At 59.9% G+C, this 56,445-nt stretch carries 48 protein-coding genes; 17 read left to right on the top strand and 31 right to left on the bottom strand.

Annotated elements, in window-relative coordinates; translation table 11 throughout:
• Positions 1-275: 275 nt before the first annotated feature.
• Together lpxH and V6F91_RS26825 are read right to left on the bottom strand one after the other, a co-directional pair.
• Positions 276-1,022, bottom strand: coding sequence for a UDP-2,3-diacylglucosamine diphosphatase (gene lpxH, locus V6F91_RS26830; RefSeq protein WP_332769818.1), 747 nt, complete (start codon positions 1,020-1,022; stop codon positions 276-278).
• Complete coding sequence (locus tag V6F91_RS26825) at positions 1,019-1,525, bottom strand: peptidylprolyl isomerase (RefSeq protein ID WP_076567676.1); 507 nt, start codon at positions 1,523-1,525, stop codon at positions 1,019-1,021. The genes lpxH and V6F91_RS26825 overlap by 4 nt, the downstream gene beginning before the upstream one ends.
• 249 nt (positions 1,526-1,774) lie before the next feature.
• Between V6F91_RS26825 and V6F91_RS26820 the strand changes: the two genes are divergently transcribed.
• Together V6F91_RS26820 and cysS are read left to right on the top strand one after the other, a co-directional pair.
• Positions 1,775-3,472 carry a glutamine--tRNA ligase/YqeY domain fusion protein gene (locus tag V6F91_RS26820; protein WP_332769813.1) on the top strand — a complete coding sequence of 566 codons (1,698 nt, stop codon included), beginning with the start codon at positions 1,775-1,777 and terminating at the stop codon, positions 3,470-3,472.
• Positions 3,473-3,493: 21 nt separating this feature from the next.
• Entirely contained in the window at positions 3,494-4,876 is a 1,383-nt protein-coding gene (gene cysS / locus V6F91_RS26815) for a cysteine--tRNA ligase (protein ID WP_208940612.1), read from the top strand.
• 227 nt (positions 4,877-5,103) lie between these two features.
• Here the strand turns inward: cysS and V6F91_RS26810 are convergent, their stop codons facing one another.
• Positions 5,104-6,942, bottom strand: coding sequence for a sigma-54-dependent Fis family transcriptional regulator (locus tag V6F91_RS26810; RefSeq protein WP_332769810.1), 1,839 nt, complete (start codon positions 6,940-6,942; stop codon positions 5,104-5,106).
• Positions 6,943-7,327: 385 nt separating this feature from the next.
• On the opposite strand from V6F91_RS26810, the gene V6F91_RS26805 reads away from it, so the two are divergent.
• The 6 genes from V6F91_RS26805 to V6F91_RS26780 are packed head-to-tail and all read left to right on the top strand — an operon-like array spanning position 7,328 to position 13,280.
• The gene (locus tag V6F91_RS26805; protein ID WP_332769808.1) at positions 7,328-8,422 is read left to right on the top strand and encodes an ABC transporter ATP-binding protein; all 1,095 of its coding nucleotides are present in this window, start codon (positions 7,328-7,330) and stop codon (positions 8,420-8,422) included.
• A complete protein-coding gene (locus V6F91_RS26800; protein ID WP_332769806.1) occupies positions 8,422-9,534 on the top strand; it encodes an ABC transporter ATP-binding protein in 1,113 nt (370 codons plus the stop codon). Before V6F91_RS26805 ends, V6F91_RS26800 begins: the two co-directional genes overlap by 1 nt.
• The gene (locus V6F91_RS26795) at positions 9,531-10,397 is read left to right on the top strand and encodes a carbohydrate ABC transporter permease (RefSeq protein WP_007912484.1); all 867 of its coding nucleotides are present in this window, start codon (positions 9,531-9,533) and stop codon (positions 10,395-10,397) included. Before V6F91_RS26800 ends, V6F91_RS26795 begins: the two co-directional genes overlap by 4 nt.
• A gap of 9 nt (positions 10,398-10,406) precedes the next feature.
• Positions 10,407-11,207, top strand: a complete 801-nt coding sequence (locus V6F91_RS26790) for a carbohydrate ABC transporter permease (protein WP_090284391.1) — start codon at positions 10,407-10,409, stop codon at positions 11,205-11,207.
• A gap of 10 nt (positions 11,208-11,217) precedes the next feature.
• The gene (locus V6F91_RS26785; protein ID WP_038861868.1) at positions 11,218-11,490 is read left to right on the top strand and encodes a DUF2160 domain-containing protein; all 273 of its coding nucleotides are present in this window, start codon (positions 11,218-11,220) and stop codon (positions 11,488-11,490) included.
• A 47-nt stretch (positions 11,491-11,537) separates the two neighbouring features.
• Complete coding sequence (locus V6F91_RS26780; protein ID WP_332769796.1) at positions 11,538-13,280, top strand: ABC transporter substrate-binding protein; 1,743 nt, start codon at positions 11,538-11,540, stop codon at positions 13,278-13,280.
• Between the two features lie 113 nt (positions 13,281-13,393).
• On the opposite strand, the gene V6F91_RS26775 is transcribed toward V6F91_RS26780, so the two are convergent.
• The 24 genes from V6F91_RS26775 to V6F91_RS26655 form a co-directional block, all read right to left on the bottom strand.
• Positions 13,394-13,708: a helix-turn-helix domain-containing protein gene (locus tag V6F91_RS26775; RefSeq protein ID WP_126364511.1), complete on the bottom strand. Its 315-nt coding sequence runs from the start codon at positions 13,706-13,708 to the stop codon at positions 13,394-13,396.
• On the bottom strand, positions 13,698-14,048 hold the full coding sequence (locus V6F91_RS26770; RefSeq protein ID WP_332769793.1) for a toxin: 351 nt from the start codon (positions 14,046-14,048) through the stop codon (positions 13,698-13,700). The genes V6F91_RS26775 and V6F91_RS26770 overlap by 11 nt, the downstream gene beginning before the upstream one ends.
• Before the next feature lie 314 nt (positions 14,049-14,362).
• Positions 14,363-15,826, bottom strand: coding sequence for an NADH-quinone oxidoreductase subunit NuoN (gene nuoN, locus V6F91_RS26765; RefSeq protein WP_332769791.1), 1,464 nt, complete (start codon positions 15,824-15,826; stop codon positions 14,363-14,365).
• A gap of 7 nt (positions 15,827-15,833) precedes the next feature.
• Entirely contained in the window at positions 15,834-17,366 is a 1,533-nt protein-coding gene (gene nuoM, locus V6F91_RS26760) for an NADH-quinone oxidoreductase subunit M (protein WP_332769789.1), read from the bottom strand.
• Between the two features lie 39 nt (positions 17,367-17,405).
• The gene (gene nuoL, locus V6F91_RS26755; RefSeq protein WP_332769787.1) at positions 17,406-19,259 is read right to left on the bottom strand and encodes an NADH-quinone oxidoreductase subunit L; all 1,854 of its coding nucleotides are present in this window, start codon (positions 19,257-19,259) and stop codon (positions 17,406-17,408) included.
• Positions 19,256-19,564 carry an NADH-quinone oxidoreductase subunit NuoK gene (gene nuoK / locus V6F91_RS26750; RefSeq protein ID WP_003180046.1) on the bottom strand — a complete coding sequence of 103 codons (309 nt, stop codon included), beginning with the start codon at positions 19,562-19,564 and terminating at the stop codon, positions 19,256-19,258. Before nuoK ends, nuoL begins: the two co-directional genes overlap by 4 nt.
• Positions 19,565-19,567: 3 nt before the next feature.
• Positions 19,568-20,068 carry an NADH-quinone oxidoreductase subunit J gene (nuoJ, locus tag V6F91_RS26745; RefSeq protein ID WP_090284375.1) on the bottom strand — a complete coding sequence of 167 codons (501 nt, stop codon included), beginning with the start codon at positions 20,066-20,068 and terminating at the stop codon, positions 19,568-19,570.
• Positions 20,069-20,077: 9 nt separating this feature from the next.
• Positions 20,078-20,626: an NADH-quinone oxidoreductase subunit NuoI gene (gene nuoI / locus V6F91_RS26740; RefSeq protein WP_016775283.1), complete on the bottom strand. Its 549-nt coding sequence runs from the start codon at positions 20,624-20,626 to the stop codon at positions 20,078-20,080.
• A gap of 11 nt (positions 20,627-20,637) precedes the next feature.
• Complete coding sequence (gene nuoH, locus V6F91_RS26735) at positions 20,638-21,645, bottom strand: NADH-quinone oxidoreductase subunit NuoH (protein WP_039763316.1); 1,008 nt, start codon at positions 21,643-21,645, stop codon at positions 20,638-20,640.
• On the bottom strand, positions 21,642-24,356 hold the full coding sequence (gene nuoG / locus V6F91_RS26730; RefSeq protein ID WP_332769781.1) for an NADH-quinone oxidoreductase subunit NuoG: 2,715 nt from the start codon (positions 24,354-24,356) through the stop codon (positions 21,642-21,644). Before nuoG ends, nuoH begins: the two co-directional genes overlap by 4 nt.
• Positions 24,357-24,492: 136 nt before the next feature.
• Positions 24,493-25,848, bottom strand: coding sequence for an NADH-quinone oxidoreductase subunit NuoF (gene nuoF / locus V6F91_RS26725; RefSeq protein ID WP_064363636.1), 1,356 nt, complete (start codon positions 25,846-25,848; stop codon positions 24,493-24,495).
• On the bottom strand, positions 25,845-26,342 hold the full coding sequence (gene nuoE, locus V6F91_RS26720) for an NADH-quinone oxidoreductase subunit NuoE (protein WP_003223804.1): 498 nt from the start codon (positions 26,340-26,342) through the stop codon (positions 25,845-25,847). Before nuoE ends, nuoF begins: the two co-directional genes overlap by 4 nt.
• 2 nt (positions 26,343-26,344) lie before the next feature.
• Positions 26,345-28,129 carry an NADH-quinone oxidoreductase subunit C/D gene (nuoC, locus tag V6F91_RS26715; protein WP_332769776.1) on the bottom strand — a complete coding sequence of 595 codons (1,785 nt, stop codon included), beginning with the start codon at positions 28,127-28,129 and terminating at the stop codon, positions 26,345-26,347.
• A 69-nt stretch (positions 28,130-28,198) separates the two neighbouring features.
• Positions 28,199-28,873: a NuoB/complex I 20 kDa subunit family protein gene (locus V6F91_RS26710; RefSeq protein ID WP_016775278.1), complete on the bottom strand. Its 675-nt coding sequence runs from the start codon at positions 28,871-28,873 to the stop codon at positions 28,199-28,201.
• A 10-nt stretch (positions 28,874-28,883) separates the two neighbouring features.
• Complete coding sequence (locus tag V6F91_RS26705; RefSeq protein WP_003223812.1) at positions 28,884-29,297, bottom strand: NADH-quinone oxidoreductase subunit A; 414 nt, start codon at positions 29,295-29,297, stop codon at positions 28,884-28,886.
• 648 nt (positions 29,298-29,945) lie between these two features.
• Positions 29,946-31,271 carry an isocitrate lyase gene (gene aceA, locus V6F91_RS26695; protein ID WP_016775277.1) on the bottom strand — a complete coding sequence of 442 codons (1,326 nt, stop codon included), beginning with the start codon at positions 31,269-31,271 and terminating at the stop codon, positions 29,946-29,948.
• Positions 31,272-31,745: 474 nt separating this feature from the next.
• Complete coding sequence (locus tag V6F91_RS26690; protein WP_332769772.1) at positions 31,746-32,507, bottom strand: secretin N-terminal domain-containing protein; 762 nt, start codon at positions 32,505-32,507, stop codon at positions 31,746-31,748.
• A gap of 243 nt (positions 32,508-32,750) precedes the next feature.
• On the bottom strand, positions 32,751-33,176 hold the full coding sequence (locus V6F91_RS26685; protein ID WP_332769770.1) for a GNAT family N-acetyltransferase: 426 nt from the start codon (positions 33,174-33,176) through the stop codon (positions 32,751-32,753).
• Entirely contained in the window at positions 33,169-34,338 is a 1,170-nt protein-coding gene (locus tag V6F91_RS26680) for a cupin domain-containing protein (RefSeq protein ID WP_332769768.1), read from the bottom strand. Before V6F91_RS26680 ends, V6F91_RS26685 begins: the two co-directional genes overlap by 8 nt.
• Positions 34,339-34,424: 86 nt before the next feature.
• The gene (gene purB, locus V6F91_RS26675; protein WP_003223822.1) at positions 34,425-35,795 is read right to left on the bottom strand and encodes an adenylosuccinate lyase; all 1,371 of its coding nucleotides are present in this window, start codon (positions 35,793-35,795) and stop codon (positions 34,425-34,427) included.
• A gap of 126 nt (positions 35,796-35,921) precedes the next feature.
• Positions 35,922-36,545: a high frequency lysogenization protein HflD gene (gene hflD, locus V6F91_RS26670; RefSeq protein ID WP_090284360.1), complete on the bottom strand. Its 624-nt coding sequence runs from the start codon at positions 36,543-36,545 to the stop codon at positions 35,922-35,924.
• Positions 36,542-37,666, bottom strand: coding sequence for a tRNA 2-thiouridine(34) synthase MnmA (mnmA, locus tag V6F91_RS26665; RefSeq protein ID WP_332769765.1), 1,125 nt, complete (start codon positions 37,664-37,666; stop codon positions 36,542-36,544). Before mnmA ends, hflD begins: the two co-directional genes overlap by 4 nt.
• Positions 37,667-37,725: 59 nt before the next feature.
• Positions 37,726-38,172: an NUDIX hydrolase gene (locus V6F91_RS26660; RefSeq protein ID WP_332769763.1), complete on the bottom strand. Its 447-nt coding sequence runs from the start codon at positions 38,170-38,172 to the stop codon at positions 37,726-37,728.
• Positions 38,173-38,370: 198 nt separating this feature from the next.
• Positions 38,371-40,596 (bottom strand): NADP-dependent isocitrate dehydrogenase, encoded by a 2,226-nt coding sequence (locus V6F91_RS26655; RefSeq protein ID WP_332769761.1) that lies wholly within the window; start codon positions 40,594-40,596, stop codon positions 38,371-38,373.
• A 481-nt stretch (positions 40,597-41,077) separates the two neighbouring features.
• On the opposite strand from V6F91_RS26655, the gene icd reads away from it, so the two are divergent.
• The gene (gene icd / locus V6F91_RS26650; RefSeq protein ID WP_090284351.1) at positions 41,078-42,334 is read left to right on the top strand and encodes an NADP-dependent isocitrate dehydrogenase; all 1,257 of its coding nucleotides are present in this window, start codon (positions 41,078-41,080) and stop codon (positions 42,332-42,334) included.
• A gap of 79 nt (positions 42,335-42,413) precedes the next feature.
• On the opposite strand, the gene V6F91_RS26645 is transcribed toward icd, so the two are convergent.
• Positions 42,414-42,770 (bottom strand): cold shock domain-containing protein, encoded by a 357-nt coding sequence (locus tag V6F91_RS26645; protein WP_332769758.1) that lies wholly within the window; start codon positions 42,768-42,770, stop codon positions 42,414-42,416.
• A gap of 224 nt (positions 42,771-42,994) precedes the next feature.
• On the opposite strand from V6F91_RS26645, the gene clpS reads away from it, so the two are divergent.
• Complete coding sequence (gene clpS, locus V6F91_RS26640) at positions 42,995-43,378, top strand: ATP-dependent Clp protease adapter ClpS (RefSeq protein WP_011334948.1); 384 nt, start codon at positions 42,995-42,997, stop codon at positions 43,376-43,378.
• 30 nt (positions 43,379-43,408) lie between these two features.
• Positions 43,409-45,679: an ATP-dependent Clp protease ATP-binding subunit ClpA gene (gene clpA, locus V6F91_RS26635; protein WP_007964841.1), complete on the top strand. Its 2,271-nt coding sequence runs from the start codon at positions 43,409-43,411 to the stop codon at positions 45,677-45,679.
• Between the two features lie 703 nt (positions 45,680-46,382).
• Here the strand turns inward: clpA and infA are convergent.
• The 3 genes from infA to aat form a co-directional block, all read right to left on the bottom strand.
• A complete protein-coding gene (gene infA / locus V6F91_RS26630) occupies positions 46,383-46,601 on the bottom strand; it encodes a translation initiation factor IF-1 (protein WP_002553999.1) in 219 nt (72 codons plus the stop codon).
• A gap of 112 nt (positions 46,602-46,713) precedes the next feature.
• Complete coding sequence (locus V6F91_RS26625; RefSeq protein ID WP_332769754.1) at positions 46,714-47,421, bottom strand: arginyltransferase; 708 nt, start codon at positions 47,419-47,421, stop codon at positions 46,714-46,716.
• Positions 47,422-47,479: 58 nt separating this feature from the next.
• Complete coding sequence (gene aat, locus V6F91_RS26620) at positions 47,480-48,160, bottom strand: leucyl/phenylalanyl-tRNA--protein transferase (protein ID WP_332769752.1); 681 nt, start codon at positions 48,158-48,160, stop codon at positions 47,480-47,482.
• Between the two features lie 489 nt (positions 48,161-48,649).
• Between aat and V6F91_RS26615 the strand changes: the two genes are divergently transcribed.
• The 6 genes from V6F91_RS26615 (at position 48,650) to cysG (ending at position 56,300) form a co-directional block, all read left to right on the top strand.
• Positions 48,650-51,079: a DNA translocase FtsK gene (locus V6F91_RS26615; RefSeq protein ID WP_167359897.1), complete on the top strand. Its 2,430-nt coding sequence runs from the start codon at positions 48,650-48,652 to the stop codon at positions 51,077-51,079.
• Positions 51,080-51,155: 76 nt separating this feature from the next.
• The gene (lolA, locus tag V6F91_RS26610) at positions 51,156-51,776 is read left to right on the top strand and encodes an outer membrane lipoprotein chaperone LolA (protein WP_332769750.1); all 621 of its coding nucleotides are present in this window, start codon (positions 51,156-51,158) and stop codon (positions 51,774-51,776) included.
• Positions 51,777-51,912: 136 nt separating this feature from the next.
• The gene (locus V6F91_RS26605; RefSeq protein ID WP_332769748.1) at positions 51,913-53,235 is read left to right on the top strand and encodes a replication-associated recombination protein A; all 1,323 of its coding nucleotides are present in this window, start codon (positions 51,913-51,915) and stop codon (positions 53,233-53,235) included.
• A complete protein-coding gene (gene crcB / locus V6F91_RS26600) occupies positions 53,235-53,609 on the top strand; it encodes a fluoride efflux transporter CrcB (RefSeq protein ID WP_332769746.1) in 375 nt (124 codons plus the stop codon). The genes V6F91_RS26605 and crcB overlap by 1 nt, the downstream gene beginning before the upstream one ends.
• A gap of 15 nt (positions 53,610-53,624) precedes the next feature.
• Positions 53,625-54,905 (top strand): serine--tRNA ligase, encoded by a 1,281-nt coding sequence (serS, locus tag V6F91_RS26595; RefSeq protein WP_125927824.1) that lies wholly within the window; start codon positions 53,625-53,627, stop codon positions 54,903-54,905.
• Entirely contained in the window at positions 54,906-56,300 is a 1,395-nt protein-coding gene (gene cysG / locus V6F91_RS26590) for a siroheme synthase CysG (protein WP_332769742.1), read from the top strand.
• Positions 56,301-56,445 lie beyond the last annotated feature (145 nt).

Genomic DNA, 56,445 nt, shown 5'->3' with positions numbered 1-56,445 from the left:
TGGAGTAGACATCGTGTCGCTCGAATCGACTTGAACTTGCAGATCGTGACGGCAGGTAAGAAGATCTAAAACCGTCCACCATGTCTCCGAACATGTGTCCACCATGTCTCCGGTACATACACTCCCGTAGGGAGAGGGGACTGACCGCGGTGGATGTTCGGTAGACATCGACCTGCCAGACTTCAGTCGAACTCAGGTTTGGATAGCATGAAGATCGGCTCCCTTTCCCCCTCGCCCCCACTGGGGGAGAGGGCTGGGGTGAGGGGTAGCGATCTTCAGCCGTGCGGCAATGCCAGCGGCGGGGCGAAGTCGAACGGGGCCAGCGCATACCCGCTCTCATCCACCTGCAACGCCCAACCTTGGCGATCCCAATCCCCCAGCACAATGCGCTTGGCCGCTTGCTCACCGAGTTGCAACTTGTGAATCGCCGGGCGGTGGGTGTGGCCGTGGATCAGGGTTTTCACGCCGAACTCTTGCATGATCCGCGGAATCTCCTCGGGCGTGACATCAACGATGTCATTGGCCTTCATCCGCGTCTGCGCACGGCTTTCACTGCGCAGCTTGCGCGCCAGTTTGTGGCGCGTGCGCAGCGGCAGGTGACGCAGGATGAACAAGGTGATCGGGTTGCGCAGGTAGCGCCGCAGCTTCATGTAGCCGACGTCGCGGGTACACAGGCTGTCGCCGTGCATCAGCAGCACCGGCTCGCCGTAGAACTGCACGACACTCGGGTCCTTCAATAGCGTGCAGCCGGCCTGTTTGCAAAAGGCCTTGCCGAGCATGAAGTCGCGATTGCCGTGCATGAGGAAAATGGCTGTGCCGCTGTCGCTCAAATCGCGCAGGGCCTGGCAGATGGAACGCTGGAAGGGCGTCATGGCGTCGTCGCCGATCCACGCCTCGAAAAAGTCGCCGAGGATGTACAAGGCACTCGCCGAGCGGGCGCGTCCGGCGAGCAAATCCAGAAACGCCCGGGTAATGTCCGGGCGTTCCTCTTCCAGATGCAAGTCTGAAATCAGCAATATCACGCGGCGATGATCTCGGCTTTCTCGATGATCACGTCGTCTGCTGGCACGTCCTGGTGGCCGGCCTTGGAAGTGGTCGACACGCCTTTGATCTTGTCGACAACGTCGGTGCCGGCGGTGACTTTACCGAATACCGCGTAGCCCCAGCCCTGCACGTTCTTGCCGCTGTGGTTGAGGAAGGTGTTGTCGGCAACGTTGATGAAGAACTGCGCCGAAGCCGAATGCGGCTCCATGGTGCGGGCCATGGCGACGGTGTACTTGTCGTTGGAGAGACCGTTGTCGGCTTCGTTCTGGATGCTTGGACGCTTGTCTTTCTTCTCTTTCATGCCTGGCTCGAAACCGCCGCCCTGGATCATGAAGTTACCGATGACGCGGTGGAACACGGTGTTGGTGTAGTGACCGGCGTTAACGTATTCGATGAAGTTGGCAACGGTGATCGGCGCCTTTTCAGCGTTCAGTTCGATGACGATGTCGCCATGGTTGGTGGTCAGTTTGACTTGAGTCATGATCGCTACTCTTCTGAGGAATTCGTGGTTTTGGGACCTTCAGCCCCGCAACCGGTTCAGCCTGCTTCGGCCAAGGTGCGCAGTTTAGCGTGACAGGCGCGAATTTCGAGGCGGTTTTTCATTTCAACGCGATTAAATGCGCCGCTTTATGGAGCCTGCTCTGTCAGCCCCTTGACAGCATCGGCTATGATAGCGGCTTTGTTTTGTCTGGCCCGTTCTGCGGCCGCGCACATGTAAGTCAAGGATCCTATGAGCAAGCCCACTGTCGACCCTACCTCGAATGCCAAGTCCGGCCCTGCCGTGCCGGTCAATTTCCTGCGGCCGATCATCCAGGCAGACCTGGACTCGGGCAAGCACACCCAGATCGTCACGCGTTTTCCGCCTGAGCCCAACGGCTACCTGCACATCGGCCATGCCAAATCGATCTGCGTGAACTTCGGCCTGGCCCAGGAGTTCGGCGGCGTCACGCACCTGCGTTTCGACGACACCAACCCGGCCAAGGAAGACCAGGAATACATCGACGCGATCGAATCCGACGTCAAATGGCTGGGCTTCGAGTGGTCCGGCGAAGTGCGCTACGCCTCGCAGTATTTCGACCAGTTGCACGACTGGGCGGTCGAGCTGATCAAGGCTGGCAAGGCCTACGTCGACGACCTGACCCCGGAGCAGGCCAAGGAGTACCGTGGCAGCCTGACCGAGCCGGGCAAGAACAGCCCGTTCCGTGACCGCTCGGTAGAAGAAAACCTCGACCTGTTCGCGCGCATGAAGGCCGGTGAATTCCCCGACGGCGCTCGCGTGCTGCGGGCGAAGATCGACATGGCCTCGCCGAACATGAACCTGCGCGACCCGATCATGTACCGCATTCGTCACGCCCATCACCACCAGACCGGCGACAAGTGGTGCATCTACCCGAACTACGACTTCACCCACGGTCAGTCGGACGCCATCGAAGGCATCACCCATTCGATCTGCACGCTGGAGTTCGAAAGCCACCGTCCGCTGTACGAGTGGTTCCTCGAGCATTTGCCGGTGCCGGCGCAGCCGCGTCAGTACGAGTTCAGCCGCCTGAATCTCAACTACACCATCACCAGCAAGCGCAAGCTCAAGCAACTGGTCGATGAAAAGCACGTCAACGGCTGGGACGATCCGCGCATGTCCACGCTGTCGGGCTTCCGCCGCCGTGGCTACACGCCGAAATCGATCCGCAACTTCTGCGAAATGATCGGCACCAACCGCTCCGACGGCGTGGTCGACTTCGGCATGCTCGAATTCAGTATCCGCGACGACCTCGACCAGAGCGCACCGCGCGCCATGTGCGTGCTGCGTCCGCTGAAAGTGGTCATCACCAACTACCCGGAAGGCCAGGTCGAAAACCTCGAACTGCCACGCCACCCGAAAGAAGACATGGGCGTGCGCGCCTTGCCGTTCGCCCGGGAAATCTACATCGACCGTGACGACTTCATGGAAGAGCCGCCAAAAGGCTACAAGCGCCTGGAGCCGGCCGGTGAAGTGCGTCTGCGCGGCAGCTATGTGATCCGTGCCGACGAAGCGATCAAGGACGCCGATGGCAACATCGTCGAACTGCGTTGCTCGTACGACCCGCAAACGCTGGGCAAGAACCCGGAAGGGCGCAAGGTCAAAGGCGTGATCCACTGGGTGCCGGCCGCCGCCAGCGTCGAGTGCGAAGTGCGTCTGTACGATCGCCTGTTCCGTTCGGCGAACCCGGAGAAGGCCGAAGACAGCGCGAGTTTCCTCGACAACATCAACCCTGACTCACTGCAAGTGCTGACCGGTTGTCGCGCCGAGCCATCGCTCGGCAATGCACAGCCCGAAGACCGTTTCCAGTTCGAACGCGAAGGCTACTTCGTCGCGGATCTGAAGGACTCGAAACCCGGTCAGCCGGTTTTCAACCGTACCGTGACCCTGCGTGATTCGTGGGGCCAGTGAGACAGCGTCAAGGAAATTAACGTGCTGACGATCTACAACACGCTCACCAAGAGCAAAGAAGTCTTCAAGCCGCTGGATGGCAACAAGGTGCGCATGTACGTCTGCGGGATGACCGTGTACGACTACTGCCACCTCGGCCACGGCCGCAGCATGGTCGCGTTCGACCTGGTGACGCGCTGGCTGCGCTTTAGCGGCTACGACCTGACCTACGTGCGCAACATCACCGACATCGACGACAAGATCATCAACCGCGCCAACGAGAACGGTGAATCGTTCGAAGCGTTGACCGAACGCATGATTGCCGCGATGCACGAAGACGAAGCGCGCCTGAATATCAAAAAGCCGGACATGGAACCGCGCGCCACCGATCACATCGCTGGCATGCACGCGATGATCCAGGCGCTGATCGACAAGGGTTATGCCTACGCCCCGGGCAATGGCGACGTGTACTACCGCGTCGCCAAATTCATGGGCTACGGCAAGCTGTCGCGCAAGAAAATCGAAGACCTGCGCATCGGCGCACGCATCGAAGTCGACGAGTCGAAACAGGACCCGCTCGACTTCGTCCTGTGGAAAGCCGCCAAGCCAGGCGAGCCGAGCTGGGAATCGCCGTGGGGCGCCGGGCGTCCGGGCTGGCACATCGAGTGCTCGGTGATGTCGACCTGCTGCCTCGGCGAGACTTTCGACATTCATGGCGGCGGCAGCGATCTGGAATTCCCGCACCATGAAAACGAAATCGCCCAGAGCGAAGCGGCCACCGGCAAGACCTACGCCAACGCGTGGATGCATTGCGGGATGATCCGCATCAATGGCGAGAAGATGTCCAAGTCGTTGAACAACTTCTTCACCATCCGCGACGTGCTGGAAAAGTACCACCCGGAAGTCGTGCGCTACCTGCTGGTGTCTAGCCACTACCGCAGCGCGATCAACTACTCGGAAGACAACCTCAAGGACGCCAAGGGCGCATTGGAGCGTTTCTACCACGCGTTGAAAGGCCTGCCGAACGTGGCGCCGGCTGGCGGCGAAGCGTTCGTCGAGCGTTTCACTGCGGTGATGAACGACGACTTCGGCACCCCTGAAGCGTGCGCCGTGCTGTTCGAAATGGTGCGCGAGATCAACCGCCTGCGTGAAAGCGATCTTGATGCAGCAGCGGGTCTGGCGGCGCGTCTGAAAGAGCTGGCGAGTGTGCTGGGTGTGTTGCAGCTCGAAGCGGATGACTTCCTCCAGGCCGGCGCCGAAGGGCGTGTCGATGCGGCTGAAGTCGATGCGCTGATTGCCGCGCGTCTGGCGGCTCGGGCCGCAAAGGACTGGGCCGAGTCGGACCGGATTCGTGATCAGCTCACGGCGATGGGCGTGGTGCTGGAAGATGGCAAGGGTGGTACGACCTGGCGGTTGGCTGACTGATCTAAAAAAGCCAAAAGTCAAAAGCCCCTCATCGGAACGCCGCCCGCCTAACCCTCTCCCGGAGGGAGAGGGGACTGATCGTGGGGGGCTGGAGATCTACGCCGACCTGAACGACCGAGTCGATTATGGATTCGGTGAAGCAAGTTCAGGTCGGCGTATCTCTCGAATATCCTGCGGTCGGCCCCCTCTCCTGTGGGAGAGGGCTGGGGTGAGGGCAAGGGTTGTACTCAGTCGCCAATCTGCCGCAACCGCTTATAAAGCGTATTCCGACTCACCCCCAACCGCCGCGCCAGATGCGAGATATTCCCCCCGGAAGCCTTCAACTCCCGGTTCAACGCCTCGACATCGTTCAGATCAATCCCTAGCGGGGCGCAGGTCTCCACTGGCTCCATCTCCAGATCGACAAAAAAATCATCCGGCAAATGCTCCGGCCGCACCGGTTGCTCCTCGGCCATGGCCAGCGCCACCTGCATCACGCTGCTGACCTGACGCAAATTCCCCGGCCATGGATGCCGTTCGAATAATTCCAGCACCTCCGAGCTCAAACCCGCCCACTGCGTCGGCTCACGATGCTGTTCCCATAACCGCTTGAACAACGCCTGTTTATCACTGCGCTCACGCAGCGGCGGCAATTCCAGGGTCAGCCCGCCAATGCGGTAATACAGATCCTCACGAAACCGGCCCAACTGCACCTGTTCACGCAGCGAACGGTTGGTCGCCGAGATGATCCGCAGATCCACCGGGAACAACTCGCTACTGCCCACCGGTTGCACGCAACGCTCCTGTAATACCCGCAACAGGCGCGCCTGCGTCGGCAACGGCATATCGCCAATTTCATCAAGGAACAGCGTGCCTTTGTCCGCCTTGCGAATCAGGCCGATGCTGCCTTTCTGATTCGCCCCGGTGAACGCACCTTTCTCATAACCAAACAGCTCGGACTCGACCAGTTCGGCGGGGATCGCCGCGCAGTTCACTGCGATGAATGCCTGTTTTTGTCGAGAGCTGGCTTGGTGCAACGCTTTGACGAAGACTTCCTTGCCGACCCCGGTCTCACCGTGAATCAGTAATGGAATGTCTTTCTCCAGCAAGCGCTCGGCCTGGCGCACGGCTTTTTCCACGCGACTGTCGCCGAAATGCAGGGTATTGAGGCTTATCGCACTCGCTGGCGCAGGCTTGTCCTCGGCGACAAACACCCGCGCTTGCACCGGTGCCTGTTTCGGCCGTTTCAGCAAGCACTGGAAACGGTTGCGTCCGGAGGTCTGCAAGGCAAACGGCAGACCCTCGGGCTGATTGATCAACTCCAGCAGCGACACCTTGAACAGGCTTTCAACGCTGACGCGGGACAAACGCACACCGAGCAGATTGTCGGCGCGGCGATTGGCCGACAGCACCTGTCCGCTCTCATCGAAAATCAACAACCCGGCCCACTGGCTGTCGAGGTTGTTCAACCCGGTGTTGAAGGTCAGTTGAAAATGCTGGCCATGGAACAGGTTGAGGATCAGCCGGTTCTCCACGGTCTGGCTCATCATCTTGACCATGCCCAGGGTGTGCGAGGGCGGCAGGTAGCTGTCGCTGGAGACATCGAGCACGGCGATGACCTTGCGCTCGGCGTCGAAAATCGGCGCGGCGGAGCCGGTCATGAAGCGGTTGGCTTTGAGAAAGTGTTCGTCGTGTTCGATGTGCACCGCCTGCTCACAGGCCAGTGCGGTGCCGATCGCATTGGTGCCGCTGCTGCGCTCCATCCAGCTCGCCCCGGCCTGAAAGCCCCGGGCCAGATTCGGTTCGATAAAGCGCTGTGTGCCCCACGAGGTCAGCACCTGGCCCTGATTGTCGGCGAGCATGATCAGGCAGTTGGAATTGCTGAGGATGTTTTCGTAGTAGGGCAGGACTTCCTGATGCGTGGTCTGCACCAGCGAATGATGGCTGTCGAGCAACCGCGCAATGCCGGCGGCGGGCAATTGATCGAAGGCCGGGGCGCTCTGGTGGTCGAGGCCGAACGCGCGGCAACGTTGCCAGGAGGTCTGGACGATCGCGTCGTGGGACAGCGGCGAAGCAGGTGCGGCCATGGGGGCGAGCCTCTGAGTGCAGCGATTTTATTATTGTTATGAACCCGATTCCGGAGAGCCACGCAGACCACCTGTGGGAGCGAGCTTGCTCACGAATAGGGCGTATCAGTCACCAAATGGGTTGAATGACACACCGTATTCGCGAGCGAGCTCGCTCCCACATTGGATCTGCGGCGCTCAGACAATTCGGGCGAAAAGCGCTCATAGAGTGTTGTTCACTATTGTTCATTGTCAATCACCCGACTGTTCAAAAGTGTTCAGCTGTGAACGGCGCTTGCCCCGGTAAACATTGGTTCTCGAGGCAAATCAAGCACTTGCCATTTCTGGCACGAAAGTCGCTCAGTTGCTCCGGTCGCTTGACTCCAAAAATAAAAAAGGCCGAGCCATGTCACTCACCCTGGAGCACGTCAGCCGTACCGTCGAGGGCCAGATCTGGATCGACGATGCGTGCCTGAAATTCGAACCCGGTTCCTTCAACGTTCTGCTCGGCCGCACGCTGTCCGGCAAGACCAGTCTGATGCGTTTGATGGCCGGGCTGGACAAGCCCGACAGCGGGCGCATCCTGATGAACGGCGTCGACGTCACCCAGCGCCCGGTGCGTCTGCGTAACGTGTCGATGGTCTATCAGCAGTTCATCAATTACCCGACCATGACTGTGTTCGAGAACATCGCCTCGCCGCTGCGCCAGGCCGGTGTGTCCAAAGACATCATTCACAGCAAGGTGCTGGAAACCGCAAAGATGCTGCGCATCGAGAAGTTTCTACAGCGCTACCCGCTGGAGTTGTCCGGTGGTCAGCAGCAGCGCACGGCCATGGCCCGCGCATTGGTCAAGGATGCCGAACTGATCCTGTTCGACGAGCCGCTGGTCAACCTCGATTACAAACTGCGCGAAGAGCTGCGCCAGGAAATGCGTGAGCTGTTCAAGGCGCGGCACACCATCGCCATCTACGCCACCACCGAACCCAACGAAGCGTTGGCGCTCGGCGGCACCACAACGATCTTGCATGAAGGCCGGGTGATTCAGAGCGGTCCGTCGACTTCGGTGTATCACCAGCCGCAAACCGTGCTGGCCGCCGAATTGTTCTCCGAACCGCCGATCAACCTGATGCCCGGGCGCATTGCCGGCAACGAAGTCAGCTTCGCCAATTTCGTCCATTTCCCGTTGAACGTTGATCTGCGACCGGTGGGCGAGGGCGAATTCCGTTTTGGCGTGCGTCCCAGCCATATCTCGCTGGTGCCGAGCAACGATGATGATCTGGAGTTGGCAGTGACGGTCGAAGTCGCCGAGATCAGTGGCTCGGAAACCTTCCTGCATGTGCGCAACGAGCACTTCCTGCTGGTGCTGCACCTGCCGGGCGTTCACGAATACGACGTCGATGCCCCGATCCGCATTTACATCCCGACCCACAAACTGTTTGTTTTCGATGCGCAGGGCCGTCTGGTGCAAGCACCGGGCCGGCGTGTCGCGAGGGTTGCCTGATGGCCGAAATCCGTTTGCAGCACCTCGCCCACAGCTACAGCAAAACCCCGAGCGGCGCTGAGGACTACGCGATCCGCGAGATGGATCACGTCTGGGAGCAGGGCGGTGCCTACGCCTTGCTCGGCCCGTCCGGTTGCGGCAAGTCGACCTTGCTCAACATCATTTCCGGACTGCTCAGCCCATCTCAGGGCCATGTGTTGTTCGATGGCAAAGCGGTCAACGACCTGACCCCGGAGAAGCGCAATATCGCGCAGGTGTTCCAGTTCCCGGTGGTCTACGACACCATGACGGTGTTCGACAACCTCGCCTTCCCGCTGCGCAATCAGGGCATGGCCGAGGCGAAAGTGCACAGCAAGGTGCAGGAAATCGCTGAAGTCCTCGACCTGCAGAATCTGCTCAACAAGAAGGCCCGCAACCTCACCGCCGACGAAAAACAGAAAGTCTCGATGGGCCGTGGTCTGGTGCGCGACGACGTCTCGGCGATTCTGTTCGACGAGCCGCTGACGGTGATCGACCCGCACCTGAAGTGGAAACTGCGGCGTAAGCTCAAGCAGATCCACGAGCAGTTCAACATCACCATGGTCTACGTCACCCACGATCAACTGGAGGCCTCGACGTTCGCCGACAAGATCGCGGTGATGTACGGCGGTCAGATCGTCCAGTTCGGCACGCCACGGGAATTGTTCGAGCGGCCCAGCCACACCTTTGTCGGCTATTTCATCGGCAGCCCGGGGATGAACCTGATCGAGGTGCAGCCACAGCCGGGTGGCGTCGGTTTCGCCTCCACGCACTTACCGTTGTCCGAAGCCTTGCAGCGCCATATCGAGCACGGCCAGTGGAAAAATCTGAAGGTCGGCATCCGCCCCGAGTTCATTCACGTGTGGGACGAGCCGTTCGATGACGCAATGCAAGCCAACGTCGTACACGTCGAAGACCTCGGCACCTACAAAATCATGACCCTCAACCTCGACGGTGCGCCGTTGAAAGTGCGCCTGGCCGAAGACAAACCGGTGCCGCAGGGCACGGCATACATCAGTTTTCCGGCGCAATGGCTGATGGTCTATGCCGATGAGTTCTTGCTGGAAGTCAGCGACGATGAGGTGCAGTCATGAACAAGGTGCAGAACAACAAGGCGTGGTGGCTGGTGCTGCCGGTGTTTCTGCTGGTGGCGTTCAGTGCGGTGATCCCGATGATGACCGTGGTCAACTATTCGGTGCAGGACATCTTCGACCAGTCCAGCCGCTACTTCGTCGGCGCTGACTGGTACAAGCAGGTGCTGCTCGACCCGCGTCTACACGACTCGCTGCTGCGCCAGTTCATTTATTCGGCCTGCGTGCTGCTGATCGAGATCCCGCTGGGCATCGCTGTCGCGCTGACCATGCCGACCAAGGGCCGCTGGTCGTCGGTGGTGCTGATCATTCTGGCGATTCCGCTGCTGATTCCGTGGAACGTGGTCGGCACCATCTGGCAGATCTTCGGCCGCGCCGACATCGGTCTGCTCGGTTCCAGCCTCAATGCCATGGGCATCAGCTACAACTATGCGGCCAATACGATGGACGCCTGGGTGACGGTGCTGGTGATGGACGTGTGGCACTGGACCTCGCTGGTAGCGCTGCTGTGCTTCTCCGGTTTGCGCGCGATTCCCGACGTGTACTACCAGGCCGCACGGATCGACCGCGCCTCTGCCTGGGCAGTGTTCCGCCACATCCAGTTGCCCAAGCTGAAAAGCGTGCTGCTGATCGCGGTGATGCTGCGCTTCATGGACAGCTTCATGATCTACACCGAGCCGTTCGTGCTCACCGGTGGCGGGCCGGGTAACGCCACGACCTTCCTCAGTCAGACGTTGACGCAAATGGCCGTAGGGCAATTCGACCTCGGTCCGGCAGCGGCGTTTTCGCTGGTGTATTTCCTGATCATCCTGTTGGTGTCGTGGCTGTTCTATACCGCCATGACGCACTCCGACGCCAACCGCTGAGGCCCGGCCATGAGCAAAAGAAAGCTTATTCCGTTGCTGGTCTACATCCTGTTCCTGTTGGTGCCGATCTACTGGCTGCTGAACATGTCGTTCAAGAGCAACACTGAAATCCTCGGCGGCCTGACGCTTTTCCCACAGGCCTTCACGCTGGCGAACTACAAGGTGATCTTCACTGATCCGAGCTGGTACACCGGTTATCTCAACTCGCTGTATTACGTCAGCCTCAACACCGTGATTTCGTTGAGCGTGGCGTTGCCAGCGGCCTACGCGTTTTCACGCTATCGTTTCCTCGGCGACAAGCACCTGTTCTTCTGGCTGCTGACCAACCGCATGGCACCGCCGGCGGTGTTTTTGCTGCCGTTCTTTCAGTTGTACTCGTCGATCGGCCTGTTCGATACGCACATCGCCGTGGCGCTGGCGCACTGCCTGTTCAACGTGCCCTTGGCGGTGTGGATTCTCGAAGGGTTCATGTCCGGCGTGCCGAAGGAGATCGACGAAACCGCATACATCGACGGCTACAGTTTCCCCAAGTTCTTCGTGAAGATTTTCATCCCGCTGATCGGTTCCGGCATCGGTGTCACAGCGTTTTTCTGCTTCATGTTTTCCTGGGTGGAACTGCTGCTGGCACGCACGCTGACCTCGGTCAACGCCAAGCCGATTGCGGCAGTGATGACGCGAACGGTGTCGGCGTCGGGGATCGACTGGGGCGTGCTGGCCGCGGCAGGGGTGCTGACCATCCTGCCGGGGATGCTGGTGATCTGGTTCGTTCGCAACCACGTGGCCAAGGGCTTTGCCCTCGGTCGAGTCTGAGGAGCTGATGATGGAATGGATGAGCTGGACGACACCGACCGCCGCGTTCTTCATCGGCATCGGTCTGATTCTGGTGGGCATGACCACCTGGGAATTGCGCTCGCCGAGCATCTTGCGGCGAGGGTTTCTGCCGATTGCCACGACCCGTGGCGATCGCTTGTTTATCGGTCTTCTCGGCAGCGCCTACCTGCACTTGCTGGTAATCGGCGTCACCGACTGGAGCATCTGGGTGGCGTCCGCGTTGTCCCTGGTGTGGCTGTTGGCTGTGATGCGTTGGGGCTAGTCGAATCGTTCGGCAACGCGGCTCCACAACTTAAACAGGAGGTCTCTATGTTCGATAAAAACAATAAGCTGCGACATAGCATTTCATTGGCAGCCATGCTGGCACTCAGCGGTTTGAGCGCATCCGCCTGGGCCGACGCCTACGAAGATGCCGCGAAAAAATGGATCGGCAGCGAGTTCAAGCCCTCGACCCTGACGGCCGAACAGCAGCTCGAAGAACTGAAGTGGTTCATCAAGGCCGCCGAGCCGTTTCGCGGCATGGACATCAAGGTCGTTTCCGAGACCCTGACCACCCACGAGTATGAGTCCAAAGTACTGGCCAAAGCGTTCAGCGAAATCACCGGGATCAAGCTCACCCACGACCTGCTGCAGGAGGGTGACGTGGTCGAGAAAATGCAGACGGTGATGCAGTCGGACAAGAATATCTATGACGGCTGGGTCAACGACTCCGACCTGATCGGCACGCACTTTCGCTACGGCAAGACCGAATCGATTACCGACCTGATGGCCAACGAAGGCAAGAACTTCACCTCGCCGACCCTCGACATCAAGGATTTCATCGGCATCTCGTTCACCACCGCACCGGACGGCAAGATCTATCAACTGCCCGACCAGCAATTCGCCAACCTGTACTGGTTCCGCGCCGACTGGTTCGAACGCGCCGACCTGAAAGCCAGGTTCAAGGAAAAGTACGGCTACGAATTGGGCGTACCGGTGAACTGGTCCGCCTATGAAGACATCGCCAAATTCTTCAGCGAAGACGTCAAGGAAATCGACGGCAAACGCGTTTACGGGCACATGGACTACGGCAAGAAAGACCCGTCGCTGGGCTGGCGCTTCACCGATGCCTGGTTCTCCATGGCCGGCGGCGGCGACAAGGGCATCCCCAACGGTCTGCCAGTGGACGAGTGGGGCATCCGCGTCGAGGATTGCCACCCGGTCGGCTCCAGCGTGACCCGCGGCGGCGACACCAACGGCCCGGCGGCGGTGTTCGCGACGACCAAATACGTCGACTGGCTGAAGAAGTATGCGCCACCGGAAGCGGCCGGCATGACCTTCTCCGAGTCCGGCCCGGTGCCGTCGCAAGGCAACATCGCCCAGCAGATCTTCTGGTACACCGCTTTCACCGCCGACATGACCAAACCGGGCCTGCCGGTGGTCAACGCCGACGGCACGCCGAAGTGGCGCATGGCGCCATCGCCGCGCGGGCCGTATTGGGAGGAGGGCATGAAGCTCCTTTATCAGGACGTGGGTTCGTGGACCTTCATGAAGTCCACACCTGAGAAGCAGAAACTCGCGGCGTGGCTGTACGCGCAGTTCGTCACCTCGAAAACCGTGTCGCTGAAGAAAACCATCGTCGGCCTGACGCCGATTCGCGAGTCGGACATCAACTCGCAGGCGATGACCGATATGGCGCCGAAACTCGGCGGCCTGGTCGAGTTCTATCGCAGCCCGGCCCGCGTGCAATGGACCCCGACCGGGACCAACGTACCGGACTACCCGCGTCTGGCGCAACTGTGGTGGAGCCACATCGCCGAAGCGGCCAGCGGCGAGAAGACCCCGCAACAGGCGCTCGATGGCTTGGCCAAGGATCAGGACCGCATCATGGAGCGCCTCGAACGCTCCAAGGCCCAGGCCGTGTGCGCACCGAAAATGAACCCCGAACGCGACGCCCAGTACTGGTTTGATCAACCGGGCGCACCGAAGCCGAAACTGGCCAATGAGAAGCCGAAGGGTGAAACGGTGAGCTACAGCGAGCTGCTGAAATCGTGGGCGGATGCGCGTAAGTAACAGCTGAAATGCAGAAAGCGAACGGCACCGGAAGGTGCCGTTTTCTTTTCTGGCTGATTTACCGAGTCGCCAACAGACTGGCTCCTGATTTTTCAGGTCAGCGATTTTGACTTTCAGCTCAGAGCCGCCAACTGTTCGATCGTCTGTGGAAAGCGCTCAACCAGACGAATCAATGTCGTCGCCTGGGCATTGGGCGTGGCTCGTCCCTGCTCCCAGTTTTCGAGCGTGCGGGTGTTTGTGCGCAGGTACATTGCAAACACCGATCGGGAGAGGTTGAGCTGTTGACGAATGGCGACCACTTCTTCGGCGGTGATCGGCACCAGTTTGGGCAACTGGACCTTGTGGGTGCGCAGCGTAATCTTGCCTTGACGCTCATCGGCCAGGGCGTCCAGGCCATCCATCAGTTCGGAAAAAATGTCACGTTTCATAGTGGGTTCTCGTGTTGAGTTCTCGATCCAGCGTTTGCCTGAACAGTTTCTTTTGCGCGGGCGTCAGGTCGTCTTGATCGCTTTTGCTGTAGACGGTGAACAGCCAGAACTGATCGAAGCCTGACCACCAGTAATAAATGATGCGTAATCCGCTGCGCTTGCCTTTGCCCCGTCGTTGATCGCAAAAGCGGATTTTTCGTAGCCCTCCGGTTTCCTCGATGAGATCGCCTGCTTCGGGATTTTTCAGCAATTCCAACTGAAAACTGAGGAACAGGTCCTCGTCCAGGTAATCGTTGCGGTGCTTCTGAAACGCAGGGAGTTCGATAAAAAGAGCATCCATGTTTTGTACGCTGCCTACGTATAGTGTTGTCCTGAAAAAGCGAATCGGTCAAGGCTTCCGAGCCATCCATTTCGCTGCTTATTCAACGCTAGACTTCGGTCAAAAAAACACCTGTAGGAAGCGTCGACAGGTGGGGTGAGAAGGTTCGATAGAGGGGAGGGGAGACGTCGCGACTGGCGTGTCGGAAAAAGACCTCTACTCCGTAAGCCGGACCGGATGCGGCGCTCGCCACGTACTGTTTGCTGCGAAAAAAACCGCGCAAAAAAAACGGCACCCGAAGGTGCCGTTTTTTGTTTCCAGTTCTAACGGAGCAATCAGCCCGCCAGACCCGCCTGCTGAACCAGGGTCAGCAATGGCTGCGGGTACACACCCAGGAAAAATGCGACCAGGGCGATGGCCAGCAGCATTACGCCGCCTGCCTTCTGTTCCCAGTGCAGCTGGGCGTCGTGGCGACGCAGGTTTGGCTCGATCAGGTACAGGGTGACCATCACGCGCAGGTAGTAGAACACGCCGATGGCGCTGCCCAGCACCAGCGCACCGACCAGCCACCATTGGTGCGATTCGACACCGCTGGCGATGATGTAGAACTTGCCGATGAAGCCTGCGGTCAGCGGGATACCGGCCAGCGACAGCATCATCACGGTCAGCACGGCGGTCAGGTACGGACGGCGCCAGAACAGGCCGCGATATTCGTACAGCGCGTCGGCGTCACGGCCGTTGTACGGCGAGGACATCAGGGTGATCACGCCGAAGGCGCCGAGGCTGGTGATCACGTAGGTGACCAGGTACACGCCGATAGCTTCCACCGCCAGACCCTTGCTCGCCACCAACGCGATCAGCAGGTAGCCGAAGTGCGCGATGGACGAATAACCGAGCAGACGCTTGAGGTTGCTCTGAGTCAGGGCCAGCAGGTTACCGAACAGGATCGACGCGACGGCGATGACGCTAAGCACGTCGCTGAGCACACCGCTGCTGGCGGCAGGGGAGATCTGGAACAGACGCACCATCACCGCAAACACTGCCACCTTCGACGCGGTGGCGAGGAATGCCGCCACCGGGGCCGGCGCACCTTCGTAAACGTCCGGCGTCCACAGGTGGAACGGTACCAACGACAGCTTGAACGCCAGACCGATCAGCATCATGCCCAGGCCCAGTTGTGCCAGCGAGCTTGGCAGGCCAGTCGCAGCCAGTGCCTGACCGATGCCGACGAAGCTCAGCGAGCCTGCGTCTGCATACAGCAGCGCCATACCGAACAGCAGGAACGCGGAACCGGCCGCCGACAGCACCATGTACTTGATGCCGGCTTCCAGCGAACGCTTGTTGAAGAAGGCGTAAGCCACCAGACCGTAGACCGGTACCGAGAGCAGTTCCAGACCGATGAACAACCCGGCCAGGTGCTGCGCGCTGACCAACACCAGACCACCGGCGGCGGCCATCAGGATCAGCAGGTACAGTTCTTCGCGGTTGCCCGGGTAGCCCGAACCGCCATCACCCAGATAAGCATGGGCGAGGGTGACGCAGGCGAGGGTGGCGACCAGGATCAGCGCCATGTACAGGCAAGCGAACGTATCGATCTGCAGCAACGGGGTCACGGCCAGCGGCGCGACTTTCAGTGTCGGCAGGATCGACAGCAACGCCAGGTTCAGACCCGCCACCGAAATCAGGAAGGTCTGCGAGTGGTTGCGGCGCCAGGCGATTGCCAGCATCACCACGATAATGGTGAGGCTGGTGATCAACAGTGGCGCAAGCGCAATAAAGTGTTGAATCGTGAATTCCATAGCGCTCTTACCGGGCCGAAGCGAGTTGAGTGAAGGCGGTGCCGAGCCACTGCTGCACGCCATGCATCGTGGCGGCAGAGGTGTCGAGGAACGGTTGCGGGTAGACGCCGAGGTAAACCAGCAGCACCGCAAGGCCCAGCACCATGATCAGTTCGCGCGCGTCCATGCCGTGCAGCACCGCGTCGGATTTGGACGGGCCGAAGTAGGCACGGTGGATCATGATCAGCGAATACACCGAACCGAACACCAGACCGGACGTTGCAATTGCCGTGACCCAAGGAGCGCTGGCGAAAGAACCGATCAGGATCAGGAACTCGCCGACAAAGTTACCGGTACCCGGCAGACCCAGCGACGCCGCCGCGAAGAACAGGCTGATCGCCGGCAGGTACGCGATGCGCGACCACAGACCGCCCATCTCACGCATGTCACGAGTGTGCAGACGCTCGTACAACTGACCGCTGAGGATAAACAGTGCCGCCGCCGACAGACCGTGCGCGAGCATCTGGATGACTGCGCCTTGCAGCGCCAGTTGGCTGCCGGAGTAGATGCCGATCAACACGAAGCCCATGTGGGAAACGGAAGAGAAGGCAATCAGACGCTTGATGTCGGTTTGGGCGAAGGCCAGGAACGCACCGTAGAAGATCCCGACCAGACCGAGGGTCATGGCGATCGGCGCAAACTCGGCCGAGGCATTCGGGAACAGCGGCAGGGCGAAACGCAGCAGGCCGTAGGCCGCGGTTTTCAGCAGGATACCGGCGAGGTCGACGGAACCGGCAGTTGGTGCCTGGGCGTGTGCATCAGGCAGCCACGAGTGGAACGGTACGACCGGCAGCTTGACCGCGAAGGCGATGAAGAAGCCGAGCATCAGAATGTACTCGGTGGTCATCGACATCTTGGTTTTCAACAGGTCGGCGTAGTTGAAGGTAATCACGCCAGTGTTGTTGAAGTTGACCAGCACCAGACCGAGGATCGCCACCAGCATGATCAGGCCGGAAGCCTGCGTGAAGATGAAGAACTTGGTCGCTGCGTAGATCCGGGTTTTCTTGCCGTCCGAAGAACTGTGACCCCAGAGCGCGATGAGGAAGTACATCGGCACCAGCATCATTTCCCAGAAGAAGAAGAACATGAACAGGTCGAGGGCGAGGAACACGCCGACAACACCGCCCAGGATCCACATCAGGTTGAGGTGGAAGAAGCCAACGTGACGTTGAATCTCTTTCCACGAGCACAGTACCGAGAGGATACCCAGCAGGCCGGTCAGCAGGATCATCAACAGCGACAGGCCGTCGAGGGCCAGGTGCACGTTGATGCCGAAGCGCTGGATCCAGGCATGCTTGAACTCAAGCGCCCAGGTCGGATCGGCGCCCGGCGCCGGTGCAAATGAATAGTCACCGTGGGCCCACAGCCAGAGGCCGAGGGCGAGTTCCAGGGTCATGGTCAACAGCGCAATCCAGCGCGGGAGGGTAGCGCCGAAGCGCTCACCCATCCAGCACAGCAGGCCGCCGATGAAGGGGATCAGGATTAGCCAAGGCAGAATCATGACGGGCTCGTTTCCTTTCGCAAATTCGCAAGGTTCATATCAGACCGCTACCAGCACGATGGCGCCGATTACCAGCACGGCACCAGCAGCCATCGAGGCGGCATACCAACGCAGTTGACCGGTCTCGGTACGGCTCAGGGCGGTGTGACCACCCTTGGCCATACGCGGGATCAGACCGATGGTCTGGTCGAGCGGGTCTTTGCGCAGTGCATGGCTGATCGCAAGGTACGGCTTGACGAACAGTTTGTCGTAGATCCAGTCGAAGCCCCAGGCAGCGAACCACCAGGCCGAAAGGAAACGGCCGATGCCGCTGTTGGCGATCGCCGTGACGAAACGACGCTTGCCGAGGAACAGCAGGGCCGCCAGCAGGATACCGGCCAGGGCGATGGCGCCCGAGGCGATTTCCAGACTGTGCTTGGCTTCGCCACCGGCGTGGCCGACGCTTTCTGGCAGAACGCCGTGCAGTGGCGGGACGATCATCGCGCCGACGAAAGTCGACAGCACGATCAGCACCGACAGGGGCAGCCAGTGTGCGATGCCGTGGCCGGCGTGGGCTTCGGTCTTGGCTTCACCGTGGAACGTGATGAAGATTAGGCGGAAGGTGTACAGCGACGTCATGAACGCACCGACCAGACCGGCGTAGAGCAGACCGTGGTTGCCGCTGGCGAACGCTTCCCAAAGGATTTCATCCTTGGAGTAGAAGCCTGCGGTGACCAGTGGCAGCGCGGCCAGTGCAGCACCACCAACGATGAAGCTGGCGTAGGCCAGTGGCAGTTTCTTCCACAGACCGCCCATCTTGAAGATGTTCTGCTCGTGGTGGCAGGCAACGATCACCGCACCGGAAGCAAGGAACAGCAGGGCCTTGAAGAAGGCGTGGGTCATCAGGTGGAAAATCGCGCCTTCCCAGGCGCCAACGCCCAGCGCCAGGAACATGTAGCCGATCTGGCTCATGGTCGAGTAGGCGAGGATACGTTTGATGTCGGTCTGCACCAGCGCGGCGAAACCCGCCAGTACCAGCGTCACACCACCGACGATGCCGACCAGGTGCAGGATGTCCGGCGCCAGGGTGAACAGACCGTGGGTACGGGCGATCAGGTAGACACCGGCAGTAACCATGGTTGCGGCGTGGATCAGTGCCGAAACCGGAGTCGGGCCGGCCATCGCGTCCGCCAGCCAGGTTTGCAGCGGCAGTTGTGCCGATTTACCGACCGCACCACCGAGCAGCATCAGGGTGGCCAGGGTGATCCAAAAGTCGCCGACCTGGAATTTCTGCGGTGCCAGCACCAGCAGTTCCTGAATGTTCAACGTGCCTACTTGCTGGAAGAGGATGAACAGGCCGATGGCCATGAACACGTCACCGATCCGGGTCACGATGAAGGCCTTGAGTGCGGCGTTACCGTTGTTGCGGTTGCTGTAGTAGAAACCGATCAACAGGTACGAGCACAGGCCCACGCCTTCCCAGCCGAAGTACAGGAACAACAGGTTATCGCCGAGCACCAGGAACAGCATGCTGGCGATAAACAGGTTGGTGTACGAGAAGAAGCGCGAGTAGCCCGCTTCGCCGCGCATGTACCAGGACGCGAACAGGTGGATCAGGAAACCGACGCCCACCACCACGCCGAGCATGGTGATCGACAGGCCGTCGATGTAGAGGGCGAAATCAGGCTTGAAGCCTTCCACCGCCATCCACTGCCACAGCACCAGGGTGTAGTGACCGCCTTCGGGAGGCGCGACGTTAAATTGCCAGATGACGTAAGCGGTGACGATCGCCGACAGGCCAATGGAGCCCACGCCGACCAGCGCCGAAAGGTTTTCCGACCAGCGTCCACGGGAGAACGACAGCAGCAGGAAACCGATGAGAGGAAATACGAAATTCAGAAAGATCAGGTTCATCCGCGCATCTCACTGGCAGCGTCGATATCGAGCGTGTGGAAGCGGCGATACAGTTGCAGCAGGATCGCCAGGCCAATACTGGCCTCGGCGGCTGCCAGACTGATCACCAGGATGAACATGATCTGTCCATCCGGCTGCGCCCAGCGGGCGCCCGCGACGATGAAGGCCAGGGCAGAGGCGTTCATCATCACTTCCAGGCTCATCAACACGAACAAAATGTTGCGGCGGACCATCAGGCCGACCAGACCAAGGCAGAACAGGATGCCGGCTACGGCTAAACCATGTTCGAGAGGGATAGCAGGCATGTCTTACTCCTTCGCCTCGTTACGGCCCAAATGGAACGCCGTGACGGCTGCGGCGAGCAGCAGCATCGAGGCGAGTTCGACCACCAGCAGATACGGGCCGAACAGGCTGATGCCCACGGCCTTGGCGTCTACGGTGGTGTGGCCGATGGCCTGACCGCTCTGGTGAGCGAACAGCACATACAGCAGTTCGGCCAGCAGCAGCCCGGCGAGAATCACCGGTCCTGCCCAGATGCCGGGCTTGAGCCAGGTGCGTTCCTGCTGAACCGAGGCCGGGCCCAGGTTCAGCATCATCACCACGAACACGAACAGCACCATGATGGCGCCGGCGTAGGCGATCACTTCCAGCACACCGGCGAACGGTGCGCCGAGGGCGAAGAAGGTCATGGCCACGGCGATCAACGAGATGATCAGGTAGAGCAGGGCGTGCACAGGGTTGGTGTTGGTGACCACACGAAGCGTGGACACCACCGCGATACCCGATGCGAAATAGAAAGCGAATTCCATCGTTCTTCCTTAAGGCAGCAAGCTCTTCACGTTGATCGGTTCGGCTTCGTTCTGCGCAGCGCCTTTCGGCTTGCCAGCGATTGCCATACCTGCAACACGATAGAAGTTGTAATCAGGGTTTTTGCCGGGGCCGGAGATCAGCAGATCTTCTTTCTCGTACACCAGATCCTGACGTTTGAACTCGGCCATCTCGAAATCCGGGGTCAGCTGGATTGCGGTGGTCGGGCAGGCTTCCTCGCAGAGACCGCAGAAAATGCAGCGCGAGAAGTTGATACGGAAGAAGTCCGGGTACCAGCGACCGTCTTCGGTTTCAGCTTTCTGCAGCGAGATGCATCCCACCGGGCACGCCACGGCGCACAGGTTGCAGGCTACGCAGCGTTCTTCGCCATCGGGGTCGCGGGTCAGGACGATGCGGCCACGGTAACGCGGCGGCAGGTAGACCTGTTCTTCAGGGTATTGCAGGGTGTCACGCTTGCGAAAGCCATGGCCAAAGACCATGACCAGGCTGCGCAACTGGGTACCGGTACCCTTAACGATGTCGCCAATATATTTGAACATGGGTCAAATCCTCACTGAACCGCAACCGCAGGCGTGTTCAACAACACAACCGCAGCGGTCACCAGCAAATTGATCAGGGTCAGTGGCAGGCAGAATTTCCAGCTGAAATCCATCACCTGGTCATAACGCGGACGCGGGATGGAAGCGCGCAGCAGGATGAACAGCATGATGAAGAACGCGGTCTTCAGTGCGAACCAGACGAAGGACAGTTGCGGCAGGATGCCGAACGGACCGTGCCAGCCACCGAAGAACAGGGTGACCAGCAGCGCCGAGATCAGGATGATGCCGATGTACTCACCGACGAAGAACATGCCCCATTTCATACCGGCGTATTCAATGTGGTAACCGTCGGCCAGTTCCTGTTCCGCTTCCGGCTGGTCAAACGGGTGACGGTGAGTCACGGCGACGCCAGCGATGAAGAAGGTACAGAAGCCGAAGAACTGCGGAATGATGAACCACAGGTTCTGCGCCTGGTACTCGACGATGTCGCGCATGTTGAACGAGCCGACCTGAACCACGATGCCCATCAGGGCCAGGCCCATGAACACTTCGTAGGACACGGTCTGCGCCGAAGCACGCAAGCTGCCCAGCAGGGCGAACTTGTTGTTGCTCGACCAGCCGGCGAACAGCACCGCGTACACCGACAGACCGGCCATGGCGAAGAAGAACAGCAGGCCGATGTTCAGATCCGCCACGCCCCAGGTCGGGGTGATCGGGATGATTGCGAAGGCGATCAGCAGGGCCGACATGGCGACCACCGGTGCCAGGGTGAAGATCACCTTGTCGGCAAACGGCGGGGTCCAGTCTTCCTTGAAGAACATTTTCAGCATGTCGGCGGCGATCTGGAACATGCCGAACGGGCCTACGCGGTTCGGACCGTAACGGTCCTGCCACCAGCCCAGCAGGCGACGTTCGACAAAGCTCAGCAAGGCGCCTGCGACCACCACGGCCAGCAGAATCACGATGGCTTTGATGACCGTCAGGATCACATCGATCACTTCAGGGGTGAACCAGGTCATTGCGCTGCCTCCTGCAGACCGTCGACGGACACGCCGGCGAATGCCGGTGGAATGCCAGCGATGCCCGCAGGCAGTGCCACCAGACCGGCGCCCAGTTCTTCATTGATGCGCAGCGGCAGACGCAGGGTCTGGCCGGCCACGTTCAGGCTCAGCAGGGCACCGTCGTTGACGCCCAGACGATCCGCTTCGGATTTCGCCAGTGCCACGTAAGGGGCCGGAATGCGCTCTTGCACAGGGGCGGCTTTCGAAGAGTTTTCTTCGCTGCCGAACAGGTGGAAGAACGGCACCGCTTGCCAGGTACCCGGCGCCGGGTTGAAGGCACGGGGCGCAGCGGCGAACCAGTTCAGCGAGTCGCCAGCGCTTTCGATCAGGCGGGTGCCCGGATCGCCAGCACGCAGGTGACCACCGACTTCGTCCTGGAACTTGTTCCACGCTTGTGGCGAGTTCCAGCCCGGCGACCAGGCAAACGGCACCTGCTGACGCGGTTCGGCAGAGCCCGAGTAACCTTCCATGGAAAAGGCGAACGCGGTGTCGTGGTCTTGCGGCATGCGCGGTTCATGGACGCTGATATCGGCGCGCATCGCGGTGCGACCGGAATAACGTAGCGGCTCACGCGCGAGTTTCAGACCCTTGATGCGGAACGCCGCCGACGGTGCGGCATCGACGATACGCGCCAGCTGTTCGGTGCTCGAAGCCACGGCAGCGGTGACGTGGTCGAGTTGCGTCCAGTCGATCGGCTGGTTCAGCAGGGTCGCACGCAGGGCGTGCAGCCAGCGCCAGCCTTCGTGAACGAGGATGCTCGCGTCCAGGTATTGCGGATCGAAAACCTGGAAGAAGCGCTGAGCGCGGCCTTCCTGGCTGACCAGCGTACCGTCGCCTTCGGCGAAGCTTGCCGCTGGCAGAACCAGTTGCGCGCGGTCGGTCGTGGCGGTTTTCTGATGGTCGGCAACGATCACCACTTTCGCAGCGTTCAGTGCAGCGTCGACCTTGGCCTTGGCGGTGCGGGTGTACAGATCGTTTTCCAGCACGACGATCGCGTCAGCCTTGCCATCGATGACCGCTTGCAGCGCGGCGTCGACCGATTCGCCACCGAGCATGGCCAGGCCGAGGCTGTTGGCTTCCGGCACGATCAGGCTGATCGAACCGTTCTTCTCGCGCAGCTTCAAGGCTTTGGCGATGTTCGCTGCCGCTTCGATCAGCGCTTTCGAACCGAGCGAAGTGCCGGCGATGATCAGCGGGCGCTTGGCCGCGAGCAGGGCGTCGGCGATGCGCTGAGCCAGTTCCAGAGCTTCGGCATCCAGACCTTCAACGGCCGGGGCGCTGGCATCCAGAGCGTGAGCAACGGCGAAACCGATGCGTGCCAGATCGTCGGGAGCGGCGTGTACGCATTCTTCGGCGACGTCGTCGAGTTTGGTTTCAGCGAGGCTGGCGATGAACAGCGGGTTCAGCGCGTGCTGACCGATGTTCTTCACAGCGGCGTCGAGCCAAGGCTGGACGCGCATGGCTTCGGCCATGTCTTCAGCCTTGCCCTTGACCGACTGACGCAGGGCCAGCGCCATACGCGCGGCGGTCTGGGTCAGGTCTTCGCCGAGAACGAAGATCGCATCGTGATCTTCGATGTCGCGCATGTTCGGCACCGGCAGCGGGCTGTCTTTCAACACCTGCAGAACCAGACGGATGCGCTCCAGTTCGCAGGCTTCGATACCGGAGTAGAAGTGTTCGGCGCCGACCAGTTCGCGCAACGCGTAGTTGCTTTCGAGGCTGGCACGCGGCGAACCGATACCAACGATGTTGCGGCCGCGCAGCAGGTCGGCGGCTTTATCCAGCGCGTCGTCGAGGCTCAGCTTGGTGCCGTCGGCCAGCAGCGGCTGACGTGGGCGATCGGTGCGGTTGACGTAGCCATAACCGAAACGGCCACGGTCGCAGAGGAAGTACTGGTTCACCGAACCGTTGAAACGGTTTTCGATGCGACGCAGTTCACCGTAACGCTCGCCCGGCGAGATGTTGCAGCCGCTCGAGCAGCCATGGCAGATGCTTGGGGCGAACTGCATGTCCCATTTACGGTTGTAGCGCTCGGAGTGAGTCTTGTCGGTGAACACACCGGTCGGGCACACCTCGGTGAGGTTACCGGAGAACTCGCTTTCGAGGGTGCCGTCTTCAACGCGCCCGAAGTACACGTTGTCGTGGGCGCCGAATACACCGAGGTCGGTGCCGCCAGCGTAGTCCTTGTAGAAACGCACGCAGCGGTAGCAGGCGATGCAGCGGTTCATTTCGTGGGAAATGAACGGGCCCAGTTGCTGGTTCTGGTGGGTGCGTTTGCTGAAGCGATAACGGCGCTCGTTGTGGCCGGTCATCACGGTCATGTCTTGCAGGTGGCAGTGACCACCTTCCTCGCACACCGGGCAGTCATGCGGGTGGTTGGTCATCAGCCATTCGACAACGCTGGCGCGGAACGCCTTGGATTCTTCATCGTCGATGGAGATCCAGGTGTTGTCGGTGGCAGGCGTCATGCAGGACATGACGATGCGACCACGGGTGTCGTTCTCGTCGGTGTACTGCTTGACCGCGCACTGGCGGCAGGCCCCGACGCTACCAAGCGCGGGGTGCCAGCAGAAATAGGGAATGTCGAGGCCCAGCGACAGACATGCCTGTAACAGGTTGTCTGCCCCGTCGACTTCGAGCGCTTTGCCGTCTACGTGGATAGTGGCCATGGTTCAAAGGTCTTCGTTGGCCCGGTGTCAGCGGGCGTGGCTAATGGAATCTTGTTATGCGTCCGAATCCAGTCAGCCCCGAAAGGCGTCATCGGACGAAAGGCGAAGGGCACGGACCCTTCGCCTTTTTAAGCGTTTACGCGCCGACTACGATCGGCCTTGCCAGAGGCGGGACGGCGGCGCTGACAGGCGCGATACCGGCTTCGAACTCTGGACGGAAGTATTTGATGGCACTGCCCAATGGCTCCACGGCACCCGGTGCGTGAGCACAGAAGGTCTTGCCCGGACCGAGGAAACCGACCAGACCCAGCAGGGTCTCGATGTCGCCTGGCTGACCCTTGCCCTGTTCGATGGCCATCAGCAGCTTGACGCTCCATGGCAGACCGTCACGGCAAGGGGTGCAGAACCCGCAGGATTCGCGCGCGAAGAACTGCTCCATGTTGCGCAGCAGCGAGACCATGTTGACGCTGTCGTCCACCGCCATCGCCAGACCGGTACCCATACGGGTGCCGACCTTAGCGATGCCGCCGGCGTACATTTGTGCGTCGAGGTGTTCCGGCAGGAGGAAACCGGTACCGGCGCCACCTGGCTGCCAGGCCTTGAGCTTGAAGCCGTCGCGCATGCCGCCGGCGTAGTCTTCGAACAACTCGCGACCGGTGACGCCGAATGGCAGTTCCCACAGGCCCGGGTTCTTGACCTTGCCGGAGAAGCCCATGAGCTTGGTGCCCATGTCTTCGCTGCCTTCGCGAGCCAACGATTTGTACCAGTCAACGCCGTCGGCGATGATCGCCGGCACGTTGCACAGGGTTTCGACGTTGTTCACGCAGGTCGGCTTGCCCCACACGCCGACGGCGGCAGGGAAGGGCGGCTTGGAGCGCGGGTTGGCGCGGCGACCTTCGAGGGAGTTGATCAGTGCGGTTTCTTCACCGCAGATGTAACGCCCGGCGCCAGTGTGGACGAACAGCTCGAAATCGAAACCGCTGCCCAGAATGTTCTTGCCCAGCAGGCCCGCTGCCTTGGCTTCTTCCACGGCACGGTTGAGGTGCTTGGCGGCGGTGGTGTATTCACCGCGCAGGAAGATGTAGCCACGGTAGGTTTTCAGCGCGCGAGCACTGATCAGCATGCCTTCGATCAGCAGATGGGGCAGTTGCTCCATCAGCATGCGGTCTTTCCAGGTGTTCGGTTCCATTTCATCCGCGTTGCACAGCAGGTAGCGGATGTTGATGGATTCGTCCTTGGGCATCAGGCCCCACTTCACGCCAGTGGGGAAGCCTGCACCGCCGCGACCTTTGAGGCCGGCGTCTTTCACGGTCTGGACGATGGCGTCCTGATCCATGTCGGCGAAGGCTTTGCGCGCAGCGGCGTAACCGTTCTTGGCCTGGTACTCGTCGAGCCATACGGCTTCGCCGTCATCGCGCAGACGCCAGGTCAGCGGGTGAGTCTCGGCCGAGCGCTGAATGCGGTTGGCAGGACCGAAAGATGTCAGGGTCATACGTAGCCCTCGAGCAGTTTGGCCACGCCAGCAGGCTGGACGTCGCCAAAGGTGTCGTCGTCGATCATCAGCGCCGGTGCCTTGTCGCAGTTGCCGAGGCAGCAGACAGGCAGCAGGGTGAAACGACCGTCGGCGGTGGTCTGACCCAGGCCGATGCCCAGATTGTTCTGGATTTCGCTGACCACCGATTCGTGGCCGCCGATGTAGCAGACCATGCTGTCGCAGACGCGAATGATGTGGCGCCCGACCGGTTGACGGAAGATCTGGCTATAGAACGTCGCCACGCCTTCAACGTCGCTGGCCGGGATGCCGAGGATTTCGCCGATCGCGTACAGGGCGCCATCCGGCACCCAGCCGCGTTCCTTCTGAACGATCTTCAGGGCTTCGATCGACGCCGCGCGCGGGTCTTCGTAGTGATGCAGCTCGTGCTCGATGGCCGAGCGCTCGGTTTCACTCAAGGTGAAACGGTCTGTCTGGATAAGCGTGCTGTTCATGCTTAGCGGTCCACGTCGGCCATAACGAAGTCGATACTACCCAGGTACGCAATCAAGTCCGCGACCATGCTGCCTTTGATCACCGAAGGGATCTGCTGCAGGTGCGGGAAGCTCGGAGTGCGGATCCGGGTACGGTAGCTCATGGTGCCGCCGTCGCTCGTCAGGTAATAACTGTTGATGCCCTTGGTCGCTTCGATCATCTGGAAGGATTCGTTGGCCGGCATCACCGGGCCCCACGAAACCTGCAGGAAGTGCGTGATCAGGGTTTCGATGTGCTGCAGCGTGCGCTCTTTGGGCGGCGGCGTGGTCAGCGGGTGATCCGCCTTGTACGGGCCTTCCGGCATGTTGCGCATGCACTGGTCGATGATCTTGATGCTCTGGCGCATCTCTTCGACGCGAACCATGCAGCGGTCGTAGGCATCGCCGTTGACGGCCAGCGGCACTTCGAATTCGAAGTTCTCGTAGCCCGAGTACGGACGCGCTTTACGCAGGTCGAAATCGCAACCGGTCGAACGCAGGCCGGCACCGGTGACGCCCCATTCCAGGGCTTCTTTGGTGTTGTAGGCAGCGACGCCGACGGTACGACCCTTGAGGATGCTGTTCTGCAACGCAGCCTTGGTGTATTCGTCCAGACGCTTGGGCATCCACTCGACGAAATCCTTGACCAGTTTTTCCCAGCCGCGCGGCAGATCGTGGGCAACGCCGCCGATGCGGTACCAGGCCGGGTGCAGACGGAAACCGGTGATCGCTTCGATCACCGTGTACGCCTTCTGGCGGTCGGTGAAGGTGAAGAACACCGGGGTCATCGCGCCGACGTCCTGGATGTAGGTACCCAGGAACAGCAGGTGGCTGGTGATCCGGAAGAACTCGGCCATCATGATGCGGATGACGTCGACCTTCTGCGGCACCTTGATGCCGGCCAGCTTCTCGACCGAGAGCACGTACGGCAGGTTGTTCATCACGCCGCCGAGGTAGTCGATGCGGTCGGTGTACGGAATGTAGCTGTGCCAGGACTGACGCTCGCCCATCTTCTCGGCGCCACGGTGGTGGTAACCGATGTCCGGGACGCAATCGACGATCTCTTCACCGTCCAGCTGCAGAATGATGCGGAACGCACCGTGCGCCGAAGGGTGGTTCGGGCCGAGGTTGAGGAACATGTAGTCCTCGTTCGCGCCGGAACGCTTCATGCCCCAGTCTTCAGGGCGGAAACGCGCGGCTTCTTCCTCAAGCTGCTGCTTGGCGAGGTTGAGGCTGAACGGATCGAATTCGGTGGCGCGCGCCGGGAAGTCCTTGCGCAGCGGGTGACCTTCCCAGGTCGGCGGCATCATGATGCGCGACAGGTGCGGATGGCCTTTGAAGTCGATGCCGAACATGTCCCAGACTTCACGCTCGTACCAGTTGGCGTTCGGCCAGATGCTGGTGACGGAAGGCATGCTGAGGTCGCCTTCGGACAAGGCGACCTTGATCATCACGTCACTATTACGCTCCAGCGACATGAGGTGATAGAACACGGTGAAATCGGCGCCGGTCGGCAGCCCTTGACGCTTGGTGCGCAGACGCTCGTCCACGCCGTGCAGGTCATAGAGCATGACGTACGGCTTGGGCAGGTTGCGCAGGAAAGTCAGGACTTCAACCAGCTTGGCGCGGTTCACCCACAGCACCGGCATGCCGGTGCGGGTTGCCTGAGCGGTGAACGCTTCGGCGCCAAAGCGGTTGTTCAATTCGACGACCACATCCTGGTCGTCTGCCTTGTAAGGCGGGATGTACAGAGCACTGCCTGTAGTCATGGTTATTTTTTCGCTTTCGGTCAACGTAAAGAATGAAGCCAGCTTCTCGTTACTAAGAACAGATCTGGATCAGACTTCGTCAGGGCTGCGCAGGTTGGTGACTGCGATTCGCTGTTCGCGGCGCTGTTCCTTCTGCGAAGGCATGTCGGCGCGATACACGCCTTGATCACCAACGACCCAGGAAAGCGGACGACGCTCCTGTCCAATCGATTCCTGCAACAGCATCAAGCCTTGCAGAAATGCTTCCGGACGGGGCGGGCAGCCAGGTACGTAGACGTCCACGGGCAGGAACTTGTCCACGCCTTGAACCACGGAGTAGATGTCGTACATGCCACCGGAGTTGGCGCACGAACCCATGGAAATTACCCATTTCGGTTCGAGCATCTGCTCGTAGAGACGCTGAATGATCGGCGCCATCTTGATGAAGCAGGTACCGGCGATAACCATGAAGTCAGCCTGACGCGGCGAGGCCCGGATCACTTCGGCGCCAAAGCGCGCGATGTCGTGGGGCGCCGTGAAGGCGGTGGTCATTTCCACGTAACAGCACGACAGGCCGAAGTTGTACGGCCACAGGGAGTTTTTACGCCCCCAGTTGACCGCGCCACTCAGCACGTCTTCCAGCTTGCCCATGAAAATGTTTTTGTGGACTTGATCTTCTAACGGATCGGCAACGGTTTCCCGCTGGCCAATCGGATACTGCTCGTTAGGAGCATCGGGGTCGATCCTGGTGAGATTGTATTGCATTGCCAAAGCCTCATTGTTTCAGCTTCGCCTGCCGCTTGCGACGAGCTTCCGGAGCCCAGTCAAGGGCGCCCACTCGGAACAGGTAGACAAGACCTGCCAACAGAATTGCTATGAAAACGAGAGCTTCGACGAATCCGGTCCAGCCGCTTTCGCGGACGGACACAGACCATGCAAAGAGAAAGAGGGCTTCGATATCGAAGATCACGAAGAGCATCGCGACCAGATAGAATTTGGCTGAGAGCCGCAAGCGGGCGCCACCGGTAGGTAGCATGCCCGACTCGAACGGTTCGTTTTTGCTGCGACCCCAGGCTTTTGACCCAAGGAGGCTGGAGACGCCAAGCATGAAGGCGCAGAGGCCGACGACACCCAGAAGGAAAATGGCAAAGCCCCAGTTGTGGGCCATGAGTCCTGTCGCTTCGGGCATGCTGGTAATCCTTAACAGAGAGCAAAGGTCTCTGAGCTTGATAAAGAAATAAGGCAGTGACGATATGTCGCAGCAATCAATCGGGCTGATTTTATGGCTAAACACCCGGCAAGTAAAATTCCAATGGCGAAATTATTTACCGGATTAAGGACATAGCGTCTGCTGAAGGCGCTGCGGCCCATGCGTTGCGGGCATTAGCCGGGTTTCCATCAATTATGTTTTGTAGGGTTTGTAACGAACATAGTTGCCGCTAAATGATAATTGATATCGTTTGGGGTGGTTTTGTAACTGTTTAACGAGTGAGGGGCTGGAAAGTTGTCTTACTTGCACGTTACTGCAAGTAGCGAAGCCTACCGTTTTAGCGGAAATTTCTGACGGATGTACCGCTCTGGATCAATGTTTTGATTCGCGATCACCCCCGACCCTGTGGGAGCGAGCTTGCTCGCGAATGCGGTTCATCATTCGCCAGGGATAGTGACTGACATGACGCCTTCGCGAGCAAGCTCGCTCCCACAGGGGGGGGTGTGGCGTTTGGGAGATTGTCTCAGGCAAAAAAAACGCCCCGAACCAGTCGGGGCATCAGTCTTGCGGCTCTGCGGTTAGCTTTTTATTCGATCCGCAAAGGCCGTTTGCTCAGGTGAAGCTGAATCAGTGGAACTGTTCTTCTTCGGTCGAACCGGTCAGCGCGGTCACCGAGGACGAGCCGCCCTGGATCACGGTGGTCATGTCGTCGAAGTAGCCGGTGCCCACTTCCTGCTGGTGCGCAACGAAGGTGTAACCCTTGGCGGCGTCAGCGAATTCCTGCTCCTGCAGCTTCACGTAGGCAGTCATGTCGTTGCGGGCGTAGTCGTGCGCCAGGTTGAACATGCTGTGCCACATGTTGTGAATGCCGGCCAGGGTGATGAACTGGTGCTTATAGCCCATGGCGGACAGCTCGCGCTGGAACTTGGCGATGGTCGCGTCGTCGAGGTTTTTCTTCCAGTTGAAGGAAGGCGAGCAGTTGTACGACAGCAGTTGGTCCGGGTATTCCTTCTTGATCGCTTCAGCGAAGCGACGGGCTTCTTCCAGATCCGGCTTGGCGGTTTCACACCAGATCAGGTCGGCGTACGGCGCATAAGCCAGGCCACGGGCAATCGCCTGGTCCAGACCGGCGCGAACCTTGTAGAAACCTTCCTGGGTGCGCTCGCCGGTCACGAACGGCTGGTCGTACGGGTCGCAGTCGGAAGTCAGCAGGTCGGCCGCGTTGGCGTCGGTGCGGGCCAGAATGATGGTCGGTGTGCCGGCAACGTCAGCCGCCAGGCGAGCAGCGGTCAGCTTCTGTACAGCTTCCTGGGTCGGCACCAGTACCTTGCCGCCCATGTGGCCGCATTTTTTAACCGAAGCCAGCTGGTCTTCGAAGTGAACGCCGGCGGCGCCTGCTTCGATCATGCTCTTCATCAGTTCGTAGGCGTTCAGTACGCCGCCGAAACCGGCTTCAGCGTCCGCCACGATCGGCGCGAAGTAGTCGATGTAGCCGTCGTCGCCCGGGTTCTTGCCGGCTTTCCACTGGATCTGGTCGGCACGACGGAACGAGTTGTTGATGCGCTTGACCACAGTCGGCACCGAGTCCACCGGGTACAGCGACTGGTCCGGGTACATCGATTCTGCGGAGTTGTTGTCCGCAGCCACTTGCCAGCCCGACAGGTAGATCGCCTGGATACCGGCTTTGACCTGCTGAACAGCCTGGCCACCGGTCAGGGCGCCCATGCAGTTGACGAAATCTTTCTCAGGACGGAAGGACGGCTTGGCACCCTGGGTGACCAGGTTCCACAGCTTCTCGGCGCCCATCTTCGCAAAGGTGTGCTCAGGCTGGACCGAGCCACGCAGACGGACCACGTCAGCAGCGGAGTAAGTGCGTGTCACGCCTTTCCAGCGCGGGTTCTCAGCCCAGTCTTTTTCGAGGGCTGCAATTTGCTGTTCGCGTGTCAGTGCCATGGAGATAAACCTCGTCGCGTCTTTATTGAAAAGTTGTTCTGCGGTGGAAAATTCCTGCGCTCGCTGACCAGAAGCTTAGGTGGTCAAGTCGGATTCGGCGGGGTAGGCGACGGGATGAACGATGGGCTCGAGGGGAAGTGAGCAGGTAGTGGCGCGGTGCGGGCGCATTCCGGCGTCGTGGGCCTTTATGCGGTCTGCAGCGTGAAGCCGGGTTACCTAAATACGCTTCCGTCCCTCGGGACAACTTCGTTCCAGTCGGCAACCTCGTCAAACACACCTTGTGGGCGGTACAGACACGAAACGGCTCGCGGGGTAGGTGCGGGCGGCGCTTCGAAGGCCCTTGCCAGGGCCCCTGATTAGCGGGAGCGAGGCCATCATGCCTTCGCTTTTTTTTCGCGTCAAACGTTTTGTAGTGCTTTTTTTCGAGCACTACATCTTTCGTCTGATACGACTAATCAGTCAGTTTTCGGTGCTTTAGTCCAGTGCGTCGACTTTCACCCGCAGGGTCATATCATCCCGGCCTTGAGTCGAGTAGCTGCGGGTCAGGCCCTGTTTATCGGCTAGGGTCTGGCGATTGACGCCGGCCAGGGTGATCCATTCACCGAGGCGTCCGCTGACGGTTGTGTCGGTGCTTTGCACGTTCACTACATCGGGACGTTCCTGGCTCATGCGGTCACGATTGGTACTGATAGCCAGATGGACGATGTCGCCGGTGACGCTGGCGGTCACGTAGAAACCCTGGGTGACGTTGCGGTATTGGGTCTGGCTGTTGTATCCGCCGTACGAATCGCTCTGAACGTTGGTGATCGGCACGCTTTGTCCGACCTGGATCAGCGCCGGCATGCCGTCGGTGGCCTGTACTTGCTGCACGCCGCCTTCGCGGCTGGTCGTACTGCGGCTGATGATCCGGGTCTGGTTCGGCTGGGCGCCGTTGACTGAATAACCTTCGTCGCCCCGGCCATTGTTTTCATTGGTGTCGACGGTGATCAGCAGGCGCTTGGGCGCCGTGTCTAGCTGGCCGATGAGTGCCTTGAGCTCCTGAATCTTGTCCGGTTCGGCCTTGATGATCAGTTGATTACCATAGGCGCTGACCTGACCGTCCTTGCCGAGAAAATCCTGCGCCATCGGCAGCATGTCGGCGCTGGTGCGGTAATTGAGCGGCACGATTTCGGTGGCTGCCAGCACCGAAAAGCTGCAGCCAAGCAGCAGGGTGGTGAGCAGGGTGCGTAGGGACATGTCCGTTATCTCCGCGTTCGAAAGGCTTGATATTGCCAGTTTGTCGGCCAGGGGTGGGGCAAGTTGAATCGTAGACAGCAAAACGCCCCGGCATCGGTTGATGTCGGGGCGTTTTGTGGTGTTATCGAGGGCCTCTTCGCGAGCAAGCTCGCTCCCACATTGGATCTCTGCCTGACACAAATATCGTGTCCGCTGGAGATCCCTTGTGGGGGCGAGCCTGCTCGCGAAGGCCGCGCTGCGGTCTCAGGCCGAATGCCGAACCATGTCGACATGCGGAATCCCGGCTTCGAGAAATTCCTCACTGACCAGGCTGAAGCCGAGGCGCTCGTAGAACGCCGTGGCCTGCACCTGCGCGCTGAGCATTTGCTGCTTCAGGCCGCGTGCTTCGGCTTCGGCGATGACCGCTTGCATCAGAGCGTCGCCGACCTTCATCCCTCGCCAGTCTTTCAGCACGGAAACGCGGCCGATGTGCCCGTCGGGCAACAATCGCGCAGTGCCGATTGGGAAGTCGCCTTCGAAGGCCAGAAAATGCACGGCATCCTGGTCATCCGAATCCCACTCCAGCTCCGGTGGTACGGATTGTTCGGCGATGAACACCGTTTCACGAATGCGCCGGATCTCGGCGATGTCCTTCTGCCAGTCTGCGACACGAACGCGAATTTTATTCATCGGCGAACCCCAGGCTACCTTGCTTGACCAGTTCGCAGAGCAGGCTGCGACCGTCTTCGTCGTTCAGCCAGTCACCGAGGTTGTCGGTGTGCAGGGCGTCAGCGGCGCAGATCAGCTTCAGCAGTTCGCGCAGTTTGCCCGGCAGATAACGGCTCTGGCCGCTGGCGAACAGCAGCAGGTCGTCATCGACTTCCGACCAGGCCAGACGCGCGCTCGGGTTGCGAATCAGCACGGCGCCGTCCTGCAGGGCGGCGAGGAAATCTTCCTCCTCGACGTCTTCCGGGCCGACCACCAGTTCCGGGTAGCGCGGCTCGGTCATGTACTGGCCGAACCAGGTCAGCAGCAGGCGCTCGTCGCTCATGTGCTCAGCGAGCAGGCTCTTCAGGCGGTCCAGCGCATCGTGCTGAATCTGGTGCGGATCAGCGGCCGGCTTGGCATCGGCGTCGGTGTAGCGCTCTTCGTCAGTCAGGAACTGGCTGAGGAAGTCGGTGAAGTGGGTCAGCACTTCAGCAGCGCTCGGCGCGCGGAAGCCGACCGAGTAGGTCATGCAGTTGTCGACCGCAACGCCGCAGTGAGCCAGACGCGGCGGCAGGTACAGCATGTCGCCCGGTTCCAGGACCCATTCTTCGGTCTGTTCGAATTCGGCGAGGATGCGCAGGTCGGCGTGTTGCAGCAGCGGGCTCTCGGAATCGCACATCTGGCCGATTTTCCAGTTGCGCTTGCCGTGACCTTGCAGCAGGAAGACGTCGTAGTTATCGAAGTGCGGGCCAACGCTGCCACCGGGAGCGGCGAAGCTGATCATCACGTCGTCGACGCGCCAGCTCGGCAGAAAGCGGAAGTTTTCCAGCAATTCGCTGACTTCGGGGACGAACTGGTCGACCGCTTGCACCAGCAGGGTCCACTCTTTTTCCGGCAGTTTGCTGAACTCGTCTTCGGCGAACGGGCCGCGACGCAGTTCCCATGGACGCTCGCCGTGCTCAATGACCAGGCGCGATTCGACTTCTTCTTCCAGGGCGAGGCCGGCCAGTTCGTCGGCATCGATCGGGCTTTCGAAGTCAGGAATCGCCTGACGGATCAGCAGCGGTTTTTTCTGCCAGTAGTCGCGCAGGAATTCGCGTGCCGTGAGGCCGCCCAGAAGTTGAAGAGGAATGTCGGAATTCATATGTAACCTATTGAAAAAAAGCACTTTTCAGACGGGAATAAAAACGCCCGGCGCGGCCGGGCGTCTTGAACGGGGCAAACGGTCGATCAGATGCGTTTGGCTTGTGCCACAGCGTTGCCGATGTAGTTGGCCGGGGTCAGTTGCTTGAGCTCGGCTTTCGCTTCGGCTGGCATGTCCAGGCCATCGATGAAAGTCTGCAGCGCTTCAGGGCTGATGCCCTTGCCGCGGGTCAGTTCTTTCAGCTTTTCGTACGGGTTTTCGATGTTGTAGCGGCGCATTACGGTCTGGATCGGCTCGGCCAGCACTTCCCAGCAGGCGTCGAGGTCAGCGGCAATCTTCTGCTCGTTGAGTTCGAGTTTGCTGATGCCTTTGAGGCTGGCTTCGTAGGCGATCACGCTGTGGGCGAAGCCGACACCGAGGTTGCGCAGAACGGTGGAGTCGGTCAGGTCACGCTGCCAGCGGGAGATCGGCAGTTTGCTCGCCAGGTGCTGGAACAATGCGTTGGCGATGCCCAGGTTGCCTTCGGAGTTTTCGAAGTCGATCGGGTTGACCTTGTGCGGCATGGTCGACGAACCGATTTCGCCAGCGATGGTGCGCTGCTTGAAATAACCCAGGGAGATGTAGCCCCAGATGTCACGGTCGAAGTCGATCAGAATGGTGTTGAAGCGCGCGATCGCGTCGAACAGCTCGGCGATGTAGTCGTGCGGTTCGATCTGCGTGGTGTACGGGTTGAAGCCCAGGCCCAGCTCGTCTTCGATGAAGGCGCGGGCATTGGCTTCCCAGTCGATCTGCGGGTAGGCCGACAGGTGCGCGTTGTAGTTGCCGACAGCGCCGTTGATCTTGCCCAGCAGCGGTACGGCAGCGACCTGAGCAATCTGGCGCTCGAGACGGTAAACCACGTTGGCCAGCTCTTTGCCCAGAGTGGTCGGGGAGGCTGGTTGGCCGTGGGTGCGCGACAGCATCGGCACGTCGGCGAAACGGATGGCCAGTTCGCGGATGGCGTTGGCAGTCTGGCGCATCAGCGGCAGCATCACGTCGTCACGGCCTTCACGCAGCATCAGCGCGTGGGACAGGTTGTTGATGTCTTCGCTGGTGCAGGCAAAGTGAATGAACTCGCTGACCTTGGCCAGCTCCGGCAGTTTTGCCGCCTGCTCCTTGAGCAGGTATTCGATCGCCTTGACGTCGTGGTTGGTGGTGCGCTCGATCTCTTTGACGCGCTCGGCGTGCTCCAGCGAGAAGTTTTCAGCCAGTTCATTGAGAACGGCGTTGGCCTCGGCGGAGAAGGCCGGCACTTCAGGGATACCGGCGTGGGCGGCCAGGCGCTGGAGCCAGCGCACTTCAACCAGAACGCGGGCACGGATCAGGCCGTACTCGCTGAAAATCGGGCGCAGGGCCTGGGTTTTGCCGGCGTAGCGGCCGTCAACAGGGGAAACCGCAGTGAGCGAAGAGAGCTGCATGGGGTGTTCTCGGACAGTCGGGCAACGAAATGGGGCGCGTATCATACATGAAAAAATCCGCCGGTCCGTCGCCAACTGACCGGCGTATTACGCGTTACAGACTACAAAACTGGTATTACGCGGCGCTTACTCGCTGCGCATCAGCGGATACAGCTCCTTGAGCAGCTTGCGGCGGCTGATCACCAGCTGCCAGCGATGCCCGCCAAGCTGACGCCACAGGCGCGCCGAACGGATCCCCGCCAACAGCAGCGCGCGAATCTTCGAGGCGTTGCTCGGTTGCTGCAGGTTGCGCATGTCGCCGTGCACCTGAATGCGTTGGCGTAAGGTGCTCAAGGTGTCCTGATACAGCGCGCCGCAAGCAGCCACGACGTTTTCGTGGGCCGGACCGAAGTGTTCGACCTGCGACTGGATCTGCGGCAAACGCTTGCTGATGGTGTCGAGCATGTCGTCGCGCTTGGCCAGCTGACGCTCCAGACCGAGCATCGACAACGCGTAACGCAACGGCTCGCGCTGCAACGTGCTGGGGTCGCGTTCCAGTGCGCCAATCAGCGCCCGATAACCTTCGCGCAGATTGATGTCGTCGCCGCCGTACACGTCCAGCGTGTCTTTCGGGTCGCGCACCAGCAGGCTGCCAAGCATGCAGCTCAGGCCAGCTTCGTTGGTCTGCCCGGTCTTGGCGATGCGATCAACCAGCACGGCAGCGAGAAACACACCGCCGAGCGCCGTCAGTTGCTCCTGAGTCGGGCTCATGCCTGGCCGCTCCACGGCTCGGCGACTTCGATCACGCCGCCGCCGAGGCAGATTTCACCGTCATAGAACACCACCGATTGGCCCGGCGTCACCGCGCGTTGCGGTTCGTCGAACACGGCGCGATAGCCGTTGGCGGTTTTCTCCAGGGTGCAGGCCTGATCGCTCTGGCGATAACGCACTTTGGCGGTCAGGCGCAGCGGCTGGCTCAGGTCGATCGGGTTGACCCAATAAATGTCCGAAGCGAGCAGGGCGCCGGAGAACAGCCGCGGATGGTTGTTGCCCTGGCCGACGATCAGCTCGTTGACGTCCAGGTCCTTGCGCAGCACGTACCACGGTTCATCGCCGGCGTCTTTCAAGCCGCCGATGCCCAGGCCCTGGCGCTGACCGATGGTGTGGTACATCAAGCCGTGGTGACGGCCGATGACTTCGCCTTCGGTGGTTTTGATCTCGCCCGGTTGCGCCGGCAGGTATTGCTTGAGGAAGTCGCTGAAGCGCCGCTCGCCGATGAAGCAGATCCCGGTGGAATCCTTCTTCTTGGCGGTCGCCAGCTCGTATTTCTCGGCAATCGCGCGCACTTCGGGCTTCTCCAGCTCGCCGACCGGAAACAGGGTCTTGGCGATCTGTTCGCCGCCCACGGCGTGCAGGAAGTAGCTCTGATCCTTGTTCGGATCGAGGCCCTTGAGCAATTCGGTGCGGCCATCGATGTCGCGGCGGCGCACGTAGTGGCCGGTGGCGATCAGGTCGGCGCCAAGCATCATCGCGTAGTCGAGGAACGCCTTGAACTTGATCTCGCGGTTGCACAGGATGTCCGGGTTCGGCGTGCGTCCGGCCTTGTATTCGGCCAGAAAGTGCTCGAACACGTTGTCCCAGTACTCGGCGGCGAAGTTTGCGGTGTGCAGCTTGATGCCGATCTTGTCGCAGACAGCCTGAGCATCCGCCAGGTCGTCCATGGCGGTGCAGTATTCCGTTCCGTCGTCTTCTTCCCAGTTCTTCATGAACAGGCCTTCCACTTCATACCCCTGCTCGATCAGCAGGAGAGCGGAAACGGAAGAGTCCACGCCGCCGGACATGCCGACAATGACGCGCTTCTTGGATGTGTCAGAAGGGGCTGGATCACGCATAGGGATTCAATGAGTGTCTTGGAAAAGGGCGCGATTCTAGCAGGCTCGCGGCCGCAAGGCTAAAGGGAAGGGCGGATCAGTTCGAGGCTGAAGTGATGACCGGCCAGATAATCGTCGATGCAGCGCATGATCAACTCGCTGCGCCAGTTGTCCCGCTGGGCCAATAATTCGTCGCGGCTCAGCCACTTGGCGCCGAGGATGCCGTCGTCAAGCTGATAGTCCGGGTGATGTTTGACGGCTTTGGCGCTGAAGCACACGCGCTGGTAAGTCACGCCGTTGCTCGGCGCGGTGTACAGATAAATACCGATGACGCCGATGGGTTCGACATCCCAGCCGGTTTCTTCGAGGGTTTCGCGAATCGCCGCGTCGATCAGGGTTTCATCCGGATCGAGATGCCCGGCGGGCTGGTTGAGCACATTGCGCCCGGCCTTGTGTTCTTCCACCATCAGGAAGCGACCGTTGTCCTCGACGATGGTGGCGACGGTGATGTGGGGCAGCCATTCCATAAATCATCCTCAATCTTGAAGTGTGAAACCCAATCCCCTGTAGGAGTGAGCCTGCTCGCGATAGCGGTGCATCAGTCGCCATTAATGGTGAATGGTATACCGCTATCGCGAGCAGGCTCACTCCTACAGGGGATTTGTATTGTGTCTGGAAACACAAACCCCGGCACAAGGCCGGGGTCTGTTTACCGCACTACAACCTTAAACCAGCGCAGCAATCGCCGCGTTGAAGGTTGCGCTTGGGCGCATGGCGTTGCTGATCAGCTCGGCGTCGGCGTGGTAGTAACCGCCGATGTCGACTGGCTTGCCCTGCACGGCGTTGAGCTCGGCAACGATGGTTGCTTCGTTCTCGGTCAGGGTTTTGGCCAGAGTCGCGAACTGCGCTTGCAGTGCAGCGTCTTCAGTCTGGGCAGCCAGGGCCTGAGCCCAGTACATCGCCAGGTAGAAGTGGCTGCCGCGGTTGTCGATGTTGCCGACTTTGCGCGATGGCGACTTGTTGTTGTCGAGGAACTGGCCGGTGGCCTGATCCAGAGTTTTCGACAGCACCAGTGCTTTCGGGTTGTTGTAGTTCACACCCAGATGCTCGAGGGAAGCGGCGAGGGCGAGGAACTCACCCAGCGAATCCCAGCGCAGGAAGTTTTCTTCAACCAGTTGCTGCACGTGCTTGGGTGCCGAACCGCCAGCGCCGGTTTCGAACAGACCACCGCCGTTCATCAGCGGCACGATCGACAGCATCTTGGCGCTGGTGCCCAGTTCCATGATCGGGAACAGGTCGGTCAGGTAGTCACGCAGTACGTTGCCGGTCACCGAAATGGTGTCCTTGCCTTCGCGGGTGCGCTGCAGGGTGTACTTCATGGCATCGACCGGCGCCATGATCTGGATGTCCAGACCGGCGGTGTCGTGATCCTTCAGGTAGGCCTGAACCTTCTCGATCACCACGCCGTCGTGAGCGCGCATCGGGTCGAGCCAGAAGATCGCTGGAGTTGCGCTTGCGCGCGCACGGTTGACGGCCAGTTTGACCCAGTCCTGGATCGGCGCGTCTTTGGTCTGGCACATGCGGAAGATGTCGCCGGCTTCAACGGCCTGCTCCATCAGCACGGTGCCTTTGCTGTCGGTGACGCGAACCACGCCGTCAGCCTTGATCTGGAAGGTCTTGTCGTGCGAGCCGTACTCTTCGGCTTTCTTCGCCATCAGACCGACGTTCGGCACGCTGCCCATGGTGGTCGGATCGAACGCGCCATTGGCTTTGCAGTCTTCGATCACAGCCTGGTAGATGGTTGCATAGCAACGATCCGGGATCACTGCCTTGGTGTCATGCAACTGACCGTCAGTGCCCCACATCTTGCCGGAGTCACGGATCATCGCTGGCATCGAGGCGTCGACGATAACGTCGCTCGGCACGTGCAGGTTGGTGATGCCCTTGTCGGAGTTGACCATCGCCAGCGCCGGACGCACAGCGTAGACAGCAGCCATGTCGGCTTCGATCTGCGCTTGCTGCTCGGCCGGCAGCGCTTTGATGCGCGCGTACAGGTCGCCGATGCCGTTGTTCAGGTTGAAGCCGATTTCGGCCAGCACGTCAGCATTCTTGCTCAGTGCGTCTTTGTAGTACTCGGCAACGATCTGGCCGAACATGATCGGGTCGGAGACCTTCATCATGGTCGCTTTCAGGTGTACCGAGAGCAGTACGCCCTGGGCCTTGGCGCTTTCGATTTCAGCAGCGATGAACGCACGCAGGGCGTTTTTGCTCATCACGGCGCAGTCGAGAATTTCGCCAGCCTGAACGGTGGTTTTTTCTTTCAGAACGGTCGCAGTACCGTCCTTGGCGATCAGTTCGATCTTCACAGCGTCAGCGGCGTCGATCAGGGCAGCTTTTTCGCTGCCGTAGAAATCGCCGGTGCTCATGTGAGCGACGTGGGACTTGGAGTCTTTGGCCCAGGCGCCCATTTTGTGCGGGTGCTTGCGCGCGTAGTTCTTCACCGACAGCGGAGCGCGGCGGTCGGAGTTGCCTTCACGCAGAACCGGGTTCACGGCGCTGCCCTTGACCTTGTCGTAACGCGCCTTGGCGTCTTTGTCGGCGTCGCTGGTCACGGTTTCCGGGTAGTCCGGCAGGTTGTAGCCCTGCGCCTGCAGCTCTTTGATCGCGGCTTGCAGTTGTGGCACCGAAGCGCTGATGTTCGGCAGCTTGATGATGTTGGCTTCAGGCGTAACGGCCAGTTCGCCCAGTTCGGCGAGGTGGTCGGCTACGGCTTTGTCGCCCAGTTGCTCGGGGAAGCTTGCCAGAATGCGCGCTGCAAGAGAGATATCGCGGGTTTCCACGGCGATATCGGCCGAGGCGGTGTAAGCCTCGATGATCGGCAGCAGGGAATAGGTGGCGAGGGCAGGAGCTTCGTCGGTGAAGGTATAGATGATCTTCGAGCGGGTGGGCATATTCGGATTAACTCTCTCTTCTTTGCTAAAGCGTGCGCAGAAACTCGAGGGGCGCCGGGTAAGCGCGTTCGTTCAAAGTCATCCATGAACCGAATGTCGAGATTCTTCGCGGTGATGTTGGGTGCATCAGTAGAGCGTCAAGCAGTCAGGCTGCGGTAACAACCCGACCAATCAGGCGGAAAGTCTCGTGCTAGAGAGGCCAGCCGTCGTGACCCTGTGGTCAGCGGGCGGCATTATACATAGGTAGCTGGCAATCTGCCGATGGTTCATATGCAACGATTCTCGTCCATTGGTCTAAAGGTCGCAGGGCAGCGGTGGGCAAAGACTCGTTACGAATGCTGGAGTTTGGCGCTTTTCCCTTTGCTTTCAGGCTTGTACGAAACGAGATGTGCGCGGCGGCGGAACATAGGGTTTGCGTGTTGATTCAACTGGGTTACGCTCGAAGCAAGCCAGGTGTTCAATCCAAACAATGGAGTTCAGCATGGGTTACAAGAAGATTCAGGTTCCAGCCGTCGGCGACAAAATCACCGTCAATGCAGACCATTCTCTCAATGTTCCTGATAACCCGGTCATCCCCTTCATCGAAGGTGACGGCATTGGTGTCGACATCAGTCCGGTGATGATCAAGGTTGTCGATGCTGCTGTTGAAAAGGCCTACGGCGGCAAGCGCAAGATTTCCTGGATGGAAGTCTACGCCGGGGAAAAAGCCACCCAGGTTTATGACCAGGACACCTGGCTGCCGCAGGAAACCCTCGACGCGGTCAAGGATTACGTCGTTTCCATCAAGGGCCCGCTGACCACGCCGGTCGGTGGCGGCATCCGCTCGCTGAACGTCGCCCTGCGCCAGCAACTCGACCTCTACGTCTGCCTGCGCCCGGTGCGCTGGTTCGAAGGCGTGCCTAGCCCGGTGAAAAAGCCCGGCGACGTCGACATGACCATCTTCCGTGAGAACTCCGAAGACATCTATGCAGGCATCGAGTGGAAAGCCGGTTCGCCGGAAGCCACCAAGGTGATCAAATTCCTTAAAGAAGAAATGGGCGTCACCAAGATCCGTTTCGACGAAAACTGCGGCATCGGCGTCAAGCCGGTTTCCCGCGAAGGCACCAAGCGTCTGGCGCGCAAGGCCCTGCAATATGTGGTCGATAACGATCGCGATTCGCTGACCATCGTGCACAAAGGCAACATCATGAAGTTCACCGAAGGTGCCTTCAAGGAATGGGCCTACGAGGTGGCGGCGGAAGAATTCGGCGCGACCCTGCTCGACGGCGGTCCGTGGATGCAGTTCAAGAACCCGAAAACCGGCAAGAACGTAGTGGTCAAGGATGCCATCGCCGACGCCATGCTCCAGCAGATCCTGCTGCGTCCGGCCGAATACGATGTGATCGCGACCCTTAACCTTAACGGCGACTACCTGTCCGACGCCCTGGCGGCAGAAGTGGGCGGCATCGGCATTGCGCCGGGCGCCAACCTGTCCGACACCGTGGCGATGTTCGAGGCGACCCACGGTACCGCGCCGAAATACGCCGGCAAGGATCAGGTCAACCCCGGTTCGCTGATTCTCTCGGCAGAAATGATGCTGCGCCATATGGGCTGGACCGAAGCGGCAGATCTGATCATCAAGGGCACCAACGGTGCGATTGGGGCGAAGACTGTGACGTATGATTTCGAACGCTTGATGGATGGGGCCAAGCTGGTTTCGTCTTCGGGCTTTGGGGATGCGTTGATTTCGCATATGTAAAACGCGGATACACAAAAACCGCCGATCTCGATCTGTGAGTTCGGCGGTTCTTTATAACCGAATGCCTTGAGTCGCGGGCTCAGCCCACTACACTGGTGCGCATGCTGGTTGCGGCGGCTGCAGCTGCGGCGGCGTCAACGGATGCCTTGTCCGTTATATCGTGGGCGTGCAATCCTTTTGGGCCCTGAACGATATTGAAATATACGGCTTGTCCGGCTTTCAAGGTTTTGTAGCCTTCCATTTCGATGGCTGAGTAATGCGCAAAGAAATCAATGTCCTTGCCATCCTCGTCGCGGCCTTGGTGGGCGTCGGTATTGATAAAGCCGAATCCCTTGGCATTGTTGAACCATTTCACCGTGCCGCTGAAATTGCCTTTGACTTTGGCCTTATCATTGGCCTTGTCGTCTATCTTGTCATTGACCTTGCCGCCTGACATACCCAAATCCCTCTGCACCAGTCTCCATCGCTGGAGTATCATCCCGTTCATCCGCAATCGAATTCGATAAAAGAATTGACTCCGCGGATCTTTTTTACCCACTGTGGGCTCTATTGGTTGTAACACCGTTTTCCCGATAGTCAAGGTGACCGGGCAGTCGGAGTTGAAAACGCAGGCAACCGCCCCCACCACTGTATTTGCACAACTGACGAACCTTTCTTTCCATGCATGCAATCAGCCAGATTCGACTAACATTCAATCAGGATCGCCCGCTTCTCCAAAAGGATCTTCCACAGGAGCACGACGACGATTCGGCAGGCGTTGCTGTTCAGGAAGCAAAGCCTGCATTACAGGCACCGCCGATGTACAAGGTGGTTTTGTTCAACGATGACTACACACCGATGGATTTCGTCGTCGAAGTGCTCGAGGTGTTTTTTAACCTGAATCGCGAGCTGGCGACCAAGGTCATGCTGGCCGTCCATACAGAAGGACGAGCAGTATGTGGAGTGTTTACCCGCGACATCGCCGAGACAAAGGCCATGCAGGTCAACCAGTACGCCAGGGAAAGCCAGCATCCGCTACTCTGTGAAATCGAGAAGGACGGTTAATCGCCGACCACTTGGGTATGAGGTGAAGCTATGTTAAACCGCGAGCTCGAAGTCACCCTCAATCTAGCCTTCAAGGAGGCTCGTTCGAAGCGTCATGAGTTCATGACCGTCGAACACCTCCTGTTGGCCCTATTGGACAATGAGGCTGCCGCCACCGTTTTGCGTGCCTGCGGCGCGAACCTCGACAAACTCAAGCACGACCTGCAGGAGTTCATCGACTCCACAACGCCATTGATCCCCGTCCATGACGAAGATCGCGAAACCCAGCCAACCCTGGGCTTCCAGCGTGTCCTGCAGCGTGCTGTTTTCCATGTACAGAGCTCCGGCAAACGCGAAGTGACTGGCGCCAACGTGCTGGTCGCCATCTTCAGTGAGCAAGAGAGTCAGGCCGTATTCCTGCTGAAACAGCAGAGCGTAGCGCGCATCGATGTCGTCAACTACATCGCCCACGGCATTTCCAAAGTGCCGGGGCATGGCGATCACTCTGAAGGTGAACAAGATATGCAGGACGACGAGGGCGGTGAGTCTTCTTCTTCAGGCAATCCTCTGGATGCTTATGCCAGCAACCTTAACGAACTCGCGCGCCAGGGTCGTATCGATCCGCTGGTCGGCCGCGAATCGGAAGTCGAGCGCGTCGCGCAGATTCTCGCGCGGCGGCGCAAAAACAATCCGCTGCTGGTCGGCGAAGCAGGCGTGGGTAAAACCGCGATTGCCGAAGGCCTGGCCAAGCGCATTGTCGACAATCAGGTGCCGGATCTGCTGGCCAACAGCGTCGTCTACTCGCTGGACCTTGGCGCTCTGCTGGCAGGCACCAAATACCGCGGTGATTTCGAGAAGCGCTTCAAGGCGCTGCTCAATGAGCTGAAAAAACGTCCGCAGGCAATCCTGTTCATCGACGAGATCCACACCATTATTGGTGCCGGTGCTGCGTCCGGTGGCGTTATGGATGCTTCGAATCTGCTCAAGCCGCTGCTGTCGTCTGGCGACATTCGCTGCATCGGTTCGACCACGTTCCAGGAGTTCCGCGGCATCTTCGAGAAGGACCGTGCCCTGGCGCGTCGCTTCCAGAAGGTCGATGTGGTCGAGCCGTCGGTGGAAGACACCATCGGTATCCTGCGTGGCCTGAAAGGGCGCTTCGAGCAGCATCACAACATCGAGTACAGCGATGAGTCGTTGCGTGCCGCTGCCGAGCTGGCTTCGCGCTACATCAATGACCGGCACATGCCGGACAAGGCCATCGATGTAATCGACGAGGCGGGCGCCTATCAACGTCTGCAACCGGTCGAGATGCGCGTCAAGCGTATCGAAGTGCCGCAGGTCGAAGACATCGTGGCGAAGATCGCGCGGATTCCACCGAAGCACGTCACCAGTTCCGACAAGGAATTGCTGCGTAATCTGGAGCGTGACCTGAAGCTGACGGTGTTTGGTCAGGACGCGGCGATCGATTCGCTGTCGACCGCAATCAAACTGTCCCGTGCCGGGCTCAAGTCGCCGGACAAGCCAGTCGGTTCGTTCCTGTTCGCAGGGCCGACCGGTGTGGGTAAAACCGAGGCCGCGCGGCAATTGGCCAAGGCGTTGGGGATTGAACTGGTGCGCTTCGACATGTCCGAGTACATGGAGCGTCACACCGTCTCGCGTCTGATCGGTGCGCCTCCAGGGTATGTCGGCTTTGATCAGGGTGGTCTGTTGACCGAAGCGATCACCAAGCAGCCGCATTGCGTATTGCTGCTCGATGAAATCGAGAAGGCGCACCCGGAAGTCTTCAACCTGCTCCTGCAGGTGATGGACCACGGTACGCTGACCGACAACAACGGGCGCAAGGCGGACTTTCGCAACGTGATCGTGATCATGACCACTAACGCCGGTGCCGAAACGGCGGCGCGCGCTTCGATCGGTTTCACCCATCAGGACCACTCGTCTGATGCGATGGAAGTGATCAAGAAGAGCTTCACGCCGGAATTCCGCAACCGTCTGGACACCATTATCCAGTTTGGTCGCCTCAGTCATGAGGTCATCAAGAGCGTGGTGGACAAGTTCCTTACCGAGCTTCAGGCGCAGCTGGAAGACAAGCGTGTGTTGCTTGAGGTGACCGATGCGGCGCGCAGTTGGCTGGCGGCCGGTGGTTATGACTCGGCAATGGGCGCGCGTCCAATGGCGCGTCTGATCCAGGACAAGATCAAGCGTCCGCTGGCGGAGGAGATTCTGTTTGGCGAGCTGGCCGAGCATGGCGGTGTGGTGCACATCGACATCAAGGATGGTGAGTTGACGTTTGACTTCGAGACTACGGCGGAGATGGCTTGACCGTTTTGTTGTGAAGCTGAGGCGCCTTCGGGCGCCTTTTTTGTTGTGCGTTGTTTGCTGGGGTTGGGTGAATATCCGTTGCTGCGGTAACGGCTGCTTATGGTTTCGCCCTTACGGCGACTCACTTTTTTTACAAACGCCTAAAAAAAGTAAGCAAAAAAAACGCTTGCTCCTACGTACGGCCCTCGCAAGCTCGGGTCCCTTCGCTGCGGGATCGATCCGGGCGCAGCGGCTACGGTTTGCTTCGCTGCACCTACTTCCGCTGTGTACGACTTCGTCGTACGGTCGCTGCGCTCCCACGCCTGGATCAATCCCTGCGCTCAGCCTTCCGACGTCGCCGGTGTATCAAAAGCAAAATCAAAAGCACTCGAGCTAACGCTCATTGTTGAGTGGTTAGAGGCGGGTGGTTGGCTTGGGGGTTGTGGTGTGGCTGCCCCTCACCCCAGCCCTCTCCCGAGGGAGAGGGAGCCGATTTGTGGGCCGTTCAAACTTGTGTTCGACTCGGTATTTCACGTCGGCGTATCTCTCGCATCCACCACCGTCAGTTCCCTCTCCCTCCGGGAGAGGGCTAGGGTGAGGGGCTTTTGACGTTGCCTTTGATCTTCAGGCTACTTCCACGCTGCCGCAGCATATGGATCTAAAAAAACCAAACCCCAGATACAAAAACGCCCGGCTAAAAGCCGGGCGTTTTGTATTGACTTGATTAGCGGGCGCGGTAGGTGATGCGCCCTTTGCTCAAGTCATAGGGCGTCAGTTCAACGCGCACTTTGTCACCGGTAAGAATACGAATGTAGTTCTTGCGCATCTTGCCGGAAATATGCGCGGTTACGACGTGCCCATTTTCCAACTCCACACGAAACATGGTGTTGGGCAGGGTGTCGACGACAGTGCCTTCCATTTCGAAGCTGTCTTCTTTCGACATGCAGTAAAGCCCTCGGTATCCAGTGAATGGCCCGGTGCAACTGCGCCAGGCAAAAGCGGCGTGCATTGTGCCCGAAAAATGGGGTTTACGCCAAGGGGTTTGAGCTTTTGCTTTAGTTGAGGATGACCCAGCGCTGGTTGATCAGCAGTTCAATAGGGCGATATTGGGTCTTGTAGTTCATCTTTTTGCAGTTCTTGATCCAGTACCCGAGGTAGACCGCCTCAAGCCCCAGGCGCTGGCTTTCGGCGATTTGCCAGAGGATCGCGAAACGTCCCAGGCTACGGCGTTCTTCGGCCGGTTCGTAAAAGGTGTAGACCGCCGACAGGCCGTTAGGCAGCAAATCGGTCACTGCTACCGCCAGCAACCGTCCGTCGAGTCGGAACTCGTAGAAGCGCGAGAAGGGCAGATCGCGGACCAGAAAGGTCGAAAACTGATCGCGGCTTGGCGGGTACATGTCGCCGTCGGCGTGGCGTTGTTCGATGTAGCGCTGGTACAGGTCGAAATATTCTTCGCTGAATTGCGGCTTGGCCGGGCGTATCTGCAAATCGGCGTTGCGTTTGAAAATGCGTTTTTGCTGGCGATTGGGCAGGAACTGCGCAACCGGAATGCGCGCAGGCACGCACGCATTGCAATTCTGGCAATGCGGGCGGTACAGATGATCGCCGCTGCGACGAAAGCCCATTTCCGACAGGTCTGCGTAGACATGCACATCCATTGGCTGGCTCGGATCGAGAAACAGGGTCGTAGCCTGCTCCTCGGGCAGATAACTGCAAGAGTGGGGCTGAGTGGCATAAAACTTCAGGCGCGCCAACTCGGTCATGAATCAACCCTCGGAATAAGCTGGTGGATTAAGTGTAAGCCACCTGCGCAAAAGTCGCTCAGCAAACCCAGCTTGCCTGATTGGGTTGATCCAGATGCCGTGCCAGATAGTCGGCAAATTGCTCGCGGGGAATCGCTCGCGCACCGAGGCTGTGCAGATGGTCGGTCGGCATTTGGCAATCGATCAGTACGAAACCAGCCTCTTTCAGATGGCGCACCAGTGTGGCGAAGCCATATTTCGAGGCGTTGTCGGCGCGGCTGAACATCGATTCGCCGAAGAACAGTTGGCCCATCGCCAGGCCGTACAGGCCGCCGACCAGTTCGCCCTGATCGCGCACTTCCACCGAATGGGCGAAGCCGCGACGATGCAGCTCGATGTACGCGTCTTGCATGGCCTCGGTGATCCAGGTGCCTTCGGCGTAATCCCTGGGCGCGGCGCAGGCGCGAATCACGGCTTCGAAATCCTGATCGAAGGTCACCTGGTAGCGTTCCTTGCGCAGCAGTTTGCCGAGGCTGCGCGAGACGTGCAGTTCGTCGGGAAACAGTACGGTGCGCGGGTCCGGCGACCACCAGAGAATCGGTTGGCCTTCGGAAAACCACGGAAAGCAGCCATGGCGATAAGCCTGAATCAGACGATCGGCAGACAAGTCACCGCCGGCGGCGAGCAATCCGTTGGGCTCGCGCATGGCCTTTTCCAGTGGCGGAAAAGTCAGGGTATTGCGTTGTAACCAAGTCAGCATGGCATCCAGGCTTGCAGAAGGGGAGGGCGGGGGGGCGCGCAGGCCACCGCGAAAGAGTTTGCCGCGAAACGGCGCTGATGTCCTGCACAGATGTTCGACGTAGTCAGTATTGAGCTGCAACTTGGTGTGTCGGCCGCGGTCGTAAGCGACACCGTGGCAGTGCGCGGCAAGCGTCGCCGCCGGGCAGATATCGGCTGCTTCGCTACGTTCATCAAATGGCCGTCATAAGCCTTTGTCACAAAAGGTAAATGCATGCTCAAATTGCGCCGCAGCTTCTGTGCGCTTGGCTATGCTCAATCACGGGGCTTGAAGCATGGCATCGAACGCACAAACCCGTACAATGGCGGGTTATCGGACAATGTCGGTCATGTGCTGTGTTTATAAAAAGCGCGGCGTAATGTTAAAAGTAGTTCCGTTTGCGCTCGTTTGATTTTTTACCTGCCTGGATTGGGCAGTTTTTTATCGTCATTCAATAGATGGACGCGCCTCGTGCGCAGGAAAAGAAGCGTTTTGAAGAAATCCACCGAAGCACCCAAAACAGTCGTTCCGCTCTGGCGCCAACAATTGCACTACCGGCTCAAGGAAGGTGCATTGATCGCCATCGGTGCCTTGTGCCTGTTCCTGATGATGGCTTTGCTGACCTACGGCAAGGACGATCCGGGCTGGAGCCACAACAGCAAGATCGATGACGTGCAGAATTTCGGCGGGCCAGCGGGCTCCTACAGCGCCGACATCCTGTTCATGGTGCTCGGTTACTTCGCCTACATCTTCCCGTTGCTGCTGGCGATCAAGGCGTATCAGATCTTCCGTCAGCGCCACGAGCCGTGGCAGTGGAGCGGCTGGCTGTTCTCCTGGCGCCTGATCGGGCTGGTGTTTCTGGTGCTGTCCGGCGCGGCGCTGGCGCATCTGCATTTTCATGCCGCGTCCGGCCTGCCGGCGGGCGCCGGTGGTGCACTGGGCGAAAGCCTGGGCAACCTGGCGAAGAATGCGCTGAACATTCAGGGCAGCACGTTGCTGTTCATCGCGCTGTTCCTGTTCGGACTGACGGTGTTTACTGATCTGTCGTGGTTCAAGGTGATGGACATCACCGGCAAGATCACGCTTGATCTGTTCGAGCTGTTTCAGGGTGCGCTCAATCGCTGGTGGGCGGCACGCACCGAACGCAAGCAACTGGTCGCGCAACTGCGAGAGGTCGATGACCGTGTGCATGATGTGGTCGCGCCAACGGTCACTGACAAGCGCGAGCAGGCCAAGGTCAAAGAGCGCCTGATCGAACGCGAGCAAGCCCTGAGCAAGCATATGTCCGATCGCGAGAAGCAGGTGCCGCCAGTGATCGCCCCGGCGCCGGCCAAAGCGCCCGAGCCAAGCAAGCGCGTGCAGAAAGAAAAGCAGGTGCCGTTGTTCGTCGACAGCGCCGTGGAAGGCACGTTGCCGCCGATCTCGATCCTCGATCCTGCGGAAAAGAAGCAACTCAACTATTCGCCGGAATCGCTGGCTGCGGTCGGGCATCTGCTGGAAATCAAACTCAAGGAGTTCGGTGTTGAAGTGGCGGTGGATTCGATCCATCCCGGCCCGGTGATTACCCGTTACGAAATCCAGCCTGCGGCAGGCGTCAAGGTCAGCCGTATCGCCAACCTGGCCAAGGACCTTGCGCGTTCGCTGGCAGTGACCAGCGTGCGGGTGGTTGAAGTGATTCCAGGCAAGACCACGGTCGGTATCGAGATTCCCAACGAAGACCGGCAGATCGTGCGTTTCTCCGAAGTGCTGTCGACGCCTGAATACGACAACTTCAAATCGCCGGTCACCCTGGCCCTCGGCCACGATATCGGCGGCAAACCGGTCATCACCGACCTGGCGAAGATGCCGCACCTGCTCGTCGCCGGTACCACCGGTTCCGGTAAGTCCGTCGGTGTGAACGCAATGATCCTGTCGATCCTGTTCAAGTCCGGCCCGGAAGACGCCAAGCTGATCATGATCGACCCGAAGATGCTCGAACTGTCGATCTACGAAGGCATCCCGCATCTGCTGTGCCCGGTTGTGACCGACATGAAAGACGCCGCCAACGCTCTGCGCTGGAGCGTTGCCGAAATGGAACGGCGCTACAAGCTGATGGCGAAGATGGGCGTGCGTAACCTGTCCGGCTTCAATGCCAAGGTCAAGGAAGCGCAGGATGCTGGCGAGCCGTTGAGCGATCCGCTGTACAAGCGCGAAAGCATTCACGACGAAGCGCCGCTGCTGCAGAAACTGCCGACCATCGTTGTGGTGGTCGATGAATTCGCCGATATGATGATGATCGTCGGCAAGAAAGTTGAAGAGCTGATCGCTCGTATCGCACAGAAGGCCCGTGCCGCGGGTATTCACTTGATCCTCGCGACCCAGCGTCCGTCGGTTGACGTGATCACCGGCCTGATCAAGGCCAACATTCCGACCCGCATGGCGTTCCAGGTGTCGAGCAAGATCGACTCGCGGACCATCATCGACCAGGGCGGCGCCGAACAATTGCTAGGCCACGGTGACATGCTGTACATGCCGCCGGGCACCAGTCTGCCGATCCGGGTTCACGGTGCGTTCGTGTCCGACGATGAAGTTCATCGTGTGGTCGAGGCGTGGAAACTGCGCGGCGCACCGGAATACAACGACGACATTCTCAACGGTGTCGAAGAGGCCGGCAGCGGTTTTGAAGGTAGCAGCGGTGGCGGCGACGGCGATGATCCGGAAGCCGATGCGTTGTATGACGAAGCCGTGCAGTTTGTCCTCGAAAGCCGTCGTGCTTCGATTTCCGCGGTACAGCGCAAGCTGAAGATCGGCTACAACCGCGCTGCCCGAATGATCGAAGCCATGGAAATGGCCGGCGTCGTCACCTCGATGAACACCAACGGTTCCCGCGAGGTTCTCGCCCCGGGCCCGGTGCGCGACTGATTCGAAACGCCTTTTTGCACAAAGGATGGCGCAATGACGCGCCGTCCTCTCCCAACGAGTATTCAAGAGGACTCCCATGCGTCTTATCCGCATGCTGTTGCCAGTACTGGCGCTGACCACCTTCACGGCCCACGCCGATGACAAGGATGTGGCGCGTCTGACCCAATTGCTGGAAACATCCAAGACCCTGAGCGCGAACTTCTCGCAGCTGACCCTCGACGGCAGCGGCACCCAATTGCAGGAAACCACTGGCAACATGACCCTGCAGCGTCCGGGCCTGTTCTACTGGCACACCAATGCTCCGGCCGAGCAGACCATGGTCTCCGACGGCAAGAAGGTCACCCTGTGGGACCCGGATCTGGAGCAGGCCACGATCAAGAAACTCGACGAGCGCCTGACCCAGACCCCAGCGCTGCTGCTGTCCGGTGACGTGTCCAAAATCAGCCAGAGCTTTGACATCAGCGCGAAAGAGGCGGGCGGCGTGATCGACTTCACCCTCAAGCCGAAAACCAAAGATACCCTGTTCGACAACCTGCGCCTGTCGTTCCGCAACGGTCTGCTCAACGACATGCAACTGATCGACAGTGTCGGCCAGCGCACCAATATCCTGTTTACCGGGGTCAAGGCCAACGAAGCGGTGCCGGCCTCGAAATTCAAGTTCGACATTCCCAAGGGTGCCGACGTTATCCAGGAGTAACCGAACTCAAATGTGGGAGCGAGCTTGCTCGCGAATGCGGGTGAACATTCAACATCAATGCGTCTGACCCACCGCTTTCGCGAGCAAGCTCGCTCCCACAAGGGTTACTCCCGCCAGTGAGGTTTCATAGGTAGTGATGGATCTGTTTCGCAGTGCACCGATTGCCCAGCCGCTGGCCGCGCGTTTGCGTGCGACCAATCTGGACGAGTACGTCGGTCAGGAACACGTGCTCGCGCGTGGCAAGCCGCTGCGTGAAGCGCTGGAGCAGGGTGCCCTGCATTCGATGATCTTCTGGGGGCCGCCAGGCGTGGGCAAAACCACCCTGGCGCGATTGCTTGCGGAAGTCTCCGATGCGCACTTCGAAACGGTCTCGGCGGTGCTCGCCGGGGTCAAGGAAATCCGTCAGGCCGTCGAAATCGCCAAGCAGCAGGCCGGCCAGTACGGCAAGCGCACGATTCTGTTCGTCGATGAAGTCCACCGTTTCAACAAATCCCAGCAGGACGCCTTCCTGCCTTACGTCGAAGACGGCACGCTGATTTTCATCGGCGCGACCACGGAAAACCCCTCGTTCGAACTCAACAACGCTTTGTTGTCACGCGCCCGCGTCTATGTGCTGAAAAGCCTCGACGAATCGGCGCTGCGCAAACTGGTGGGTCGGGCATTGACCGAAGAACGCGGCCTGGGCAAGCGCAACCTGACCCTCAGTGATGAAGGTTTCCAGATGCTGTTGTCCGCCGCCGATGGCGATGGCCGGCGCCTGCTCAATCTGCTGGAAAACGCCTCGGACCTGGCCGAAGACAACAGCGAGATCGGCACCGATCTGTTGCAAAGCCTGCTCGGCGATACCCGTCGCCGGTTCGACAAGGGCGGCGAAGCGTTCTACGACCAGATCTCCGCGCTGCACAAGTCAGTGCGCGGTTCCAATCCTGACGGCGCCCTGTACTGGTTCGCGCGGATGATCGACGGCGGTTGTGATCCGCTGTACCTGGCCCGCCGCGTGGTGCGCATGGCCAGCGAAGACATCGGCAACGCCGACCCGCGTGCACTGAGCCTGTGCCTGGCGGCGTGGGAAGTGCAGGAGCGTCTCGGCAGTCCGGAGGGCGAGCTGGCTGTGGCTCAGGCGATCACTTATCTGGCTTGCGCACCGAAAAGCAACGCGGTGTACATGGGCTTCAAAACCGCGTTGCGCGCCGCAGCCGAAAACGGCTCGCTGGAAGTGCCACTGCACCTGCGCAATGCGCCGACCAAACTGATGAAGCAATTGGGCTATGGCGACGAATACCGCTATGCCCACGATGAACCGGATGCCTACGCGGCCGGCGAAGACTATTTCCCCGAAGAACTCGAACCGATTCCGTTCTATCAGCCAGTGCCGCGTGGCCTGGAATTGAAGATCGGCGAGAAGCTCAATCATCTCGCTCAACTCGATCGTCTGAGCCCAAGACAGCGGAGAAAATAGTGGTCCCATTGATTGTTGCGGTCTCGGTCGGCGGTGTTGCCGGCACCCTGTTGCGCTTCGCCACCGGCAATTGGGTCAGCGCCAATTGGCCGCGGCACTTCTATACCGCGACGCTGGCCGTTAATATCGTGGGCTGTCTGTTGATTGGCGTGTTGTACGGCCTGTTTTTGATACGCCCGGAGGTGCCGATCGAGGTGCGTGCCGGGTTGATGGTCGGCTTCCTCGGAGGGCTGACGACTTTTTCATCCTTTTCACTGGATACGGTGCGCCTGCTGGAAAGCGGGCAGGTGCCGCTGGCCCTGGGCTATGCGGCACTCAGCGTATTCGGCGGGCTGCTCGCGACGTGGGCCGGCCTGTCCCTGACCAAACTTTGATAACGAGAAACCGACATGCTCGATTCCAAACTGTTACGTAGCAACCTTCAGGACGTAGCGGACCGCCTGGCTTCCCGTGGCTTTGCCCTGGACACCGCGCGCATCGAAGCGCTGGAAGAACAGCGCAAGACCGTCCAGACCCGCACCGAAGCACTGCAGGCTGAACGTAACGCGCGCTCCAAATCCATCGGTCAGGCCAAGCAGCGCGGCGAAGACATCGCACCGCTGATGGCGGATGTCGAGCGTATGGCGGGCGAGTTGAGCGCCGGTAAAGTCGAGCTGGACGCGATCCAGACCGAACTGGACTCGATCCTGCTGGGCATTCCCAACCTGCCGCACGAATCCGTGCCGGTCGGCAAGGACGAAGACGACAACGTCGAAGTGCGCCGCTGGGGTACGCCGACGCAGTTTGATTTCGAAGTCAAAGACCACGTTGCCCTGGGCGAGAAGTTCGGCTGGCTGGATTTCGAAACCGCGGCGAAGTTGTCCGGCGCCCGGTTCGCCCTGTTGCGCGGCCCGATCGCCCGTCTGCACCGCGCACTGGCGCAGTTCATGATCAACCTGCACGTCAACGAGCACGGCTACGAAGAGGCCTACACGCCTTATCTGGTTCAGGCGCCGGCGCTGCAAGGCACCGGTCAGTTGCCGAAGTTCGAGGAAGACCTGTTCAAGATCGCTCGCGAAGGCGAAGCCGATCTATATCTGATCCCGACCGCCGAAGTGTCGCTGACCAACATCGTTGCTGGCGAAATCGTCGACTCGAAGCTGCTGCCGATCAAATTCGTTGCCCATACTCCGTGCTTCCGTAGCGAAGCTGGCGCGTCGGGTCGCGACACGCGCGGCATGATCCGTCAGCACCAGTTCGACAAAGTCGAAATGGTCCAGATCGTTGAGCCGTCGCAGTCGATGGAAGCGCTGGAAGGCCTGACCGCCAACGCCGAAAAAGTCCTGCAACTGCTTGGTCTGCCATACCGCACCCTGGCCCTGTGTACCGGCGACATGGGCTTCAGTGCGGTCAAGACGTACGATCTGGAAGTGTGGATCCCGAGCCAGGACAAATACCGCGAAATTTCCTCGTGCTCCAACTGCGGTGATTTCCAGGCCCGCCGCATGCAGGCGCGCTTCCGCAACCCGGAAACCGGCAAGCCGGAACTGGTGCACACCTTGAACGGGTCCGGTCTGGCTGTCGGTCGTACGCTGGTGGCGGTGCTGGAAAACTACCAGCAGGCTGACGGTTCGATCCGCGTGCCGGACGTACTCAAGCCGTACATGGGTGGCCTTGAGGTCATCGGCTAAATGAAATATCTGCCGCTGTTTCACAACCTGCGCGGCAGTCGTGTGTTGGTGGTCGGTGGAGGGGAAATTGCCTTGCGCAAATCCCGCCTGCTGGCCGATGCCGGTGCGCTGCTGCGGGTGGTCGCACCTGAAATTGAACCGCAACTGGCCGAACTCGTGGCTGCCTGTGGCGGCGAATGTGTGCTGCGTGGCTATGTTGAGACCGATCTCGACGGCTGCGGGCTGATCATTGCCGCCACCGACGACGAGACGCTTAATGCGCAAGTCTCGACGGATGCGCACCGACGTTGCGTTCCGGTCAACGTGGTCGACGCGCCGGCCCTGTGCAGTGTGATCTTCCCGGCGATTGTCGATCGCTCGCCGTTGATCATCGCCGTGTCCAGCGGCGGCGACGCGCCGGTGCTGGCGCGCTTGATTCGCGCCAGGATTGAAACCTGGATTCCATCGACCTATGGCCATCTGGCCGGACTCGCTGCGCGGTTTCGCAATCAGGTGAAAAACCTGTTTCCGGATGTGCAGCAGCGTCGCGGTTTCTGGGAAGACGTGTTTCAGGGGCCGATTGCCGAACGGCAACTGGCCGGGCAGGGCGCCGAAGCCGAGCGCCTGCTGCAAGCCAAGATCGACGGCGAAGCGATGGTTACCACGGGTGAGGTCTATCTGGTGGGTGCGGGTCCGGGCGATCCGGACTTGCTGACTTTCAAGGCCTTGCGTCTGATGCAGCAGGCCGATGTGGTGCTTTACGACCGCCTCGTTGCACCGGCAATGCTCGAACTGTGCCGTCGCGATGCCGAGCGGGTGTACGTCGGCAAGCGCCGTTCCGAGCATGCGGTGCCGCAGGAGCAGATCAATCAGCAACTGGTCGATCTGGCCAAGGCCGGCAAGCGTGTCGTCCGGCTGAAGGGCGGCGATCCGTTCATTTTCGGTCGCGGCGGTGAAGAGATCGAAGAACTCGCAGCCCACGGCATTCCTTTCCAGGTAGTACCGGGAATTACCGCCGCCAGCGGTTGCGCGGCGTATGCCGGGATACCGTTGACCCATCGCGATCACGCGCAGTCGGTACGCTTTGTTACCGGCCACTTGAAGGACGGTTCCACCGACCTGCCTTGGTCGGATCTGGTCGCGCCGGCACAGACGCTGGTGTTCTACATGGGCCTGGTGGGGCTGCCGATCATCTGCGAGCAGTTGATCAAGCATGGTCGCGCGGCGGATACCCCGGCGGCATTGATCCAGCAGGGCACCACGGTCAATCAGCGGGTCTTTACCGGTACGCTGGCCGACTTGCCGCGACTGGTGGCGGAGCATGAAGTGCATGCGCCGACACTGGTGATCGTCGGTGAAGTGGTGCAATTGCGCGAGAAACTCGCGTGGTTTGAAGGGGCTCAGGCGCAGGTCTAGAAATACCGAGTTGCCCCATTCGCGAGCAGGCTCGCTTGTATGGTAGGACTTGAAGGGAGGAGGAGGGACAAGGCTCGATTCTGACTGTTAGCGCAGTGCAGACCGTGGGAGATTTTCACCCTCCTCCTTTCACCCAAGCGCCGAT

Origin of the sequence: Pseudomonas koreensis, from assembly GCF_036668835.1 — a bacterium.
Taxonomy (GTDB): Bacteria; Pseudomonadota; Gammaproteobacteria; order Pseudomonadales; family Pseudomonadaceae; genus Aquipseudomonas; species Aquipseudomonas koreensis_I.
Note: the sequence above shows the minus strand (reverse complement) of the source record. Positions and strands in the feature narration are given on the sequence as shown.

Excerpts from the sequence above, each read along its gene's own strand:
- V6F91_RS26825 (WP_076567676.1), bottom strand. The coding sequence starts at position 1,525 with ATGACTCAAGTCAAACTGACCACCAACCATGGCGACATCGTCATCGAA.
- V6F91_RS26820 (WP_332769813.1), top strand. The coding sequence starts at position 1,775 with ATGAGCAAGCCCACTGTCGACCCTACCTCGAATGCCAAGTCCGGCCCT.
- V6F91_RS26810 (WP_332769810.1), bottom strand. The coding sequence starts at position 6,942 with ATGGCCGCACCTGCTTCGCCGCTGTCCCACGACGCGATCGTCCAGACC.
- V6F91_RS26805 (WP_332769808.1), top strand. The coding sequence starts at position 7,328 with ATGTCACTCACCCTGGAGCACGTCAGCCGTACCGTCGAGGGCCAGATC.
- V6F91_RS26800 (WP_332769806.1), top strand. The coding sequence starts at position 8,422 with ATGGCCGAAATCCGTTTGCAGCACCTCGCCCACAGCTACAGCAAAACC.
- V6F91_RS26795 (WP_007912484.1), top strand. The coding sequence starts at position 9,531 with ATGAACAAGGTGCAGAACAACAAGGCGTGGTGGCTGGTGCTGCCGGTG.
- V6F91_RS26790 (WP_090284391.1), top strand. The coding sequence starts at position 10,407 with ATGAGCAAAAGAAAGCTTATTCCGTTGCTGGTCTACATCCTGTTCCTG.
- V6F91_RS26785 (WP_038861868.1), top strand. The coding sequence starts at position 11,218 with ATGGAATGGATGAGCTGGACGACACCGACCGCCGCGTTCTTCATCGGC.
- V6F91_RS26780 (WP_332769796.1), top strand. The coding sequence starts at position 11,538 with ATGTTCGATAAAAACAATAAGCTGCGACATAGCATTTCATTGGCAGCC.
- V6F91_RS26775 (WP_126364511.1), bottom strand. The coding sequence starts at position 13,708 with ATGAAACGTGACATTTTTTCCGAACTGATGGATGGCCTGGACGCCCTG.
- V6F91_RS26770 (WP_332769793.1), bottom strand. The coding sequence starts at position 14,048 with ATGGATGCTCTTTTTATCGAACTCCCTGCGTTTCAGAAGCACCGCAAC.
- nuoN (WP_332769791.1), bottom strand. The coding sequence starts at position 15,826 with ATGGAATTCACGATTCAACACTTTATTGCGCTTGCGCCACTGTTGATC.
- nuoM (WP_332769789.1), bottom strand. The coding sequence starts at position 17,366 with ATGATTCTGCCTTGGCTAATCCTGATCCCCTTCATCGGCGGCCTGCTG.
- nuoL (WP_332769787.1), bottom strand. The coding sequence starts at position 19,259 with ATGAACCTGATCTTTCTGAATTTCGTATTTCCTCTCATCGGTTTCCTG.
- nuoK (WP_003180046.1), bottom strand. The coding sequence starts at position 19,564 with ATGCCTGCTATCCCTCTCGAACATGGTTTAGCCGTAGCCGGCATCCTG.
- nuoJ (WP_090284375.1), bottom strand. The coding sequence starts at position 20,068 with ATGGAATTCGCTTTCTATTTCGCATCGGGTATCGCGGTGGTGTCCACG.
- nuoI (WP_016775283.1), bottom strand. The coding sequence starts at position 20,626 with ATGTTCAAATATATTGGCGACATCGTTAAGGGTACCGGTACCCAGTTG.
- nuoH (WP_039763316.1), bottom strand. The coding sequence starts at position 21,645 with ATGACCTGGTTCACCCCTGAAGTGATCGATGTGATCCTGACGGTCATC.
- nuoG (WP_332769781.1), bottom strand. The coding sequence starts at position 24,356 with ATGGCCACTATCCACGTAGACGGCAAAGCGCTCGAAGTCGACGGGGCA.
- nuoF (WP_064363636.1), bottom strand. The coding sequence starts at position 25,848 with ATGACCCTGACATCTTTCGGTCCTGCCAACCGCATTCAGCGCTCGGCC.
- nuoE (WP_003223804.1), bottom strand. The coding sequence starts at position 26,342 with ATGAACAGCACGCTTATCCAGACAGACCGTTTCACCTTGAGTGAAACC.
- nuoC (WP_332769776.1), bottom strand. The coding sequence starts at position 28,129 with ATGACTACAGGCAGTGCTCTGTACATCCCGCCTTACAAGGCAGACGAC.
- V6F91_RS26710 (WP_016775278.1), bottom strand. The coding sequence starts at position 28,873 with ATGCAATACAATCTCACCAGGATCGACCCCGATGCTCCTAACGAGCAG.
- V6F91_RS26705 (WP_003223812.1), bottom strand. The coding sequence starts at position 29,297 with ATGCCCGAAGCGACAGGACTCATGGCCCACAACTGGGGCTTTGCCATT.
- aceA (WP_016775277.1), bottom strand. The coding sequence starts at position 31,271 with ATGGCACTGACACGCGAACAGCAAATTGCAGCCCTCGAAAAAGACTGG.
- V6F91_RS26690 (WP_332769772.1), bottom strand. The coding sequence starts at position 32,507 with ATGTCCCTACGCACCCTGCTCACCACCCTGCTGCTTGGCTGCAGCTTT.
- V6F91_RS26685 (WP_332769770.1), bottom strand. The coding sequence starts at position 33,176 with ATGAATAAAATTCGCGTTCGTGTCGCAGACTGGCAGAAGGACATCGCC.
- V6F91_RS26680 (WP_332769768.1), bottom strand. The coding sequence starts at position 34,338 with ATGAATTCCGACATTCCTCTTCAACTTCTGGGCGGCCTCACGGCACGC.
- purB (WP_003223822.1), bottom strand. The coding sequence starts at position 35,795 with ATGCAGCTCTCTTCGCTCACTGCGGTTTCCCCTGTTGACGGCCGCTAC.
- hflD (WP_090284360.1), bottom strand. The coding sequence starts at position 36,545 with ATGAGCCCGACTCAGGAGCAACTGACGGCGCTCGGCGGTGTGTTTCTC.
- mnmA (WP_332769765.1), bottom strand. The coding sequence starts at position 37,666 with ATGCGTGATCCAGCCCCTTCTGACACATCCAAGAAGCGCGTCATTGTC.
- V6F91_RS26660 (WP_332769763.1), bottom strand. The coding sequence starts at position 38,172 with ATGGAATGGCTGCCCCACATCACCGTCGCCACCATCGTCGAGGACAAC.
- V6F91_RS26655 (WP_332769761.1), bottom strand. The coding sequence starts at position 40,596 with ATGCCCACCCGCTCGAAGATCATCTATACCTTCACCGACGAAGCTCCT.
- icd (WP_090284351.1), top strand. The coding sequence starts at position 41,078 with ATGGGTTACAAGAAGATTCAGGTTCCAGCCGTCGGCGACAAAATCACC.
- V6F91_RS26645 (WP_332769758.1), bottom strand. The coding sequence starts at position 42,770 with ATGTCAGGCGGCAAGGTCAATGACAAGATAGACGACAAGGCCAATGAT.
- clpS (WP_011334948.1), top strand. The coding sequence starts at position 42,995 with ATGCATGCAATCAGCCAGATTCGACTAACATTCAATCAGGATCGCCCG.
- clpA (WP_007964841.1), top strand. The coding sequence starts at position 43,409 with ATGTTAAACCGCGAGCTCGAAGTCACCCTCAATCTAGCCTTCAAGGAG.
- infA (WP_002553999.1), bottom strand. The coding sequence starts at position 46,601 with ATGTCGAAAGAAGACAGCTTCGAAATGGAAGGCACTGTCGTCGACACC.
- V6F91_RS26625 (WP_332769754.1), bottom strand. The coding sequence starts at position 47,421 with ATGACCGAGTTGGCGCGCCTGAAGTTTTATGCCACTCAGCCCCACTCT.
- aat (WP_332769752.1), bottom strand. The coding sequence starts at position 48,160 with ATGCTGACTTGGTTACAACGCAATACCCTGACTTTTCCGCCACTGGAA.
- lolA (WP_332769750.1), top strand. The coding sequence starts at position 51,156 with ATGCGTCTTATCCGCATGCTGTTGCCAGTACTGGCGCTGACCACCTTC.
- V6F91_RS26605 (WP_332769748.1), top strand. The coding sequence starts at position 51,913 with ATGGATCTGTTTCGCAGTGCACCGATTGCCCAGCCGCTGGCCGCGCGT.
- serS (WP_125927824.1), top strand. The coding sequence starts at position 53,625 with ATGCTCGATTCCAAACTGTTACGTAGCAACCTTCAGGACGTAGCGGAC.
- cysG (WP_332769742.1), top strand. The coding sequence starts at position 54,906 with ATGAAATATCTGCCGCTGTTTCACAACCTGCGCGGCAGTCGTGTGTTG.